The sequence below is a fragment of the Streptomyces sp. Root1310 genome (assembly GCF_001426425.1).
Lineage (GTDB): Bacteria > Actinomycetota > Actinomycetes > Streptomycetales > Streptomycetaceae > Streptomyces.
The window spans coordinates 170,493-228,163 of sequence record NZ_LMEQ01000030.1; the positions used below are offsets into that span (position 1 = coordinate 170,493).

Sequence of the window (57,671 nt, forward strand, 5' to 3'; positions counted from 1 at the left end):
CGAGTTGTGCGGCTCGTGAATGCCTTGACAAGGATTCGGGCCGACTTCAGACTGATGTTGCGCTTACCGCAATCCGTTTCGTCATACGCACCGAGGTGTCATGAAGATTCCCGCGTGCCGTCTCGCGGATCTCCCGCGAGGCGAGGCCTTCCGGCTCGACATCGATCCGCCGGTCTCGGTGTTCCATACCGACGACGGCGAGCTCTTCGCCATCGACGACACCTGCACCCATCAGGACGCCTCGCTCGCCGACGGCTGGCTGGAGGGCTGCGAGGTGGAATGCCCCTTGCATGCCTCGAAGTTCGACCTGCGCACCGGTGCCGTCGACGCTCCACCGGCCAAGCTCCCGGTGCGCACGCACGAGGTCGTGGTCGAGGACGGCGTGATCCACGTCCGGGTGTCGACGGACGCCCCCAACCTGCCGCCCTGTGTCGCGTCCCGGCTCGCCGGGGGTACGGCGTGAGGACCGTGGCCGTGGTGGGCGCCTCGCTCGCCGGACTGTCCGCGGCGCGCTCACTGCGGAAGCGGGGCTACGACGGACGGCTGGTCGTCATCGGTGACGAGCTCCATCGCCCGTACGACCGGCCGCCGCTGTCCAAGGAGTTCCTGGCCGGCACCCTCGGCGAGCCCGATCTCGCGCTGGAGGCGCAGGACGAGGACCTGGGTGCGGAGTGGCTGCTCGGCACCCGCGCCACCGGCCTGGACCGCACCGACCGTGCCGTGCGGCTGGCCGACGGGCGGGAGGTCCGCGTCGACGGCCTGGTCATCGCGACCGGCGCCGCCGCGCGCAGGCTCCCCGGCTCCGACGGCCTGGCCGGCGTGCACGTCCTGCGCACCCTCGACGACGCCCGCGCCCTGCGTGACGAACTGTCTCGGGGCGGACGGCTGGTGGTCATCGGCGGCGGATTCATCGGCGCCGAGGTGGCCTCCACCGCCTACGCCCTGGGGCTCGACGTGACGGTCGTCGAGGTGGCCCCGACGCCGCTGGCCGGGCCGCTCGGCGCGGTCATGGGCGGCATCGTCTCCGGCCTGCACGCGGACCACGGCGTGCGGCTGCTGTGCGGTGTGGGCGTCAAGGGGCTGAGCGGGGAGCGGCGTGTGGACGCCGTTCTGCTCGAGGACGGCCGCAGCGTCCCGGCCGACATCGTCGTCGTCGGTGTGGGCGCTCGCCCGTGCGTGGAGTGGCTCGAGGGATCCGGTGTCGAACTCGACAACGGCGTCAGATGCGGCGCCGACGGCCGTACCGCCCTGGCCGGGGTGGTCGCGGTCGGCGACTGCGCCAATTGGTACGACCCCCGCGCCGGGGCCCATCGCCGTGTCGAGCACTGGACCGGCGCCCGGGAGCGCCCCGACGCCGCCGTCGCCACGCTGCTGGCGGGAGGCGCGGTGGCGCCGGGTGTGCCCCGGCCGCCGTACTTCTGGTCCGACCAGTACGGCGTCAGGATCCAGTTCGCCGGACACGCGGCCGGCGCGGACAGCGTGACCGTCGAGGAAGGCGCCGTGGACGAACGCAACGTCCTGGCCGTCTACCGGCGGGCCGGAGCTCCGGTCGCGGTGCTCGGTATGAACCAGCCGCGGCTGTTCACGCGCTGGCGCAAGCAGCTCGCCGCCGCGACGTCTTGACACCGCCCCTGTGGCATCCCATGCTGCGGTTGCATATGGCACGCATCGTTGCTTCATGCACAACGCCGTCCGGAGTCGCTCTTCCCGGCGCGTGAATGTCCCCTCCATGACGTTTCCCGAGGAGTGCCCTGTGACCTCGACCGGTCTGCCGGACAGCCTGATCGCCACCCTCCCCGGCTCCTCCTACACGGATCCGGCGGTCTTCGCCCAGGAGCAGGAGCGCATATTCGAGACCATGTGGTTCTGTGTCGCGCGCGCCTCGGAGCTGGCGAAGCCCGGTGCCTTCCGCACCGTCGACGTGGGCCGCGAGAGCATCCTCGTCACCCGCGCGCGTGACCACACGGTGCGTGCCTGGTTCAATGTGTGCCGGCATCGCGGCGCCAGGCTCTGCACCGAGGAGACGGGCGAGGTCAAGCGGGCCTTCCAGTGCCCCTACCACGCCTGGACGTACGACCTGAACGGCAAGCTCGTCGCGGCCCCCAACCTCACCAAGATGCCCGACGTCGGGCGCACCGAGTACGGTCTGGTCGCCGTGGCGGTGCGCGAATGGCTCGGCTATGTCTGGGTGTGCCTCGCGGAGGACCCGCCGTCCTTCGAGGAGGCCGTCATCGGCGATGTGGTCGCCCGCCTCGGTGACGTGGAGTCGATCGAGCGCTACGGCATCGACCAGCTCTCGGTCGGCCGGCGGATCGTCTACGACGTGAAGGCCAACTGGAAGCTCATCATCGAGAACTTCATGGAGTGCTACCACTGCGCCACCATCCATCCCGAACTCACCGAGGTGCTGCCCGAGTTCGCGGACGGATACGCCGCGCAGTACTACGTCGGGCACGGCGCGGAGTTCGGCGAGGAGGTCCAGGGGTTCACGGTGGACGGTTCCGAGGGGCTGGACCGCATCCCCGGTGTGGCGGAGGAGCAGGACCGCCGCTACTACGCGATCACCGTCAGGCCGCAGGTCTTCGTCAATCTCGTCCCCGACCATGTCATCTTCCACCGGATGTACCCGGTGGCCGTCGACCGCACGATCGTCGAGTGCGACTGGCTCTACCTCCCGCACGTCGTCGAGAGCGGCAAGGACGTCAGCCGGTCCGTGGAACTCTTCGACCGGGTCAACCGGCAGGACTTCGACGCGTGCGAGCGCACCCAGCCCGGGATGAGTTCCCGTATGTACGCCAAGGGCGGGGTGCTGGTGCCGAGCGAGCACCACATCGGCGCGTTCCACGACTGGGTGAACGAGCGCCTGGGCGCCGGACCCGGTGGCCGTGCCGGTCAGCCCAGGTAGCCCATCCGGTGGCTGATCTCCTCGGCGCCCTTGAGCAGCACCGGGGAGAGCTCGTGCAGCCGCTCTTCGGTGAAGCGGTAGGCGGGGCCCGAGGCGCTGAGCGCGGCGATGACCTCTCCGTCGCGGTTGCGGACCGGCGCGGCCATGGCGTGCAGGCCGATCTCCAGTTCCTCCAGGGTCCAGGCGTAACCGCGCTCCCGGGCCTCGGCGAGGTTCTTCTCGATCTTCGTCTTCGCGGTGATGGTGCGGGGGGTGACCTTCTCGAGCCCCGTCTCGGCCAGCAGCGCGGCGCGCTCCTTGGCGGGGAGGTGGGCCAGCAGGATCTTGCCGCTGGAGGTGGCGTGCAGCGGGGTCAGCTGGCCGACCCAGTTGTGCGCGGTGATGGCCCCGGGGCCGCGCACCTGGTAGAGGTTGATCGCGTAGTGCTCCTGCATGACGGCGATGTTGACCGTCTCGCCGATCTCCTCGGCGAGGCGCTCACACACGGGGCGGCCCTGCTGGGTGATGTCGATGCGTCCGGTCACCGCACCGGCCAGGCGGACGATGCCGAAGCCGAGGCGGTACTTGCCGCGCTCGCCCGCCTGCTCCACCAGACCGCGCGCCTCCAGGGCGCCGAGCAGACGAAACGCGGTGGACTTGTGCACGTCGATTTCGGCGGCCACCTCGCTGACGCCCGCCTCGCCGCGCTGGGCGAGAATTTCGAGGACGCTGATGGCGCGGTCCACCGACTGCACTCCGCCGGCCTGCGAACTTGTCGTTTCGGTGTCTTGGCTGTGGTTGCTCACAGCACAACTATACGCGCAGTAAACAACTCGACCGCAAGCAACGAAGCCGAAACAAAGACCTTGCAAGTTGCGTTGTTCGCAACCTGGTGCGCATGACGCTACCTCTATTAGCATGCCTCGCGTATCTACGGCGCGAGCGAGACGAGGCACCATGGCTCCCCTGCAATACGACTTCGTCATCGTCGGCGGCGGATCGGCCGGCAGCGCACTGGCGAACCGACTCTCCGCGGACCCGGCGAACCGCGTGCTGGTGCTGGAGGCCGGTCGTTCCGACTACCCGTGGGATGTCTTCATCCATATGCCCGCGGCGTTGACCTACCCGATCGGCAGCCGGTTCTACGACTGGAAGTACGAGTCCGAGCCCGAGCCCCACATGGGCGGCCGGCGCGTCTACCACGCGCGCGGAAAGGTGCTCGGCGGCTCCAGCAGCATCAACGGCATGATCTTCCAGCGCGGCAACCCGATGGACTACGAGCGCTGGGCGGCCGACCCCGGCATGGAGACCTGGGACTACGCACACTGCCTGCCGTACTTCCGGCGCATGGAGAACTGTCTCGCCGCCGACCCGGACGACGAGTTCCGCGGCCACGACGGCCCCCTCGTCCTCGAACGCGGTCCCGCGACCAACCCGCTCTTCGGCGCCTTCCTCGAGGCTACCCGGGAAGCTGGCTACGCACCCACCGACGACGTCAACGGCTTCCGGCAGGAGGGGTTCGCCAAGTTCGACCGCAACGTCCACCGCGGACGCCGCCTGTCGGCCTCGAAGGCGTACCTCAAGCCCGTCAGGAAGCGGCCCAACCTCACGGTGAGGACCCGCACCCTCGTCACGCGGGTGCTCTTCGAGGGCAAGCGGGCCGTCGGCGTCGAGTACCGGCGCGGCAAGGGCGCTCCCCGGCAGGTCCGCGCCGCGGAAGTCATCCTGTGCGGCGGCGCGATCAACTCCCCGCAGCTGCTCCAGCTCTCCGGCGTCGGCAACGCGGCGGAGCTGAGCGCCCTCGGCATCGACGTCGTCCACGATCTTCCGGGCGTCGGCGAGAACATGCAGGACCATCTGGAGGTCTACGTCCAGTACGCCTGCAGACAACCGGTCTCCATGCAGCCGTACATGGCCAAGTGGCGCGCCCCCTTCATCGGGCTCCAGTGGCTCTTCCGCAAGGGGCCCGCGGCGACCAACCACTTCGAGGCGGGCGGCTTCGCGCGCAGCAACGAGGACGTGGACTACCCCAACCTGATGTTCCACTTCCTGCCGATCGCGGTCCGCTACGACGGCTCCTCGCCGGCCGGCGGCCACGGCTACCAGGTGCACGTGGGCCCCATGTACTCCGACGCCATCGGCTCGGTGAAGATCAAGAGCAGGGACCCGCGCGAGCACCCGGCCCTGCGCTTCAACTACCTCTCCACCGAGCAGGACCGCCGCGAGTGGGTCGAGGCGATCCGCGTGGCCCGCGACATCCTCGACCAGCCCGCACTCGCCCCCTACAACGACGGGGAGATCTCGCCCGGCCGGAAGGTGGCGACGGACGAGGAGATCCTCGCCTGGGTCGCGAAGGAGGGCGAGACCGCCCTGCACCCGTCCTGCACCTGCAAGATGGGCACCGACGAGATGTCCGTCGTCGACCCCGCCAGCATGCGGGTGCACGGCGTGCAGGGGCTGCGCGTGGTGGACGCCTCCGTGATGCCGTACGTCACCAACGGCAACATCTACGCGCCGGTGATGATGATCGCCGAGAAGGCCGCCGACCTGATCCTCGGCAAGGAGCCGCAGCCGCCGTCGAAGGCCGCGTACTACCGCCACCGCGACGACCGGCAGCAGGCCGGGTAGACGTTGGCCGGCTCAGGACTGAGGACGCTGCTGGAGAGCGTCCGCTACGAGGTGCTGCCCGCGAAGGCGACCGAGGACAAGGTCCTCGCCCATGTCCCGCGCGAGGTCGTCGTCACCGTGACGGCGTCGCCGGTCAAGGGCCTGGAACCGACCCTCGACCTCGCCACCCGGCTCGCGGCGCACGGTTTCCGCGTCGTCCCGCACGTGCCCGCGCGGCTGCTGCGCGACGAGGCGCACCTGAAGGAGGTCGCCGACCGGCTGCGCGAGGCGGGCGTGGACGACGTGTTCGTCCCGGCGGGCGACGCCGACCCGCCGGCCGGGACCTACGACGGGTCCCTGCCGGTGCTGCGCCGGCTGAGCGAGCTGGGCAGGCCGTTCGCCCGCGTCGGCGTCGCCGGCTACCCCGAGAGCCATCCGCTCATCCACGACGACATCACCGTGCAGGCCATGTGGGACAAGCGCCGGCACGCCACCTACCTCGTGAGCAACCTCTGCTTCGACCCACGGGTGCTGGGGGACTGGCTCGTCCGGATCCGGCGCCGGGACATCACCCTGCCCGTCCATCTGGGCGTCGCGGGGCCGGTGCAACGGGCCAAGCTTCTGTCCATGGCGGCGAAGATCGGCGTGGGCGAGTCGACCCGATTCCTGACGGGGCACGCCTCGTGGTTCCTGCGGTTCGCGGCCCCCGGCGGCTACTCACCCGACAGGCTGCTGGCGCGTGCCGAGGGGGCGCTCACCGCTCCGTCGGCGGGCGTGGCGGGGCTGCACCTGTTCACGTTCAACCAGATCGCGGAGACGGAACGGTGGCGCCGCGCCCTGCTGGAACGGCTGGGAAGCTGAGCGCCGTTCGTATACGCAAAGGGGGGGGCGGGGCCGGAAGTCCGGCCCGCCCCCCCTCGTGCCGTACCGCTCAGCGGAAGACCACCGTGCGGTTGCCGTACACCATGACGCGGCTCTCGCTGTGCCACTTCACCGCGTGCGCGAGCACCTGTGCCTCCACGTCCCGGCCCACCGTCACCAGGTCACCGGGGCCGAGCGAGTGTTCCACCCTGACCACGTCCTGCTCGATGATCTGCCCCTCGTCCAGGTCGGGGGTCACATAGTGCGCCGTCGCGCCGACGAGCTTCACGCCACGGTCGTAGGCCTGGTCGTAGGGTCGCGCGCCCTTGAAGCTGGGGAGGAAGGAGTGGTGGATGTTGATGGCGCGACCCTCGAGCTGCTTGCACAGGTCGTCGGAGAGGATCTGCATGTAACGGGCCAGTACCACCAGGTCGACGTCCAGCTCCCTCACCAGCTCCAGCAGGCGCGCCTCGGCCTCGGCCTTGGTGTCCCTGGTGACGGGGATGTGGTGGAACGGGATGCCGTACGTCCGCGCCAGGCCCTCGAAGTCCCGGTGGTTGGAGACGATCGCCGGGATCTCGATGTTGAGCGCGCCGGTGCGCCGGCGGAAAAGCAGGTCGTTGAGGCAGTGGCCGAACCGGGACACCATGATCAGCGTGCGGGTCGGTGTCGACGCCTCGCTCAGCGTCCAGGTGATGCCGTACGCCTCGGCGACGGGACCGAATCGGTAACGCAGTGTTTTCATCTGCGCGTCCGGGTCGGAAACGTCGAAGTGAACCCTCATGAAGAAACGGCCCTGCAGCCGATCGTCGAACTGCTGACTTTCCAGGATGTTGCCCGAGTTCCTGACGAGGAAGCCGCTCACCGCGTGGACCAGTCCGGCGCTGTCGGGACAGGAGAGGGTGAGGACGTACTCACGACCGGGCTGCGGACCAGGGTACTCAGCGGACACAGCGACCTCCGTCGGTGCGTATTGCACAACATGGTGAGCGATACGCAACATGGTCGACTCCCCTCCGCTTTCGGTCAAGGGCGGCCGCACAAGTACCCGCATGGCGAAATCGTCATCGGCCAACCCCTTGACGCAGGTCTGTGGCGTTCGTCAAGGTGTTCCACCACAAGCAATTGAATGCATGATGCGCAACGCATTTCGGCTGAAGGGCATTGGCGCGTGGCTGACCTGTATGTGGCTGGGGAATGGCGGGACCCGTCGGCCGGGGGGCGCCGGGAGATCCGCTGCCCCGCCGACGGCTCCCTCACCGCGACCGTCTCGGAAGGGACGCGTCCCGACACCGAGGCCGCGATCGCCGCCGCCCGCCGCGCCTTCGACGAGGGGCCCTGGCCGCGCACCTCCGAGCGGGAGCGCGGCGCGCTGCTGCTGCGCACCGCCGACATCGTCGAGCGCGACGCCAAGGAGTTCGCCCGAGCGGAGTCGCTGGACACCGGCAAACGGCTGGTGGAGAGCGAGTACGACATCGCCGACGTCGTCTCCTGCTTCCGCTACTACGGCGGGATCGGCGGTACCGACGCGGGCCGGGTGATCGACACCGGCCGTGACGACGCCGTCAGCCGCGTCGTCTACGAACCGATCGGCGTGTGCGGGCTGATCACCCCCTGGAACTACCCACTGCTGCAAGCGAGTTGGAAGGTCGCCCCGGCACTCCTGGCCGGCAACACGATCGTCCTCAAACCCAGCGAGCTCACCCCCTCCACCTCGATCCTGCTGATGAGGGCGCTGGCGGAGGCCGGACTCCCGGCCGGTGCCGCCAACCTCGTCCTGGGTACCGGGCCCGAGGCCGGCGCCCCGCTCTGCGAGGATCCCGCCGTCGACATGGTCTCCTTCACCGGCGGTCTGGCGACCGGCAGACGGATCATGGCCACCGCCGCGGCGACCGTGAAGAAGGTGGCGCTGGAACTCGGTGGCAAGAACCCCAACGTGATCTTCGCCGACGCCGACTTCGAGACGGCCGTGGACTTCGCTCTCACGGCCGTCTTTCTGCATTCCGGCCAGGTCTGCTCGGCCGGCGCGCGGCTGATCGTGGAGGACTCGCTGCACGACCGGCTCGTCGACGAGGTCGTCCGCCGCGCCCGCCGGATCCGCCTCGGCGGGCCCTTCGACCCCGAGGCCGAGACCGGGGCGCTGATCTCCGCACAGCACCGGGAGAAGGTCGAGGCGTATGTCGCGGCGGGCCTGGCCGAGGGGGCCGTGCTGCGCTGCGGCGGTGAACGGCCCGACGACCCGGCCCTCGCCGACGGCTTCTACTACCCGCCGACCGTCCTCGACGAGTGCCGGCAGGACATGCGTGTCGTGCACGAGGAGTCCTTCGGGCCGGTGCTCACCGTCGAGCGCTTCACCGACGAGGACGACGCCGTGCGGATCGCCAACGACACCGAGTTCGGACTGGCGGGGGCCGTGTGGACGCAGGACGCGGGCAAGGCCCAGCGGGTGGCCCGGCGGCTGCGCCACGGCACGGTGTGGATCAACGACTACCACCCCTACGTGCCGCAGGCGGAATGGGGTGGCTTCGGGCATTCGGGCGTGGGACGGGAGCTGGGACCGACCGGCCTGGACGAGTACCGAGAGCCCAAACACATCTGGCAGAACATCCAACCCCGGCCGCAGCACTGGTTCCGCGGCTGAACGCCGAAGAGAGGTCGATCATGACCCCAACGCAGACCGAGGTGCCGCAGCGGCGCGGCGCGCCCGAGGATTCGGACGGTACTCCGGTCATATCCGTGCGCCGGCTGTGGAAGGTGTTCGGGCCGAAGGCCGACCAGGTGCCCGACTCGCAGGAGTTGTGCGGTCTCACCCGCCGCGAGCTCATGGACCGCACCGGCTGCACCGCCGCCGTACGCGACGTGCACTTCGACGTCCGCAAGGGCGAGGTGTTCGTCGTCATGGGTCTGTCCGGCTCGGGCAAGTCCACGCTGGTGCGATGTCTGACCCGGCTGATCGAACCGACCGCCGGTGAGATCGTCTTCGAGGGCGAGGACATCCGCGAAGCGGACCCCGGACGCCTGCGCGACCTGCGGCGCCGCAAGTTCTCCATGGTCTTCCAGCACTTCGGGCTGCTGCCGCACCGCCGGGTCGTCGACAACGTGGCCTTCGGCCTGGAGATCCGCGGCATGAGCAGGGCCGAACGCACCAAGCGGGCCCTGGAGGTCGTCGAACTGGTCGGCCTGTCCGGCTACGAGAACTCCTACCCCGACCAGCTCTCGGGCGGTATGCAGCAGCGCGTCGGCCTCGCCCGGGCGCTGGCCGGCAACCCGGACGTGCTCTTCTTCGACGAGCCCTTCTCGGCGCTCGACCCGCTGATCCGCCGTGACATGCAGAACGAGGTCATCCGGCTGCACCACGAGGTCGGCAAGACCATGGTGTTCATCACCCACGACCTCTCCGAGGCGCTCAAACTGGGCGACCGCATCCTGATCATGCGGGACGGCAAGATGGTCCAGTGCGGCACCGGCGACGAGCTGGTGGGCGCACCGGCCGACGACTACGTGCGCGAGTTCGTCAAGGACGTGCCGCGCGGCGATGTGCTCACCCTGCGGTGGATCATGCGCCCGGCCGAGCCCGACGACGCCCTGGACGGTCCCGAACTGGGCCCGGACGTCGTGGTGAAGGAGGCCACCCGGGCCGTGCTGGCGGCGGACCGGCCGGTCAAGGTCGTGGAGGGCGGGAAGCTGCTCGGCATCGTCGGCGACGAGGAGATCCTCGCGGTGGTCGCCGGGCACGAGGGCGAGGCGTGATGGCCGTCGCCCTGGAGAAGTCCGCACCCCTGGCCGGGGTGCGCAGGGTCCGCCGGCGCACGGTGGTGGCCGCGATCCTGGTGGCCTGGCTGCTCCTCTTCGCCGTCCTGCGCGGGAAGCAGACGCTGACGCTGGCGGCGGCCGACCTCACCGACCTGCACCGGTGGTTCAACGACGTCAACGACTCGATCGGCGCGGACCGCAACTCCAACCCGCTGTTCCTCTACTTCTTCAACGAGATCCGCCTGGTCATCGACAACCTGGTGACCTTCATCCGGCACCTGATCTCACAGCCCTCCGCCGGCCGCCCGCTTCCGCAGATCGGATGGCTCGGCGTCGTCGGCATCGTGGGCTACGTCTCCTGGGCCGTGGGCAACTGGCGGGTCGCGCTGCTGGCCGTCGCGGGCTTCACCTTCCTGGGCCTGCAGGGGCTGTGGCAGGAGAGCATGGACACCCTCTCGCTCACGCTCTCCGCCGTCTTCGTGGCACTGCTGTTCGCGATCCCGCTGGGTGTGTGGGCGGGGCTCTCGGACCGGGTCAACCGGATCGTGACGCCCTTTCTCGACTTCATGCAGACGATGCCGACCTTCGTCTACCTCGCCCCGCTGACTCTGTTCTTCCTGATCGGCGGGGCCTCCGCGACGATCGCCACCGTGATCTACGCGGCACCGCCCGCGATCCGCATCACGGCGCACGCGATCCGTTCCGTGCCGGAGACCACCGTCGAGGCCGCCGAATCGCTGGGCGCGACCCGAAGGCAGGCACTGCTGAAGGTGCTGCTGCCCATGTCCAAGCGGACCGTGGTGATGGGCGTCAACCAGTCGATCATGGCGGCCCTGGCCATGGTGACCATCGCGGCGCTGATCGACGCGCCCGGCCTCGGCAAGACCGTCGTGCAGGCCCTCCAGTCGCTCGACGTGGGAACGGCCTTCAACGCGGGGCTCGCCATCGTCGTCATGGCGATCGTCCTCGACCGTGTCACCACCGCGGCCAGCGCCCGCGCGGAGACGGCCCGGCGTTCGAAGAACCGCTTCCTCAAGTGGCGCGGGCCGCTGCTGGGGGCGGGCGCGGCGGTCACGGCCGTCCTCGTCTATCTGTCGCACACCTATCTCTGGGCGGCGGAGTTCCCCGGCGAGGGCGGTCTCGGCAGCTCCATCGCGAGCGCGGCCGACACCGCGACCGGTTGGGCGCAGGACAACCTGGCGGGCCTCACCAACGCCTTCCGCGACGGCATCACCAACGGCCTGCTCAACCCGTTCCAGTCGCTGCTCACCGACTCCCCCTGGTGGCTGGTCGCCGCGGTGCTGATCGCGCTGGGCGCCGTGCTCGGCGGCGGACGGGCCGGGGTCACCACGGCCGTCTGCCTGGGCCTGCTGCTCGGCACCGGCCTGTGGTCGGACGCCATGACGACGCTGGCGTCGACCCTCGTGGCGACGGTGCTGGTCATGCTGCTCGGCATGGTCCTCGGGGTGTGGATGGGGCGCAGCCCGCTCGTGGACCGGCTGCTGCGGCCCTCGCTGGACGCGGCGCAGGTCATGCCGCCGTTCGTCTATCTCGTGCCGTTCCTGGCGCTGTTCGGGGCGACCCGTTTCACGGCCATCGTCGCCGCCATCGTCTACGCGGCGCCTGTCGCCATCAAGATCATCGCCGACGGGGTGCGGGCCGTGCCCGAGACCACCGTCGAGGCGGCCACGTCCGCCGGGTGCAACACCTGGCAGATCATCACCAAGGTTCAGCTGCCGATGTCACGCAGTGCCCTGACGCTCGCGACCAACCAGGGCCTGATCTACGTGCTGTCGATGGTTGTTGTGGGCGGCCTGGTGGGAGCGGGCGCCCTCGGCTACGACGTCGTGGCCGGCTTCTCACAGGGGCAGCTGTACGGGAAGGGCCTCGCGGCGGGGCTCGCCATCGTCCTTCTCGGAGTCATGTTCGACCGGATCACCCAGGCAGCGGCGCGACGCGCGAGCGCTTAAAGGAGCACCAGCATGGCAACACAAGTACGCCAGTGGAGAACCGGCGTGGCCGGCACAGCCGTCGCGACTGTCATCGGGCTGACCCTCACCGCCTGCGGCGGCGCGAAGGTCGGTGACGACGCGGCGGATTCGGGCAGCTCGGGCAAGTGCGGCACCTTCAATCTCGCCGTCAATCCGTGGGTGGGCTACGAGGCGGACGCGGCGGTCGTCGCCTACGTCGCGCAGCACGACCTCGGCTGTACGGTCAACAAGAAGGACCTGAAGGAGGAGATCGCCTGGCAGGGCTTCGGGACCGGCGAGGTCGACGCCGTGCTGGAGAACTGGGGCCACGACGATCTGAAGAAGAAGTACATCACCGACCAGAAGACCGCCGTGGCGGCCGGCTCGACCGGCAACAAGGGCATCATCGGCTGGTACGTGCCGCCGTGGCTGGCCAAGGCGCACCCGGACATCACCGACTGGAAGAACCTCAACAAGTACGCCGCGAACTTCAAGACCTCCGAGTCCGGCGGCAAGGGCCAACTGCTGGACGGGGACCCCTCGTACGTCACCAACGACGAGGCCCTGGTGAAGAACCTGAAGCTGGACTTCAAGGTGGTGTACGCGGGCAGCGAGACCGCGCTCATCCAGTCGTTCCGCAAGGCCGAGAAGAACAAGGAATGGGTGATCGGCTACTTCTACGAGCCGCAGTGGTTCCTCTCCGAGGTGCCGTTGGCCAAGGTCGAGCTGCCCGCGTACACGGCGGGGTGCGACGCCGACGCGGCGAAGATCGCCTGTGACTATCCCGTCTACGACCTCGACAAGATCGTCAGCGCCAGGTTCGCGAAGTCCGGCAGCCCGGCCTACGACCTGGTGAAGAAGTTCAACTGGACGAACGACGACCAGAACACCGTGGCCAAGTACATCGCGGTGGACAAGCTGTCGCCGGACGCGGCGGCCAAGAAGTGGGTGGAGGCCAACCGGGACAAGGTCGACGCCTGGATCAAGTAACCCACGCCGGCAGGACGGTCGGAGATGCCCGGCGGGCGGTGCGCACCTGTGCGCGCCGCCCGCCGGGCATCGCCGCGTTTCGGGCCGTTTCCCGACGTCACCGGACCTCTTGACACCCCCTGTCCGCGACAGGCACATTGAGTTGCGCAACCTGAACTATGTTGCGCAGCAAGCAACTCGACTGGTTTTCGATCCGGAGGTGCGGCGATGGCGGGACCCCGAGTGGTGATCATCGGAGCGGGCGTCGTGGGAGCGGCACTCGCGGACGAGATCTCCGCGCGCGGCTGGACCGATGTGACCGTGGTCGACCAGGGCCCGCTCCCCGCGACCGGGGGCTCCACGTCGCACGCCCCGGGCCTGGTCTTCCAGACGAACTCCTCCAAGACCATGACCGAGCTGGCCCGCTACACCGTCGAGAAGTTCTGCTCCCTCGACGTCGACGGCAAGCCCTGCTTCCTCCAGGTCGGCGGCCTCGAAGTGGCCACCACCCCCGAACGCCTCGCCGAACTGCACCGCCGCCTCGGCTGGATCACGTCCTGGGGCATCGAGGCGCGCCTGCTCAGCGCCGCCGAGTGCGTCGAGCGGCACCCGCTGGTCGACCCGGACCGGATCCTCGGCGGCCTCCTCATCCCGACCGACGGGATCGCCAAGGCCGTCCTCGCCGTCGAGGCGCAGATCCGCCGGGCCACCGAGCGCGGCGTGACCTTCCTGGACCGCCACGAAGTGCTGGACGTACAGCGGAGCGAGGGCCGGGTGACCGGTGTCCTCACCGACCGCGGCGAGATCGCGGCCGACATCGTGGTGTGCTGCGCCGGCATCTGGGGCCCGAGGATCGCCCGCATGGTCGGCATGAACCTCCCGCTGACCCCGCTCGCCCACCAGCTCGCCTGGACCGGTCCGGTCCCGGCGCTCGTCGGCCAGACGGAGGAGGCGGTGCGGCCGATCCTGCGCCACCAGGACGCCGACCTCTACTACCGCGACCGCTTCGACGGCATCGGCATCGGCTACTACGGCCACCGCCCGATGCCCGTCTCCGCCGACGACATCCTCTCCGTCGACGAGGCCGACGACATGCCGTCGGTCCTGAAGTTCACCGAGGACGACTTCGCCGACGCCTGGACCGAGACCCGGTCCCTGCTCCCCGCGACGCAGGAGGCCAAGGTCGAGGAGGGCATCAACGGCCTGTTCTCCTTCACCACCGACAACTTCCCGCTGCTGGGCGAGTCCCCGGACGTCAAGGGCTTCTGGGTGGCCGAGGCGGTCTGGGTCACGCACTCGGCGGGCGTCGGCCGGGCCATGGCCGAGTGGCTGGTCGACGGCTTCTGCTCGTCCTTCGACCTGCACGAGTGCGACGTCAACCGCTTCGAGCCGCACCAGCTGTCCCCGGAGTACGTCCTGGCCCGCGACTGCCGCAACTTCGTCGAGGTCTACGACATCCTCCACCCCCTCCAGCCGTCGGGCGACCCGCGTCCGATCCGCACGAGCCCCTTCCACGCCCGCCAGCAGGAGCACGGCGCGTTCTTCCTGGAGGCGAACGGCTGGGAGCGCCCGCAGTGGTACGAGGCCAACGCGGGACTCGTCGAGGGCCGCAACATCCCCACCCCCGACGACTGGGCCGCGCGGTACTGGTCGCCCGTCGTCGGCGCCGAGGCACAGGCCACCCGCGAGACCGTCGCGATGTACGACATGACCGCGCTCAAGCGGCTCGAGGTCGGCGGCCGGGGTGCCGCGGCCTTCCTGGAGGGGCTGACCACCGGCAAGGTCGCCAAGTCGGTCGGCTCGGTGACGTACACCCTGCTCCTGGACCACGACGGCGGCATCCGCAGCGATGTCACCGTCGCCCGCCTGGCCCCCGACCTCTTCCAGGTCGGCGCCAACGGCAACCTGGACCTCGACTGGTTCACCCGCCGGCTCCCCGCCGACGGCACGGTGCAGGTCCGCGACATCACCCCCGGCACCTGCTGCGTCGGCCTGTGGGGCCCCCTGGCCCGCAAGGTCCTCCAGCCGCTGACGGACGAGGACTTCTCGAGCGACGGGCTGAAGTACTTCCGCGCCAAGCGCGCCTACATCGGCTCGGTGCCCGTCACCGCGATGCGGCTGTCCTACGTGGGTGAACTCGGCTGGGAGCTCTACACCACCGCCGACCAGGGCCTGAAACTGTGGGACACCCTGTGGCGGGCGGCGAAACCGCTCGGCGGCGTCATCGCCGGCCGCGGCGCCTTCAACAGCCTCCGCCTGGAGAAGGGTTACCGCTCCTTCGGTACCGACATGACCTTCGAGCACGACCCCTACGAGGCCGGCGTCGGCTTCGCCGTCAAGCTCGACAAGGGCGACTTCCTCGGCAGGGCCGCCCTGGAACGCCGCAAGGGGGACGTCCGGCGCAGGCTGACCTGTCTCACCATCGACGACCCGCGGTCGGTCGTCCTCGGCAAGGAGCCGGTCTACGACGGCGACCGCGCGGTCGGGTACGTCACCAGCGCCGCCTACGGCTACACGATCGGCAAGGGCATCGCCTACGCCTGGCTCCCCGCGGAACTCGCCGTCCCCGGAACGCCGGTCCGCATCGGCTACTTCGACCGGCGGGTGGAGGCGGTCGTGGCCGAGGAGCCGCTGTTCGACCCGACGATGTCCCGCCTCCGTGGCTGAGCGGGTCGCAGGGGCCCCCGCGCGGGACGGCTGTTCATCCGCGGGTGCGTCGTGGCCGGTCGCGCGGTTCCCCGCGCCCCTTGAGGCGTTGCAGCTCAGGCTCGTAGGAAGGAGCACGGTCGATGACCGCACAGTTGGCTGACGGTGGGGCGACCGCCGCCGGCATCCGCCATGAACTCACCGATGTCATCGCGCCGGCCCCCCGGCCCGCGCCGGACACCGCCGCACCGCGCGCCCGCACCGAGGCCCTCGCGGCCGAGCAGCCGCTCTCTTTGCACCTCTCGCACGACGGAGCTGTCCGATGAGCCCCCGTACCCCCGGCGCCGACCTGCCCGACCACCCCGACCGGCTCTGGCGCAACCCCGAACCCAGGCGGTCGTACGACGTGATCGTCGTGGGCGGCGGCGGCCACGGCCTGGCCACCGCCCACTACCTGGCGAGGAACCACGGCATCACCAAGGTCGCGGTCCTGGAGAAGGGCTGGCTGGGCGGCGGCAACATGGCCCGCAACACCACGATCATCCGCTCCAACTACCTGTGGGACGAGAGCGCGGGCATCTACGAGCACGCCCTCAAGCTCTGGGAAGGGCTGGCGGAGGAGCTGGACTACCCGATCCTCTTCTCCCAGCGCGGCGTACTGAACCTCGCCCACAGCCTCCAGGACGTCCGCGACAGCGTGCGCCGGGTCGAGGCCAACCGGCTCAACGGCGTCGACGCCGAATGGCTGGACGCCGAGCAGGTCAAAGAGGTCTGCCCGATCGTCAACATCTCACCCGACGTGCGCTACCCGGTGCTCGGCGGCACCTACCAGCCGCGGGCAGGCATCGCCAAACACGACTACGTAGCCTGGGGATTCGCCCGCTCCGCGGACGCCGCCGGCATCGACATCATCCAGAACTGCGAGGTCACCGGCCTGGACGTGGTCGGCGGCCGGGTGGTCGGCGTACAGACCACGCGCGGACCCATCGCCGCGGGCAAGGTGGCCCTGTGCTCGGCCGGCCACACCTCGGTCCTCGCCGCCATGGCAGGCATCGAACTCCCGCTCCAGAGCCACCCGTTGCAGGCCCTGGTCTCCGAGCTCCTGGAGCCGGTCCACCCCACGGTGGTCATGTCCAACGCCGTCCATGTGTACGTCAGCCAGGCACACAAGGGCGAACTGGTGATGGGCGCCGGCATCGACGCGTACAACTCCTACACCCAGCGCGGCGCCTTCCACATCATCGAAGAGCAGATGTCCGCCGCCCTGGAACTCTTCCCCGTCTTCGCCCGCGCCCATGTGCTGCGCACCTGGGGCGGCATCGTCGACGTCAGCCCGGACGCCTCGCCGATCGTCGGCCTCAGCCCGGTCGACAACCTGTACCTCAACTGCGGGTGGGGAACGGGCGGTTTCAAGGCCACCCCGGGTGTCGGCTGGGTCTACGCCCACACCATCGCCCACGACACGCCCCACTCCCTCAACGCCCCCTTCTCGCTCGACCGTTTCACCACCGGCGCGCTCGTCGACGAGCACGGCGCGGCCGCGGTGGCCCACTAGGGAGCCGAACCATGCTGCTCATTTCCTGCCCGTGGTGCGGGCCCCGCGACGAGGCCGAGTTCCACTACGGCGGCCAGGCGCACGTGCCCTACCCGGAGGACTCCGCCGCCCTCACCGACGAGGAGTGGGCGCGCTACCTGTTCTTCCGCGACAACCCCAAGGGCCCGTTCGCCGAACGCTGGAGCCATGCGGCGGGTTGCCGGAAGTGGTTCAACGCGGTGCGCGACACCTCGACGAACGAGGTGCTCGCGGTGTACCGGCCGGGAGAGACCCGCCCACCCCTCACGCAGTCCGGCCCGACCGCTGCGGCTCTCGGCCCGGCCGCTGCGGCCCTCGGCCCGGCCGCTCCGGCTGCCGGGGCAGGAGCTTCGGTTGCCGAGCCGGGCCCTTCGGCTGCAGCCCAGGCGGCTTCGGCTCCCCGTTCGGCCACCCCGGCCATCCCGGGCCGTCCGGCCACCATCGAGCCAGGTCCGGCGATCCCGGCGCGTCCGGCCACTCTTGAGCCCGCCCCGGCGATCCCGGCCCGTCCGCCCACTTCGGAGCCCGGTGGGGCAATTCCAGCCCGTCCGGCGATTGAGGACGAGGTCTCTTCAGGGCCGAACGGGGGCCCGGGGGCAGAGCCCCCGACACGGCTCGCGAGCCAACCGCACCGCCTGGCCACCGGTGGCCGGATCCACCGCGACCAGCCCCTCACCTTCACCTTCGACGGCACCGGGTACCAGGGCTACCGGGGCGACACCCTCGCCTCCGCCCTCCTCGCCAACGGCGTCATCACGACGGCGACCAGCATCCGGCTCGGCCGCCCCCGCGGCATCTTCTCCGCCGGGGTGGAGGAACCCAACGCCGTCATCCAGATCGAGGAACCCTTCCCCGAGCCGATGCTCCCCGCGACGACGGTCGAGCTGCACGACGGCCTGGTCGCGAGCAGCCTCCCCGGCCAGGGCCGGCTGGCCACCGAACCGGACCCCGCCCGCTACGACGCCGTACACGCCCACTGCGACCTGCTGGTCGTCGGAGCGGGCCCGGCCGGTCTCGCGGCCGCGGCCGCGGCGGCACGCAGCGGCGCCCGCGTCATCCTCGCCGACGACCAGCCGGAACCCGGCGGCAGCCTGCTCGGCACCGGCGAACACCTCGACTGGGTGGAGGCGACGCGTGCCCGGCTCGAAGCCGCCCCCGAGGTACGCGTCCTGCCGCGCACCACCGTCTTCGGCCACTACGACGACAACCACCTCCTCGCCGTCGAGCGCCGCACCAACCACCTCGGCGCCGCCGCCCCGGAGCAGGTCTCCCGCGAGCGGGTCTGGCGGATCCGCGCCCGGCGCGTGGTCCTCGCCACCGGCGCCCACGAGCGCTCGCTGGCGTTCGGGGACAACGACCGCCCCGGTGTGATGCTGGCCGCCTCGGCCCGGACGTACCTCCACCGGTACGCGGTACTGCCCGGCCGCCGAGCGGTGGTGTTCACCACCAACGACAGCGCCTACGCCGCCGCGCTCGACCTGGCGGCGGCGGGAGTGGGTGTCGCCGCGATCGTCGACACCCGGTCCGAGCCGGGGGAGTGGGCCGAGCGCGCCCGGTCCGCCGGGATCGAGGTACTGGCCGGCCACGCGGTGACGGACACCCGGGGCGGGACCCGTCTCACCGCCGTCACGGTCGCCCCGTTCGGTGAGCCCGCGGGACGCCGAGTGGCGCCCGATCAACAACTGGCTTCGGCACAGGGGGAGTTCGCCGTCGACCTGCTTCTGGTGTCCGGTGGCTGGAACCCCGTCGCGCATCTGTTCAGCCAGGCGGGCGGCAAGCTCCGCCACGACGACGTGCTCGGCACGTTCGTTCCCGGCAGCTGCCGTCAGGCCGTGGAGGCCGTGGGCGGCGCGAACGGGGTCCTCGACCTCGCCACGGCCCTTGCGCAGGGCGCGGCGGCCGGCGCCCGCGCGGTCGAGGCGGAGGGCCACCCCGCCGAGCCGCCGGCCCTCCCGGCCGTCGTCGCCACGCCGCACACCCCGCCCATGCAGGTGTTCGCCGTCCCCACCGCCACCGGAGCGCCCCGGTTCGTCGACCTCCAACGCGATGTCACCGTCGACGACCTGGCGCGGGCGACCGGGGCGGGTCTGCGCTCGGTGGAGCACACCAAGCGCTACACCACGGCCGGCACCGCCAACGACCAGGGCAAGACGGGCGGGGCGCTGGCGAGCGGGATCGTCGCCGAACTCCTCGGCGTGGACATCTCGGCGCTCGGCCTGCCCACGTTCCGGCCGCCGTACGTCCCCGTCTCCTTCGCCGCGCTCGCCGGCCGCGACCGCGGCGCGCTGTCCGACCCGATCCGTACCACCGCCGTCCACGCGTGGCACGTCGCGCACGGCGCCCTGTTCGAGAACGTCGGCCAGTGGAAGCGGCCCTGGTACTACCCGCGGGACGGCGAGGACAGGGAGGCGGCCGTGTTGCGCGAGTGCGCGGCCGCCCGGGGGAGCGTCGCCTTCATGGACGCCTCCACCCTCGGCAAGATCGACGTACAGGGCCCGGACGCCGCCGTCTTCCTCGACCGGCTCTACACCAACATGATGAGCACCCTGAAGGTCGGCATGATCCGCTACGGCGTCATGTGCCGCCTGGACGGCATGATCTTCGACGACGGGACGGTCATCCGCCTCGCCCGGGACCGCTTCCTGGTCACCACCACCACGGGCAACGCGGCCGCCGTACTGGACTGGATGGAGGAGTGGCTCCAGACCGAGTGGCCCGAACTGCGTGTCCACTGCACCTCGGTCACCGAGCAGTGGGCCACCGTCGCCCTGGTCGGCCCGTGTTCTCGCGAGGTGCTCGGCTCGCTCGCACCCCGGCTGGCCGTCGCCAACGACGACTTCCCCTTCATGGCATGGCGGGACACGACGGTCGCGGGCATCGACGCGCGGGTGTGCCGGATCAGCTTCTCCGGTGAACTCGCCTACGAGATCAACGTGTCGCCGTGGGAGGCCCTCGCCCTGTGGGAGGCGCTGTACGAGGCGGGCGCCCCGTACGGGATCACGCCCTACGGCACGGAGACCATGCACGTCCTGCGGGCCGAGAAGGGCTACCCGATCATCGGCCAGGACAGCGACGGCACCGTCACCCCGCAGGATCTCGGGATGGGCTGGGCGGTGTCGAAGAAGAAGCCCGACTTCATCGGCAAACGCTCGTACGCCCGCGCCGACACCGGCCGCGCCGACCGCAAACACCTGGTGGGTCTGCTCCCCGAGGACCCGGGGACCTTCCTGCCCGAGGGCACCCACCTGGTGGCCGACAGTGTGCTGCCCGCGCCGCCCGTCCCGATGCTCGGCCATGTCACCTCCAGCTACCGCAGCGCCGCCCTCGGCCGCACCTTCGCGCTCGCCCTGGTCAAGGGCGGCCGGGACCGTATCGGCGAACGTCTCTACGCGCCCGTGGGCGACCGGTTGGTCCCGGTGACGGTCGCAAGCCCCGTCCTCTACGACCCCGAGGGAGCCCGCCGCGATGGCTGACACCGCTTCGACCGCACGTCAGCGCAGCCCTCTGGCGCACGCCGCCGACCGCCTCGCCGCCGCGACGCGCTCGTCCGGGGGTGCGGTCCGCCTGGCCGAAGTCCCGTTCCTGGCCCAGCTGAACGTCCGCCTGGACGCCAAGAGCCCGGCGGCGGACGCCGTCGGGCTCGCCCTGGGGCTGCAGCTGCCCCTGGAACCCGACACCGTGGTGCGGGGAGGGGACCTGCGCGCGGTGTGGCTCGGCCCCGACGAGTGGCTGGTGGTGGGCCTGCCCGGTACCCGGCGGGACCTGGAGAGCCGGATCCGCTCGGCGGCGGGGGACGCGCCCGTCTCCGTCACCGACGTGTCCGCCCAGCGCACCACCGTCCTGGTCGGCGGACCGCGCGCCCGCGACCTGCTGTCCCACGGCTGCCGGTTGGACCTGCACCCGCGCGCCTTCGGACCCGGCCGGTGCGCCCAGACGACGCTGGCCCGCACCCAGGTCGTCCTGGTGGCCCGCGACGAGCCCGGGGCGGGCTTCTGGGTGCTGGTGCGCTCCTCCTTCGCCGACCACCTGACGAACTGGCTGCTGGACGCGGCGGTGGAATACGGGTGAACGCACACGCGTGAACGCGTACGGGGGAACGCACACGCGTGAACGCGTACCGGGTACCGGTGCCTCCTCAGGCGTCGGGCGCCGCGTGGACGCGTTCCCCCGCCACGAAGGTCTGCAGGACCCGGGTGGCCGCGATCTCCTCGGGCGCGCCGGTGAACGGGTCCCGGTCGAGGACGACCAGGTCGGCGGCCTTGCCGACGGTGATGCTGCCGGTGAGGACGTCGAGGTGGTTCACATGGGCGCTGCCCGCCGTGTACGCGGCGAGGGCGGCGCCGAGGTCCAGGCGTTGTCCGGGCAGGAAGCGCGGGGTGCCCGCGGGAGCGTCCGGGGAGACACGGTTGACGGCGACATGGACGGCCTGGAGTGGGTCGGGGCTGCTCACCGGCCAGTCGCTGCCCGCGGCGAGCGTCGCCCCCGCGCGCAGCAGGTCGCCGAAGGGGTACTGCCGGGCGCCCCGTTCGGGGCCCAGGAACGGCAGCGTGAGTTCGTCCATCTGGGGTTCGTGGGCGGCCCACAGCATCTGGAGGTTGGCGGTGGCGCCGAGTGCCCGGAACCGTCGTACGTCGTCGGGGTGGACGACCTGGAGGTGCGCCAGGTGATGACGGGTGTCCCGGGTACCGTTGGCGGTCCGGGCGGCCTCGACGGCGTCGAGCGCCTCCCGCACGGCCCGGTCGCCGAGGGCGTGGAAGTGGACCTGGAAACCGAGTGCGTCGAGTTCGGTGACGTACTTCTTCAGCTCGCCGGGTTCGACGAAGCTGATGCCGCTGGTGTCCGAGGCGCAGCCGCAACCGGTCAGGTACGGGTCGAGCATGGCCGCGGTGTGGTTCTCGGCGATGCCGTCCTGCATGATCTTCACCGCGCCGGCGCGGAACCGGCCTACGCTCAACTCCTGCCTGCGGGCGACGAGTTCAGGGATCTGCTCGGCCCCCCGCGCGCGGTCCCACCAGAGCGCGCCGACGACGCGGGCGGTGAGCAGCCCCCGCTCCTGGGCCGTGCGGTAGGAGGGGGCCGGGTCGGTCATGTTGGCGTAGGCGCCGACGATGGCGTCCTGCCAGGCGGTGACACCGTACGAGTGCAGCACGGCCTGGGCGCGCAGCAGGGCGGCCAGCTGTTCCCCGGGGGTGGGGGCGGGCACCAGCCGGCCCACCAGGTGGACGGCTCCTTCCTGGAGCATGCCGGTCGGGTTGCCGTCCGCGTCGCGTTCGATGCGGCCGTCGGCGGGGTCGGGGGTGCGGGCGTCGATGCCGGCCCGCTCCAGCGCCAGGGTGTTGACCCAGGCGCCGTGGTGGTCACGGTTGGGCAGGAAGACCGGCCGGTCGGGGACCACGGCGTCGAGTGCCGCGGCGGTGGGGGCGCCGCCGGGGAAGGCCTCCAGGGACCAGCCGCCGCCGGTGATCCATGCGGCGTCCGGGTGCCGGTCGGCGTAGGTCCGGATCCGCCGCAGGTACTCGGCGGGGTCGACGGTGTCGGCGAGGTGACACAGGCCGAGTTCCAGGCCCGCGCCCTGCGGGTGCACGTGGGCGTCCTGGAAACCGGGCAGCAGGAGCTTGCCGGCGAGGTCGACGACCTCGGTGTCCGGGCCGATCAGCGCGTGCACCTCGTCGTGGCCGACGGCCGTGATCCGCCCGCCGCGCACGGCCACGGCGGTGGCGCGGCTGCGGGCGGGATCGACGGTGTGGACGGGCCCGCCGGTGAACACGACTTCGGCGGGGCCCGTGACCTGGGACTGCGACATGGGTGGGGACTCCAGGGAGGGGAACGGGGGCGGAGGGAGGGCGGAGCGTTCGGGCGGGGGCGGACTCAGACGGCCGTGCGGTCCATGGGAAGGACGAGGGTCTCGGCGTCGGTACCGCGTCCGGTGGTGAAGTACGGCGAACGGCGGACGTACTTGGCGACCGCGGCCATACAGAGTCCGGCGAGGACGATGACGGCGGGCAGGGAGAACATGAACCAGCCGTTGTCGGGGCTGAGTTCGAAGTGGTCGCTCATGGTCAGGTACGAGTATCCGAGATAGCAGCCGAGGCCCAGCAGCACCAGACCGGACACGGCGGGCACCCCCACGGCGAGCACGGCCGTGCGCAGCCCTTCGCGTCCGGCGGAACGGAAGCGGACGGCGCACGCGATGGCGGTGAGTCCGTAGTAGAGGGCGACGAGCAGACCGATGGCGTTGACGGCGGCCAGCAGCATGTCACTGAGCCGTGGCAGGGCGACGGCCAGCAGGGCGATCGCGGAGGCGATGACCAGTACCACGACGGTTCCGGCGGCGGGGGTGCCGTACCTCGGGTGCACCCGGGTCCACACCGGGCCCATGGTGCGGTCCCGGCCCATCGCGAGCAGTCCGCGCGCCGTGGGGATCAGCGTGGACTGCACGGAGGCCGCCGCGGAGAACATGAGGGCCACCAAGGGCAGGGTGGCCCAGGGCTCGGCGGCCAGTTTCCGCGCGAGGTACGGCAAGGCCTGCGGACCGTTCTCGATGAGTTCGGTCAGACTCATCTCCCGCTGGAAGGCGACCGAGGCGAAGAGGAACAGGCCGAGCATCGCGAACAGGGCGATCAGACCGCCGCGGGCCGCGTCGCCCGGCTTCCTCGTCTCCTCGGTGACGCTGAAGGCCGCGTCCCAGCCCCAGAAGAAGAACACCGCGAGGACCATGCCCTGGGCGAACGCCGTCCCGTCGGCGATCTCGAAGGGGTTGAACCAGGAGAAGGAGAAGGACTGTTCGCCGGTGACCAGGGCCCAGCCGCAGAACCCCAGCAGCACGGCGTACTCGAAGACCAGCAGCGCGAACTGGAAGCGGGTGGTGGTGCGCGTGCCCGTGACGGCGAGGGCGGTCAGGCCGACCAGCAGCACCAGCCCGACGGCCGTGCTGACGCCGGTGGACGCCGGATCGAGGGCGATGCCCGCCAGGGTGTGCAGGCCTGCCTTGTTGGCGAAGATGAGGACGACCGAGCCCATGACGGCGCTGGTGTAGGCGCAGAAGATCACCGAGCCGACGACGGTGACCCATCCGGTCAGGAATCCCGGCCAGGGGCCGAGGGTTCTGCCGACCCAGGTGTAGCCGTTGCCGCAGTTGGGTTCGGAGCGGTTGAGACGGGCGTAGGCGGTGGCGATACCGAGCACGGGCAGGAAGGCGAGGAGCAGCAGCGCCGGGGCCTGGAGGCCCACGATGGTGGCGACCGTGCCCATGCCGATGGCGATGCTGGTGGTGGCGGCGGTGCTGGAGGCCGCGATGGCGACACCGTCGACGACGCCGAGGGAGCGGCGCAGTCCGGTGCCCGGTCCACCGGCCGGGGCGGCCGACGGGGGCGGGGGCGGGGTGGACGACTGGGGAGACAGGGCGGGCATGAAGGGCTCCTCACGAGGAGGGAGGACGGGGAAGAGCCGCGCGGGACTGTGATGGAACACCTGGTGCGAGTCTTGCGTCAATCCTGTTGACATAAGGGTGCGGGCCCCCTTCACTGCTGCTACGCGGCCCCGACCGACAGGAGCACCCACCATGACCACCCGTGTCCCGCAGGAGCGCAGCCGCCGCCGCCCCACCCGCTCGGGGGTGCTGCTGTCGGAGGAGCTGATCGTGGAGACCGCGCTGCGGCTGATCGGCGAGCACGGCCCGGAGGCGCTCAGCGTGCGCCGGCTCGGCACCGCCCTCGGGTGCGACCCCAGTGCCCTGTACCGCTACTTCCGCGGCACCGACGACCTGGTGCTCGCCGTCGCCGACCGCATCATCGGCGACGCCATGGAAGGCTTCACCCCCGGGGACGACTGGGTGGCCGCGCTGCGTGAGATGGCCCGGAGGGTCCGCGCCGGATACCTCGCCCATCCCCGCGCGGCAGCCTTCGCCTCGTACCGGGTGACCCGGCGGCGCAACGAGATCCGGGCCGTGGAGACCGGGGTCGGTCTCCTGCTCGCCGCCGGTTTCGGACCGGCCGACGCGACGCGTTTGTATCTGACGTTCATCGACACCGTGCTCGGCCACGCGGCCATGGACGCCGCGTTCCAGGCGCTCCCGCGGCAGCAGCGCGAGAGCGACCACCGGGCGTGGAGCGAGGTGTACCAAGGGCTGGACCCCGCGTCGTATCCCGCGCTGACCACGGTGCGGCGCGAACTGCACGCCATGGGGGAGAGCTCGTTCGAGGAGGCGATCGACCTTCTGCTGGAGGCGTTGAGGGCCCGTGCGCCCGGGACTCGGCCGCGCTGATCCCGGTGGTGGGTGACGGCGGGTGGACGGTGTGGCGGCAATCGGGTCAGAACGCGTAGCGCACGCGCAGCCACGGGGCTCGGGAGGCGATCAGCGCGCGAAGCCGGTCCACCGCCCGCCCCTTGACGGGACTCGCGTAACGGACGTTCAGTGCGCCGTTCTCGGAGCGTTTGGTCTCCTGCAGGTCCGGCCGCCACAGGGCGTCCTCGGCCCGGGGATGCCAGCCGAGGTTGACCTCGTGCAGTTCCCGGTTGTGCGTCAGCATGATCACCTCGGCGGCGGCCTGCCGCTTCACCCGGTCGGGCAGGACGTCGTCGAGATGGTCGAGGAGTTCCGCCCAGGCCTCCTCCCAGCCCGGGCGGACGACGACGGGCGAGAGGTTGAAGTGCACCTCGTAGCCGGCGTCCAGGAAGTCGGCGGCGGCGGCGATCCGCTCGGCGACCGGTGAGGTGCGCACGTCCAGCAGCCGGGAGTCCTCCGGGGGCATCACCGAGAAGCGGACACGGGTCCGGCCGCGCGGGTCCAGCGTCAGCAGGTCCGGGTTGACGAACTTGGTCGCGAAGGACGCCTTGGCCGTCGGCCACAGCCGGAACGCGTGGACGAGGTCCGCGGTGTTGTCGCAGATCAGTGCGTCCACCGAGCAGTCGCCGTTCTCGCCGATGTCGTACACCCAGGCCTCGGGGTCACACTGGTTCGGCTCGGGCTTCGGGCCCTGCCGGGCGATGTGCCGGCCGATGTGGGAGATGATCCGGTCGATGTTGGTGAAGACGGTGACCGGGTTGGCGTACCCCTTGCGGCGCGGCACGTAGCAGTACGCACAGGCCATCGCGCAGCCGTTGGAGGCGCCCGGTGCGATCCAGTCGGCGGACCGGCCGTTGGCACGCGTGCTCGGCGACTTCCGCTCCCCGAGGACGAGCGTCTCGCCCTTGACCCGCACCCAGCGCGCGACATTGCCCTCGTTGCCGTGCAACCCCGCAATGTTCCAGTGGGACTCGACCTCGACCAGTCGCGCCCCGGGAAACCGGGCGATGATCTGCCGGCCGCGCGGGGAGGCGGCGGCCGCGGGTTCGGCGTGGATCTCCCGTACGGGCAGCAGTCGCCGCGCGGCGTCGGAGTCACGGAAGGACGGCCGGCCGGTGCTCGCAGCGGCGGGCTCGGGGCCGAGGGCGGCGAGCCCGAACAGGGCGTCGGAGCCGTCGTCCGGGCCGGCGGACGGGGAGTGCATGAACGTTCCGGTTCGGCTGGTGCGGGACTGAACGGATCAAGCGGACGAATCCGCATCGCCCACCTTACGGCGCCTGTCAGCGCGGCGCCGTGTCGCGGGCATGGGTCGCGAGGCGGTCCGCGAGCGCGATCACGAGGTCGCGCAGTTCGCCGGGGCGCTCGATGGTGAACGGCCGGTCGAGGGAGGCGAGTACCGGAGGCAGCCAGTCGAGTCGCTCGGTCCGCAGTTCGACGAGCAGCCAGCGCTCGGTCGCCGGATCCGTGTCCGCCGCCAAGGCGGGATCCGCCACGCGCGCGACGCTCGCGGGAAGCCGGGCGCGGATCTGTTCGACCGTCCCGTGGATCCGCAGGGTCACCTCGTGACGGTAGGCCGCCGTGGCGAACCCGGACAGGACACGCTGCGCCGGGTCCGGTCCGGTGGGTGCCTCGAACGACCCGGGCAGGGTCCGCGCGTCGGTGACGCGGTCGAGTCGCAGGGTCCGCTCCTCCCCGATCCCGGGGTCCGCGCCGGTGACGTACCACCGGCCCTCATGGGCCACCACCCCGTACGGGTGCAGCGTGCGGTCGCTGCGCCGGCCGCCGCGGTCGGTGTACCGGACCGAGACCGGCCGGCGGTGACGCACCGCGTCGGCGAGGGTGAGCAGCACCCCGCCGTCGGGGGCGGCGAACTCGCCGGGAGGTTCCGTGAAGGCGAGGGAGGCCAGGACCGTGTCGAGCCGGCGGGCGAGGCGCTCCGGCAGTACGCGCCTGATCTTGGCCGCCGCGGTCTCGCTCGCGGTGGCTGTCGCCGTCGTCAGCCCCGTCCGGCGGCCGGCGACCAGGCCGAGCAGTACGGCGATCGCCTCGTCGTCGCTGAGCATCAGCGGAGGCAGGCGGTAGCCGGGGGCGAGGCGGTAGCCGCCGTAGCGGCCGCGCACCGACTCGACGGGCACGTCGAGGTCGATCAGCTGGTCCACGTACCGCCGCACGGTGCGCCCGTCCACGCCGAGCCGGTCGGCGAGTTCGCGCATGGTCCGGGTGCCGCCCGACTGGAGGAGTTCCAGGAGGGTGAGCACGCGGCCGGTGGGTCGGGACATGGTGCGACCCTAGCGCGCATAGTGGACCGATTCTGTCCACTATTCGTTCTAGCGTGCGAGGTGCAACGGCTTCAGAACCAAGGAGAGCACCATGGACTTCGTCTCGATCCGGATCATCACCGGTGACGTCGCACGCCTCGTCGCGTTCTACGAGAGGGCCACCGGGGTGCGGGCGGCGTGGTCCACCGAGGACTTCGCCGAACTCGGCACGCCCGGCGCCACCCTCGCCATCGCCGGCACCCGTACGGTCCCGCTGTTCGCGCCGGGCTCGTCCCGTCCCGCCGACAACCACAGCGTGATCCTCGAGTTCCTCGTCGACGACGTGGACCGCGTGCACGGCAACCTGAGCGGCTTCGTGACCGACTTCGTCAACGAACCCACCACCATGCCCTGGGGCAACCGGTCGCTGCTGTTCCGCGACCCGGACGGCAATCTCGTCAACTTCTTCACCCCGGTCACCCCGGCGGCGATCGCGAAGTTCGCCCGGGAGGGCCGGGTGGCGCCGGCCTCGTGAGACGGGTGTCGCGGCGACGAGAGGCCGCTGAGCGGGACGCGGAGGCCCGGGCCCCGCGGGCGGCCGCGGTCCGCTATTCGGCCGTGACGAACCGCAGACGGCGGCGGACTCGGGGCGGGGCGTTCCTGCGGGCCCGGATCTCCTGGACGACGGCGACGACGACGATCACGCCCCAGCCCACCGAGAACACCCCGGTCTGCTCGTCCGAACCGAGCGCCAGCCAGCCGACTCCGAGACCGCCCAGCGTCAGCCCGGCGGCCGCCGCGAGGGGCGAGGGGCGTCGCCTGCGCAACGCGCGGACGAGACAGAGCGTGGCGAGGGCGAGCGCCGGAACGGCCAGGATCTCGACGTTGTCGTGCGCGGTGTAGTCGTGGCTGATGTCGGCCTGAGCGGGGTCGTAGCCGCCGCTGTAGTCGTCCTCGAAGAGCCGGTTGCCGGAGGAGTCGGCGGGCAGCTCGTAGTACGCGCCGTAGGAGGAGTCGTAGTAGTAGAGGGTGCTGAAGTCGCTCTCCGTGACGGAGGAGTAGTCGTAGTCGTCGACCCCGCCGCCGACCGCGACGCTCGCCGTGACCAGGGCCCCGGCCCCCCACCACAGCACCGTCGAGGTGACGGGAAGCCAGCGGAACAGGGCGAGCCCGAGTACGACGGCGGCCACCCACACACCGGCGAGCTCGTCGGACGCGTCCGCGTAGCTGTCCTGGTAGCCGATGGTGACGATGCCGGAGACGACGATGCCCAGCAGGGCGGTGATCCTTCCGGCGGTGACGGTGAACCGCCGCTCGCCGGACGAGGGCGACTGACCGCCGCCGCTCGTCGGCGCGGTGCGGGGCGTCGTGGCACCGCCGTCCGCGGGGCCGGGCACGACCGGGTCGACCGGCCCACCGGGAGGCGGGACGGCGGGCCTGGGCGGCGTCAGCGCGGTACGGGTCTGCTGCTGCGCCAGCGCCGTGTGCCCGGGGCCCGCCTTCGTGTCGGCCTTCGTGCGCGCGGGCGGCACGGCGGGCGCGGGCGGCGCGCCGGGCGCCGGGGTGGCGGGCGCCGGGGTGGCGGTCCGCGGCTTCGGCGTGGCCGCCGGGGCGCTGACCGCGGTGAGCGTCGCCGCCAGCGTGTCCCGCAGCTCCGCCGCGCTGCCGAGCCGCTCCTCACGGTCCTTCGCCAGGGTCCGCAGCACGAGGTCGTCCACCACGGCCGGGATCTGCGGGCGCAGCCGGGAGGGCGCGACCGGATCCTGGCTGATGTGCTGGTGCATCACCGCGAACGGGGAGTCGCCGAGGAACGGCGGCCGGCCGGTGAGCAGTTCGTAGAGCAGGCAGCCCGTCGAGTACTGGTCGGAGCGACCGTCCACCGGCCGGCCCGTGAGCTGCTCGGGGGAGAGGTAGGCGGGTGTGCCCACCGTCATGCCCGTCGCGGTGAGGCGGGTGGTGGTCTCCGCGACGACCTTCGCGATCCCGAAGTCCAGGACCTTGATGCCGCCTTCGGACGTCAGCATGACGTTGGACGGTTTGATGTCGCGGTGGATCAGGCCCTGGGCGTGGCTGTGGGCGAGGGCGTCGGAGATGTCCCTGGCTACCGCCAGCGCCCTGACGACCGTGAACGCGCCGTCGGCCAGGGCCGCGGTCAGGGTGCGCCCCTCGATGAACTCCATGACCAGGAACGGCGTCGTCTCGCCGTCGGTGGTGTCCTCGCCGACGTCGTGCAGCACGGCGACGTTGCGGTGGTTGAGCGAGGCCACGGTGCGCGCCTCGCGGCGGAACCGGACCCGGAACTCCTCGTGCCGGGTGAGTTCCGGCGGCAACACCTTCACCGCGACGGTGCGGCCGAGCTCCCGGTCGGTGGCGCGCCAGACCTCCCCCATTCCGCCGCGTCCGACGGCCTCGACCAGTTCGTATCTGTCCGCGAGCACCCGCATGGCCTGCCCCCCTGGTGGCACAGGGCGGCGCGACAACAGCCCGGCCGCCCGAAGTTCCGGAACAGCGGCAGACGAAAGGGCGGCACATCCGGAACTCCCCGGTGGCGGTGTGTCCTTCGCCCGACCGCCCGCTCACCCTACTGGCGAAAATCCGGTCAGGGGATATTCGGCACTTATCAGTACAGATGTGCGACTCCTGCGCGGCTCTCCTCGCCCCTTACCCGGCGCACGACGGCGGTCCGCACGGGCGGTGCGCGCCGTGGCCGCCCTCAGTCGGCCGTCCGCAGCAGCAACTTCCCCGTCGAGGTGCGCCCGCCCATCAGCCGGTGCGCCTCGGCGGCGTCCGCCAGCGGGAACTCCGCGGTGACCGGGAGGCTCACGGTGCCGTCGGAGACCGTACGGAAGGAGCGCTCGGCCAGGGCGCGCAGCGCCTCGGGCGCGGACCCGGCCAGCCCCAGGATGGAGAAACCGCCGACCGAGCGGCCCCGCGCGTACAGCTCGGGCTGCCCGACGTGCCACGGTTCGGCGCCACTCGCGTTGCCGAAGGACACCAGGCGTCCGAAGACGGCGAGCGCGTCGAGACCGCGGAGCAGGGTGTCGCCGCCCACCGGGTCGAGCACCAGGTCGACCCCCTTGCCGCCGGTGACGCGGCGGACGTCGGCGGTGAAGGTGTCGCCGACGAACGCCTCGTCGTAGCCGTGCTCGAGGGCGTGCCCGGCCTTCGCCGCGGACGACACCACGCCGTACACGCCGTCGGCGCCCGCCGCCCGGGCCAGCTGACCGGCCACCGTGCCGATGCCGCCGGCCGCGCCCTGCACCAGCACGCTCTCCCCGGCCCGCAGCCGCCCGACCTCGTGGAGCAGGGCGTACGCGGTGGGCACCACGGCGGGCAAGGTGGCGGCGGTGCGCAGATCCAGGCCCTCGGGGAGCGGGAAGACGGTGACGGCGTCGGCGACGACCACCTCCGCGTAGGCGCCGCCGTCGACCAGCGCGGCGACCTCCTGACCCGGCCGCAGCCCCTGAACGCCGTCGCCGACGGCCCGGATCCGCCCGGACGCCTCCAGGCCGGGCCGGAACGGCAGCGACCGCACCCGGTATCCCTCGGTGCGCGCCTTGAGATCGGCGAAGTTCACACCGATGTAGGCGGCGTCGATGCTCACCTGGCCCGGCCCGGGTTCGGGGGTCTCGGCCCGGACGACCTGCAGCACCTCGGGGGCGCCGTACTCCTGGAACTCGACTGCGCGCATGACGGGTCACCGCACCCTTCGATGAGTGTTCAATGGGAAGCGAACACTGGGACTGTAAGATATCCGTCGAACACTCGGCAACCCGCCGGGACGCTCCGCGAGGTGTCGCCTCGGGGTGGTGGTGGAGAGGGGAGGGGCATGTCGAACGAGGCTGGTGGAAGCGGCCACCGCGCGGCGCCGGTGCACACGGATCCCCGGGAGGTGTCCGTGCTCACGGCGCTGTCGGCGGTCTCCGACCCGGTGCGCATCAAGCTGATCCGCGACCTGGCGGCCTCCGCCGACTGGACGCGCAGCTGCGGCAGTTTCGACGTGCCCGTCGGCAAGGCCGCGCTCAGTCACCACTTCTCGGTCCTGCGCGGCGCCGGGCTGGTCGAGCAGCGCGACGAGGGCCCGAGGCGCGTCAACCGGTTGCGTCGCGAGGAGTTCGAGGAGCGCTTTCCCGGGCTGCTCGCCCTGCTGCTGCGTGACGACGGCGCCGTCGTCGCCGAGTGACCGGCGGGCCCCCGCGCGCCGGTTCCTGCCTCGGACCGCCTTCCGTCGGCGGGGCGGTGCGCCGGTGGGCCGACGGCCGGGGGCGTGTCGAGCGCGCCGGTCGGCTCGCCTCCGGCTGTCGCGTCACCTCGGGAAAATCATCACCGAGCCCCACGTCGAGGGCGCCCGCACCGGCGGGATTCGATAAGGTGTTCCATTTATGGGGGATGACAGGTTAGGGTCATTCCGAACGATCTTGCACGGAGGTGCCCCGGATGGAGAACACCGCGTCCGCCCGCCGGGGGCGTCCCCCGGGGCCCCGGACCGCCGAAGGAGAGCTGACGAACCGCCAGTCGGCCATCGTCCGCTACATCACGGAGTCGGTCGAACGGCAGGGCTACCCGCCGTCGATGCGGGAGATCGGCCAGGCCGTCGAGCTCGCCAGCACGTCCTCGGTCGCTCATCAGCTGATGGCCCTCGAACGCAAGGGCGTGCTCTACCGGGACCCGCAACGCCCCCGCGCCTACCGGGTCCGGCCCTCGTGGGCGCCCGACCTGGGCGGCAGGAGCGAGACGCGGGTGGACGTGCCGCTCGTCGGGCGGATCGCCGCCGGCGCCCCGCTGCTCGCCGAGGAGATGGTCGAGGACGTCTACGCCATGCCCCGCCAAGTCGTGGGCGACGGCGACCTGTTCGCCCTGACGGTCTCCGGCGACTCCATGATCGACGCGGCGATCTGCGACGGCGACATCGTGACCGTACGGCGCCAGGACAGCGCCGATCACGGGGACGTCGTCGCCGCGCTCCTGGACGACGAGGCCACCGTCAAGGTGCTGCGCCGGCAGGACGGGCAGGTGTGGCTCATGCCCCGCAACCCGGCCTACGCGCCGATCCGCGGCGACCAGGCGCAGATCCTCGGCAAGGTCGTCGGCGTCCTGCGCCTGCTCTAGGGCGGGCGCGCCACCCGCACGGACCGGACGGGTGGGCACGATCCGTCGGGCCGCCCGGTCAGCAGCTCCTGACGTACTCCGTCCCGCTCGCGTACCGCTTCCACTCCGACGGCGACAGTCCCGCGTCGGCCAGTCGGGCGCAGGCCCGGCGCAGCAGGTCGTGGCGGGCGGACAACGTGGAGCTCAAATCCCACAGGTCGATCTGCGTGATGGTCTGTGAGGCCAGCGTCCGGCCGTCGGGGAGGAACGTCATGGCCAGGGGCATCGGCAGCCGGTTGTGCAGGGCCGGGCCCATCCTGCGGGGCTGGCTCGGGTCGGTCAGGTCCCACAGCAGCACGGTCCCGATTCCGATGCCCGCCGCCAGCACGGAGCGGTCGGGAGAGATCGCGACCGACCCCACCACACCGTCCTGGACCGCGGTGAGGTGCGACAGGGGACTGGGACGGCGCACGTCCGACACGTCCCACAGGGACAGGGCGGCGGTGCTGTGACCGACCACGAGCAGCCTGCCGTCGGCGGACAGGGCGAACGAGGAGCGGTCTCTTCCGATCTGACCGATGTCCGTGGTGCTGATCTTCGTGGGGTTTCCGGAGCCGGTCGGCACGTCCCAGAACACGGCCTTGCCGTCCATCCCCACGGTGAGCAGTGTGCGCGTCGATCGGACGAAGGACACCAGGCGGAGACCGGTGGGGTGTGTCAACTCCGCCAGCCGGAAGGCCCGTTCCGGATGACTGGTGTCCCAGAGGATGACCTTGCCGGTGAAGTCACCGGTGGCCAGCCGGGATCCGTCGGGTGACCAGCCGTACGACTGGGGCACGCCTTCGTGTCCCCGTAGCGGCCTGCCCTGCCGTCGCGTCCTGCCGCCGTCGGTCCTCCGGAGCACGACGTCCGTCAGCCGCTCGCCGCCGGCGGTGGCCAGCAGATCTCCGCCGGGTGAGAGAGCGGATCCGCGCGCTGCCCGTCTCCACTCCTCCGGCAGGCCGGACCCGGGGCTGACTACCGGTTCCAGAGACCGCGTGCGGTCGGGCCGTCCGACGTCCCACAGGAGGGTCTTGCCGTCGCTGGCGGTGCTGGCGAGGAGGGTTCCTCCGGCGGTGAGTTCCCCGTCGGTGGAACCTGGGGCGTGTCCCGCCAGCGGGGTGCCGAGCCGACGCGGTCGCTCCCGGTCGGCCGTGTCCCACAACAGGACCCTGCCATCGACGCCGCCGGTGGCCAGGAGGTGGTGGGAGACCTCGGCGGCCATGGTGTTCATCGTGGCACCGTGGACGAGCGGCATGTCCGTGCGCTGGAACGGCAGGGTGTCGAGCCGCACGAGTTGCACGCGGCCGTCGTCGCCGCCGCAGGCCAGTACTCCGTCAGCGACGAACCGCACTCTGTTCACCTGGCTGTAGAGGCCCACGTAGACGGAGGACGAAGACTCCTGCAACTCCTCGGGGTGGCGCGGGTCCTGGATGTTCCACACGGAGACGTGTCCGGAGAGGGTGCCGAGAGCCAAGGTGCGATGGTCGGCCGACAGGGCCACGGAGGTGACACTGTGCAACTCCTCGGGGAGCGGCAGGGGGGCGCCGAGTCTGCGGGCCGAGGCGCCCGCCGTGTCCCACAACTGGACGGAGTCCTTTCCGTCACTGGTGATCAGGAGAGCGCCGTCGGCGGACAGGGCCAGACGGTCGGCCTTGTCCGACGGATCGCCACCGTGGTTGATCCTCACCATCGGCTTGAGCCTGGTGGTTCCGCCAGGATCGATGCGGACGTCCGCGACGAGGCTGCTGCGATGGTTGGCCAACGCGAGCCGGTGGCCGTCGCCCGACCATACGGCGGAGGTGATGGCCGTGCTGGAGACCGGTGCCGAGCCGATGCTCGCCGGGGCGGCGCGACGCGCGGTACTCCAGAGCCTCAACTCCTTCCCGGTCCCGGCCGCCAGGACCTTGCTGTCGGGACGCCAGGCGAGCGCACTGACCGCGCTCGCATCGACCTTGCTCTCGGACCTCCCGATGTACGTGGGTCGTTCCGGGCGGGAGATGTCCCAGAACCGCACGGACCCGTCGGCGCCGCCGGCCGCCAGCATGCGCCCGTCGGGAGAGAGGGCGAGCGCGGTGGGTTCGGTGCCGAGCCCGTCGAGTGTGGCGAGGTGACTGGAGGTCGTCAGCGTCTCGAGCAGACTCGCCCGCGTCGCCGGTTCGTCCGCGTCCAGCTTGTAGGCCGCCAACCCCAGCCGGAGGGCGAGCCGGGGGTCGCTGACGCGGAGCGCCTCGGCCCTTCTCATCAGGTTTCGCGCTGTGGAGCTGCGGGCCTGGGCGGCGGCATGGCGGGTCTGCTCCGACGCGGTTCCGCGCTGCCACAGGAAAAGTCCCGACGCGATCATGGCCAGGGCGAGCACGCAGGCCAGCGAGACCTTGATGCGCCGTGCCCGGCGGGCGGCGGCGCGCCTTCGCCCATGGCTCATGGCCACGAAGTCGGCGATGCCGTCGGGCAGTCCGCGCTGCTGCGACCATACGAGCCCCGCGGCGAGATCGGTCCCGTCCAACAGGTCACCCGGGTCGGGGGCGGCGGACTTGCCCTCGGCCTGTTTCCCCGGCCCGGCGAAGCGCGCCTGGCGCTCGGCAGTTCGGTGCAGCCAGGACTGGAACTCCTGGTCCGCGGCCACCCAGTCGCGCAGGGTCCCCCAGTCGCGGATCAGGGCGTCGTGGACGAGTTCGGCGGTCGCCGGGACTTGGCCGCCGCCGGCGTGAGGTGCCACACGGGTCGTGATGATCCGCCGCTTGAGCAGGAGGCCCAGCACCACGTCGAAGTCCTGGCCGCTCCGCTCACCAGGCACCTGGCCGGTCTCCCGGTCGGCCTTCTCGCCCTTCTCGTCCACGTCCGGGCCGGCCGCCGCCGGATCCGCTGCCAAGGCGCGCAGGTGGTCGAGGGACACCTGACGGCGGGTGGCGGGAATCGCGTGGACGTCGTCGGCGGGGCGTACCAGCGCCGTCAGGATCCGCTCCGCGATGAGCAGGAGTTCGGGCGCGAGCCCCCGGAGCGCGTGGTCGCACCACGCTGTGAGACTCCCGGAGACCCCGCCCAGCCGCTGGTACGCGTCGTGGGTGAGCCGACCGTCACGGCGGTCCTCCCACAGCCGGCTGAGCGTCAACTGGAGAGCCGGCAGCAGGGTCGCCGATGCCTTCCGGCCGGCGGCGGCAGCCGGATCGGCCGCCAGCACGTCCGAGACGATCCTTTCCGGCAACCCCTCCTCCAGGTGTGCACCCGCGACCCGTGCCGGCTCGGCGATGACCGCTCGCAGCTCCGTGATGTCCAGCGTGGTGCGTACCGGGAACAGTCCCGGTGTCACGGCCTTGAGTAGTTCCGGAGCCGAGGCGGCCAGCCGGGTGAAGTAGTCGTCCCGCAAAACCAGGACCAGACTGACGGCGCTGTCCGAATCGATCACCGCGACAAGCTGCCGGGTGATGTCCGCCAGGACCTCGTTCGCCGTCGCCGTGCCGGAAGCCGGACCGGTGAACACCTCCTCGAACTGATCGATGACGAGGAGCAGACGGCGCGTCGTCGATTCGCCGGCCAGCCGGCGTTCCACCGCCGAGGCGATGCCCTCGCTCCTGGCACCGGTCAGCCCGGCCGCTTCCAGCTCGCCCAGCAAGTCCCGCCCGGGCCGGGCCGTCACGGACACCCACCGGCTGCTGCCGGGTACCCTCCCCTCGGTGAGGGCCGGAAGCAGGCCCGCCCCGACCAGGGACGACTTGCCCGCACCCGAGGGACCGAGCAGCAGCATGACCCGCCGCTGCCTCTCCAACACGGCCAGAGCCTCCTCCACGACGGCTTCCCGGCCGCGGAAGTACCTGGCGTGCTCCTCGGTGAACGGCTCGAGCCCCCGATACGGGCTGATCTGGCTCTCGGACAGCCGGGGCCAGGCCTCGCGCAGTGACAGGGTGGGCGTGGCGTAGGCGACGTCCAGGCCCCGGAAGTAGGTGTCCTGGGGCGTGATCGCCGTCACCATCCCGATGACCAGGCCCGTCGTCTCGTCCACGATCGGGGCGCCACTGAAGCCCGACGTGAGGTCGTTCGCGTCGGTCAGTTGCATCAGCGCGGGTGTGTCGCCGCCGGCCGGGATCAGATCACCAGCCGTGCAGAAGCCGTAGCGACCGCTGTCGGGCGAGTTGGCCGGAAACCCGAACGTACGTACCCGATGACCGCGGCACCCCTCGGCGGATCCGAGAGCCAGCGGCACGGCGCCCGTCGCCGGTTCTTCCACCCGCAGGACGGCGATGTCCTCGGCGTCGGGCGTCCGCCAGCCCTCCGCCTGCACGCGGGCCGCGGTCCGGGGTGCGCCGGGAAGGTGGGGGAACTCGAGCTCTATTCGTCCACCGGGGCCACCGCCCGCGGCGCGGACCACGTGGGCACAGGTGATGACGAGGTCGTGGGCGACGAGGAATCCCGTTCCCGCCGTCACGTCGTGCGCGCCCCGTACGCGGGCGATCGAATGGGCGATCGAGGCGGTTCCGGGGTCCGCCCCGGCGGGGAAGAACGGAGGGCCATGGCGATGTGTCATGTCGCGGCCCCCTTACTGCGAGGTCCCGGTACCGCTCCAGGCGGCTCTCACCTTCAGGTGAACCGCGCCCGTCCCCTTGGTGATGAGGGCTCCCGCCTCCGCGGACAGGGTCACCCCGAACTCCACCTCGATCTCGTCGGGACCGGCCCGCCTCAGCTGGTCCAACACCGCCCGTGCCGCATCGCCCACCGGTGTCAGCGACTGCTCCAGCGTCTGGGGCAGCTCCCTCACGGCGTCCCCGAACCGGCTGACCTTGACGGGACCCTCGTGTTCCGCCGCGGCCTCGAACTGGATGACGCCCCCGCCCTCCAGCGGAACCCTGACCACGCTTTGCATGTGACTCCCCCCATGTCCGGCACCTTCGTGGTGACCGGATGGGCGCCGACGCTACTGGGCCCAGACCGCGCGGACCCTGCGGATCGACGCGAGCGAGGCCGCTGTTCATACGGAACGGTGAGCGTTCATACGCATGTTCATACGGATCGGCGGGCGCGAGGTGTTCCGGGCACCGGAGACGGCGTCCGGCGCGTGGTGCGCCTCGGCGGGCGGGGGCATGCCGTGTGAACGACGGGTGATCGCGGGACGGCGCCCTACAACCCGGCGACCTTCGCGCTCGCCGACAGCTCGTAGACCAGGGTGACGGTGCGTCGGCCGCCGGGTGGCAGGGCGAGGCTCCAGCAGGCGATGCCGTCGGCGTCGACCGTGTCGGGGGCGGGAGAGCAGGCTTCCTTGCGCAGCCGTACCTCCACCGCCGAGACCTCGGAGACCGGGATCCGCTCGCGCAGGACGACGACCCGTTCGCCGTGCTCGCCGGGGGACGAGAACCGGGACACGTGGAGGCGGACAGTGCGCGTGACCACGGTCCGCTGGGTGAGCGTGGCGGTGTCGCGGGTCTCCTCGGTGTGCCGGACGACCCGGTGGTCGTCGCGGCTGCCGTAGGCGAGTTCGACGGGGGCGTGCGGCGCGGTGAAGTCCAGGGTGCCGCGGCCGGTGAATCCGCTGCCGCGAATCAGGTCGACGGGTCCGGCGAGCAGTGCGTGCCCGGACCGGTTGTCGAACCGCGCCACCTGCGTGATTAGCGGGGACAGCTCGGGCGTGCAGGCGTACTCGATGCGCGCGGTCGTGGCGAAGGAGGAGAGCGGCACACGGTGGGCGCGGCCGTCCGCGGGCACCGAGACCGGCGCGGGGGAGTTCAGCACGCGTACCTCGTCGCCGTCGTCCACTCCCGGCAGACCGAGCACCGGTGCCGGACCGAGGTCCGCGATCTCCTCCTCGCGCAGCTCGACGTCGACCGTGCGGCGCTCCGCGGAGGTGCGGTCCTGGAGCGTCAGCCGGTCCTCGTCCAGCCGGGGCGGCTCGGTGGACTGCGCGGAGCGTGCCGTCGACAGCGTCAGCCGTACGTCGGACCAGTCCTCGCCGGTGCGCTGCCAGACCATCGCGTCGGTCTCCAGCGTGAGGGAGCCGCCGTCGAGTACCGCCCGGTAGGCGGGCCGCCACAGCGCACACGGCGTGAGGTGGCTGACCCGCAGGTCGGCCGGCCCGGCGGCCGTGGCCTCGAGGGTCAGCTCGATGTGGCCGACCAGTTCGGCGGGTTGCTCCTCGGCGAGGTCCATGACCCGCCGGGCCTCGGCGAGTTCGGAACCGAGTACCGACAGCCGGGCTTCCACGGTGCGCAGTTGCTCGCCGTAGGAATCGCGTTCCTCGTCCACCCGGTCCAGTTCGCGGGCCCAGCGGAGCGCTTCCGACTCTCCCGAGCCGGCGCCTTCGCCGATCTCCCGCAGCAGATCGGCGGCGAGCCGGCCCAGCGCGTCGACGCGGGCGTGCAGCCGGTCGCGCCGATGCCCGAGGGCGAGCAGCTCCTCGTCCAGCGTGTGCACCCGGTGGCGCAGCGCGGAGTCGCCGTCGGACGGCTGCGGCCCGCGCGGCGTCCAGTCGCGGACGATCCGTACGTCGAGCACGGTCGCCGGGTGTGCGGCGGTCAGCTCGGCGTGGAGCGTACGGTCGACGGCCAGCGCGCTGACCGGCCCGAGACGCAGCCTGTGCACTCCCGCCTCCAGGTCGAGCACGGTGGTGCGTTCGACGTGGGCGCGGTCCTCCAGACAGGTGACGGCGGTGACGGGGAGGGGAATCGGCTCCGGTGCCATGGACATGGGTGTGTCAGCTCCTGCGGTTGCCGCCGGCCAGCGTCTTGGCGGACGCGATGCGGATCTCGTAGCCGCCGTCGAGGGCGGTGGTGGCGCCGGCGGGCAGGTCCACCCGCCAGACGCGGGTGCCGGGTGCGTGCCGCTCCGGGCCCGCGCCGTCCCGGGGCGCCGTCCAGTCGGCCCGTTCCTCGATCCGGATGTCCGCGTCGGAGGTGACCGGGACCCGCTCGCGGACCTCGACGGTGACGGGCTCGCCGAGCTGGTTGGCCAGCTCCACGTGGACGCGGTGGTCGAGCACGGTGGTGCTGCCGCGCAGCCCCGAGGTCGACTCGTGCAGGTTCGTACGGCGGGTGACCCGGACGCCCTGGGCCGGACCGAGCCCCACCCGGCATTCACTGCCCGGGGCGAGCGTGGGCAGCGCCGTGGTGAGCAGGAAGTCGTCACCGGCGGTGACCTCCACCGGGCCGGCCAGCAGCGCCTGGTCGGTGGAGTTGGAGAGCACCAGCGTCGCGTAGACGGTCTGTTCCACGGACGGCACGCAGAGGTACTCGGTGCGCAGGCCGACCGGGATCTCGCCGACGGTGACGGTGTGCCAGGTGCCGTCCGAGGGAATGTCGGCGCGGGCCACGGCGTCGAAGCGGTGGTCGAAGGAGCCGGCCGACTCACGAGGCCGCACGGCATGTCCGGGCAGCGGCAGTGCGGTCACCGCCTCGGCGCGGCGGCGGTACTCGGCCGCCACCGGGTCGAAGGGGGAGTCCGGAAACAGCAGGCCCCGGCGACCGCCCTGCTCGTCGGGGCCGCACAGCACGAGGGCGGTGTAGTCGAGTTCGGCGCCGCTCGGCCTTGGCGGACCGGCGGCCGGTCCGGCGTGCTGCGGCGCCGGAGCGCCGCCAGGGGCCGCGGGTGCCGGGGGCGGTGGCGCTGCCGCCCGGGCGAGCGCGGCCGGCGGGGCCATGGCGGCGGGGGCCGCGAGGGGCATGCTGCGGGCCCGCGGCCCGCCGCCCGGTCGGGACGGGACGGGCTGCGCGGACTCGTTCCACCCGCCGGCGAGGGGCCTGCCCGCGCTGCCCGGCGGAGGCACAGGGGGCGGTGCGCCGTAGGCAGGCGGGGCCGCGGCGAGCGACTCGCCGTACCCCTGCGGTGCCGGCGGCACCGGCGGAACCGGACCGGGCGCGGAGCCGGCCGCGGCCGCCACGGCGAAGGGGCCGCCCTCGGGAGTGAGGGGAGCGGCGGTCCTGGTCGGCCGAAGGGGTGCCACGTCGTACCCGGCGAACAGGTCGGCCAGGCCCGTCGGAGGCTCGCGCCAGCCCGACGGCAGAGGCGCGGGCTGACGGCGTCCGATCCGGAGCGAGCGGAGCCTCGGCAGGTCGGTTCGGCGCCGTAGGTCGGCGGTGGCCAGGGCGACGCGCACACCGGTCCAGTCCTCGCCGGTGCGCTGGGCGACGGAGGCGCGCAGCACCAGACGGCCGCCGCTGTCGTCCTGACGGTAGGTGAGACGGTACGTCGGCACCCAGACCGCGCCGGGCACGCCGTACTCCAGCTCCACTTCCGCGTCACCGGTGCCGTCGAGCGTCAGAACCGCCGACACGGTGGTCTCCACGTGAACCGCCGGTGCGTCGGTGGAGGCGCGGGCGAGCCGGTCGGCGGCGACGGAGAGCGCGTGATCCGCGTGGCCCAGCGCCTCCTCCAGCTCGGCGAGGCGGGTGTGCAGCCCGGCCAGCCGCTCGTCGACGAACTCGGCGAGCTCCAGCCACGCGTCGACCGGGGTGCGGCGGTGCGGGTCATCGCGCCTGCGGGCCGGCGGAACCGGCCGCAGCGCCTTGACCTCCTCGATCAGGCGCAGTTGCCGGTCCCGGCGTCCCTGTGCCGCCGCGCGCTCGTCGAGCAGCCGCTCCACCTCGTGCCGCAGGGATGCGGGGGCGGTCCGGGCGAGCGGTTCGGCCTCGACCTCCACCCGTGCCTCGGTGACGCGTACACCGGCGGTGCCGGTGACCCGGGCCCGCAGGGAGCCGGGGTCCAGTGAGCGGGGCAGTCCCGTCACCCGCACCCGGCCGTCCGGCGGCACACTGCCCGAGGCCAGGCGGCGGCAGACCGCGCCCTGGGCGTACACCACCACCGAATCGAGGGTCGACCCCCACCTCTGTGCCGTTCGAGACCTCTGTGCCGTTCGAGCTGTCATGCGCCTCGCCCCCCGCCGCGTCCGTGCTGAGCGAAGCCTACGCGGAGCGGCGACGGAGCCGGCCGAACGGGCTGGATCACGGCCGTCTCGCAGAGAAGCGAACTCCCGGCGGGCCGCGTACGTCCCGCCCTGGTGCGGCCACGTGGGCGGGAGCCGAGGCGGTCGGCGGCTCGTCGAGCGGGAGCGGACCGAGGGCGCCGGCGGTCACGAGCCGGCCCGGTTCGGGCTTGCGGCGTGATGTGTCCTCGGCGGTCGGCGGTCGGCGGTCGGCGTGGACTCGGCGTGGCCGGTGCACCGCAGTGGGGGAAGGAAGCCGGTACGGGGCGGTCCGTCTCGTCAAGGATCTCGCCAGGGAGATGGCGGTGGGGAGGGCCCCGGCGAGCCTTCGCGATGGCACAGTCGGCGGTGTCGGGCGCGACCGGAACCCCGAGCCCGCCAGCCTTCCTCCTGTTCGTCCACGATTCACTCACGTCGCAGATGCAATGTGTGCTTATAAATCCGTGTTCTGGTGACTCGGAGCCCCTCACCTGCCGCAGTGCGCGCCGGTGGGGGACCCTTCGCCTGCGGCGAACAGCCGCTCCGTATCACCCCGAGGAGTGACCGTGAGCGTTCGTATCGGAGTGGAGGAGGAGTTCCACGTCCTGGAGGTGGAGAGCGGGCTGCTCGTGCCGCGCGCCGATTCGCTCCTGCGACGCCTCCCGAGGCGTACCTTCACCACCGAGCTGCACCAGTCCACCGTGGAGTCGAACAGCGCGGTGCACACGGCCCTCGACGATCTGTACGCCGACCTCGCCGCGACGAGACGGCAGCTCGACGCGGCCGCCTCTTCGCTGGGCCTCGCGGCGGTGGCCGCGGGCGCGGCGCCACTCGCGCCGGCGGCGGCCGCGCACCCCACGGCCGGAGCGCGCTATCGCCGCATGGTCGAGGACTACCGCACGGTCGCCGACGAGCAGCTCATCTGCGGTGCCCAGGTCCATGTGGACGTTCCCGACCGCGACATGGCGGTGCGGGTCATGTGCGCGGTCTCCCCGTGGCTGCCCGTGCTGCTCGCCCTCTCCGCCAGTTCGCCGTTCTGGCAGGGGGCCGACACCGGGTACGCGAGCTGGCGGACCATGCTCTGGCAGCGCTGGCCCACCGCGGGCCCGGTCGGCTGCTTCGCGAGCGCGGACGAGTACGACGCCACGGTGCGCGACCTCGTCGGCTCCGGGATCATCAGCGACCCGGGAATGATCTATTACGACGTGCGCCCCTCCTCGCACCTCCAGACGCTGGAACTGCGCGTCGGCGATTCCTGTCCGCGGGCGGAGACCGTCGTGCTCGTCGCCGGACTGTTCCGCGCCCTGGTCACCGAGGCCCGCGAGCGCCTCGAGAGGGGCGGTGCCCGCGGCTGCCAGGGCCGGCACGAGTGGCTGCGCGGCGCCTCCTGGCGGGCGGCCCGGTCCGGGCTCGAAGGCGGTCTGGTGGATCCGGTGACCCATCGGGAGGCGCCCGCCGCGGAGGTCGTGCGCACCTTGCTCACCCGGTTGCGCCCCGCCCTGGAGGCGGCCGGCGACTGGGAGACCGTCCGCTCGCTGGCGGACGAGGCCCTCGCCGACGGCAGTGCGGCGTGCCGCATGCGCCGGGTCGCGGAGCAGGAGGATCTGCTGGCCTGTGTCGACATGCTGATCGCCGAGACCCGCGGCGAACGTGCCCCCGGCAGAGCGGCGGTCACCCGAGGCGGGAACCTTCCGCCCGCCACCGGTGTGACAGGCCCCTCCCACCGGTTCGAGCGACCGCTGACCCGCAGGTGAGTCGCCATGGTCACGGACGAACCATTGCCCTGCGCCGACCGCCCGGCACCCAGGTACCGGCGGTCGGCCCATGCCGAACGAAACGGAGGCGGCGCATCATGTGCGGTCTGAGCGGGGAGATCCGCTTCGACGGTCACCGACCCGACCTGGCGGCAGTCGAGCGCATGAGCGAGCGACTCGCCGCCCGTGGTCCCGACGGCCGGGGAATCTGGACGAGGGGCGCGGTGGCGCTGGGACATCGGCGACTGAAGATCATCGACCTGTCGGACCTCGCGGCGCAGCCGATGACCGACTCCCGCGCCGGGCTCACCGGAGTCTTCAACGGCTGTGTGTACAACTACCGGGAGCTGCGCGAAGAGCTGCGCGGCCTGGGACACCGGTTCACCACGACATCCGACACCGAGGTGGTGCTGAAGGCCTACCGGCAGTGGGGCACCGCCTGCGTGGAGCGTTTCTACGGCATGTTCGCCTTCGCTCTCGTCGAGCACCGGTCCGGACGCGTGGTGCTGGGGCGCGACCGCCTCGGGATCAAGCCCCTGTACCTGGCACGGACGCCGGGGCGGCTGCGGTTCGCGTCCTCGCTGCCCGCCCTCCTCGCCGCCGGTGGCGTGGACACCTCACTCGATCCGGTCGCCGTCCACCAGTACCTGAGCTGGCACGCCACGGTCGCGGCCCCGCGTACCGTCCTCGGCGGTGTGCGCAAGCTGCCGCCGGCCACCGTGCGGGTCGTCGAACCGGACGGCACCCATCACGACCACCGCTACTGGCAGCCGTCGTACACGCGCCGGGCGGAGTACGCGGCGATGGGCGCGCACGACTGGCGCGACGCGATGCTGGAGGCGCTGCGTACGGCGGTACGCCGACGGATGGTCTCCGACGTCCAGGTCGGCGTCCTGCTCTCCGGCGGCCTGGACTCCAGCCTGATCGTCGCGCTGCTGGCACAGGCGGGACAGCGCGACCTGATGACGTTCAGCGTGGGGTTCGAGTCGGAGGCCGGGGAGGAGGGCGACGAGTTCCGGTACTCGGACCTCGTGGCCCGCGAGTTCGGCACCGACCACCGTCGGCTGATGGTTCCCTCCGACCGGGTGTCGACGGCCCTGGACGGTGCCGTCGAGGCGATGAGCGAGCCGATGACCAGCCACGACGTGGTGGCCTTCTACCTGCTGTCCGAGCAGGTGTCGAAGGAGGTGAAGGTCGTGCAGAGCGGGCAGGGCGCCGACGAGGTCCTCGCCGGGTACCACTGGTACCCGCGGCTCGCCGAGGCCGCCCGCGCGGACGCGGCCGAGCGGTACGCCGACACGTACTTCGACCGGCCGCACGCCGACCTCACCCGGATCCTGGAACCCGGCATGCTGCCCCGCGACGACGTCTCGGGCCGTTTCGTCCGGGAGCACATGGCGGTCCCCGGAGCCGAGACTGCCCTGGACGCGGCCCTGCGTCTGGACACCCACGTGATGCTCGTCGACGACCCGGTCAAGCGGGTCGACAACATGACCATGGCCTGGGGGCTGGAGGCCCGGGTGCCGTTCCTCGACCACGAACTGGTCGAGCTGGCCGCGGCCTGCCCGCCGGAACTCAAGCTGGCCGACGGCGGCAAGGGCGTACTGAAGGCAGCCGGCCGTCGGCTGTTGCCCAGGGAGATCGTCGAGCGTCCCAAGGGGTACTTCCCGGTCCCGGCGATCAGGCACATGGCCGGCCCCGTCCTCAAGCGGGTACGCGAGGCGCTCGAGGCCCCCGAGGCGAGGCGGCGCGGCCTCTTCCGGGAGTCGTACGTGTCCAGGCTCCTCGAGGCGCCCGACGAGCACCGCACCAAACGGGGAGCGAACGCCCTGTGGCAGGTAGCGTTGCTGGAGACATGGCTTCAGACGCACGGCATCACGTGAGTGGCGGACCGAGCGCGGCGGCGGCCCTCGGCGGCGACCAGGTCGCCCCGCCGCCCACCGACCTGCGGGCGGCCGACGTGAGTGGCGCGGCCCTCGCGGCCGCCCCGGCCCCGGCGCCGGTGCCGCTGCCCGAGGCGAGCGGTCCGCGGGAGGCCGTGACCAGGCTGCGCTCCCACGGCTGCTGGTATCCCTCCGCCAGTCCCGACGGCTCCGAGGCGGCCTTCATCTGCGACCGGGGCGGCGTCCCCCAGCTGTGGGCCGGGCCCCTCGACGGGGACGGGGTGCACCTCCTCGACTCCTTGCCGGACCCGGTCAAGGAGGTGTCCTGGTCACCGGACGGCCGCTGGATCGCCTACACCACCGCACCGGGCGGTGGCGAGCACACCAGGGTGCTGTGCGTACGTCCCGACGGCACCGGCCGCCGGGTGCTGGCCGGGGACGACCCGGGCCATACCGCCCACCTGGGCTGCTGGGCGCACGACGGCTCGGCCGTCGCCGTCACGCTCGCCGCCCCGGGCGGCGGCACGCGGCGCAACGGCGCGGGACCGACCGGTGCCGACGCCGCCTGGCCGGGCAACTGGGCCGACCGGGACGGCCGGGCGACCCTCCTGGGCGGAACTCCGTACTCCTCCGCTCCGGGACCGGGGCAGACCGCCACGGCGGTCGGCGGCCCGGAGCCCCGGGTGTCGTCGGTCCGTCCCGACGGCGGTCTGTCGGCCTACCTGATCGATCCCGACGGACTGGCGTCCGCCGTGCTCCTGGCCACGGAGACGCACGCCGCCACCCTGCGGGTGTGCGACATCAGCCGCGACGGCGCTCTCGTGCTGCTGCGCCGGGGACCGCGAGGACGGCGGGAGGCCGTCGTCCGGCGCACGGCGGACTCGGCCACGACGTGCACCGTGCCGGTCGCCGACGGCGATCCGTGGATCGGACGGTTCTCACCCGACGGGCGGACGCTGTGGCTGCGCAGTGACGCCGACCGCGAGTACGCGGCACTCGTCGCCGTCGCGCTGGGCACCGACGGCCGAGCGCACGGGTCGTCCGTCATGGCGGAACGGCAGGACAGTGACCTCGACCTGCTGGCGTTCTCGCACGACGGCCGCACCGCCGTGCTGTCGTGGAACGAACGGGGCGAGAGCCGGCTCGAACTCGTCGAGCCCCTCCCGACGCGGCGGGCCCCCTACGGCCCGCTGCCGACGACGGCCGTCGTGCTGCCCCACGAGGTCGTCACCCGCGTCGAGAGGGCCGGCTCCCGGGGACTGCTGCCGGCGCTGTCGGGTTCCCAGCGTCGGCCCGGGGTGTGGTGGGCCGCCGAGGGCGTTTCCCTCACCCGTACGCCCTGGTCCTCCCGTGACGAGGACGCCACCGCGCCGGACCGCCGGCCCGTCCGTCCCGTCCTCCTGCGGCTCACGGCGCGGGACGGGCTGCCCCTGAGCGGCTGGTACTACCGGGCGCCGGGCCGGGCTCCGGGTGACCCGGCGCCCTGCGTGATCCACCTGCACGGCGGGCCGGAGGAGCACGAACGCCCGGTCTTCAGCCCGCTCTACCACGAGCTGACCGGGCGTGGGCTGGACGTCTTCGCCCCCGACGTCCGGGGCTCCTCGGGGCACGGCAGGTCGTTCGTGGACGCCGACCTGGGCGCCGGACGCTTCGCCGCGCTGGACGACGTCGCGGACTGCGCGGCCCACGCGGTGCCCGCGGGTCCCGCCGATCCGACAAGGCTGGCGGTCATGGGGCGCTCGTACGGCGGTTATCTGACGTTCGCCTCCCTCGTACGGCACCCGGATCTGTTCCGCACCGGCGTCGCCGTCTGCGGCATGTCGGACCTCGCGACCTTCTTCGCCGGTACGGAGCCCTGGCTCGCCGAGTCGGCGGCCCACAAGTACGGCCACCCCGAGCGCGACCGCGAACTGCTGCGGGAGCTCTCGCCGATGACCCGCATCGACGCGCTGCGCGTCCCGGTGCTCGCCGTCCACGGCGAACACGACACCAACGTGCCGCCGGGGGAGTCCGAGCAGTTCGTACGGGCGGCGCGCGACCGTGGCATCCCCGCCGAGCTGCTCACCCTGCGGGACGAGGGGCACGACTTCCTGCGCGCGGACAACCGGCGACTGTTCCGCCGAGCCGCCGCGGACTGGCTGGAACGCCACCTGAGCGGTTGAACGGCCCGGTCGGCAGGCGCGGGGGCCGAGGATGAACGGTTTCGGCGCCGGTACCCCCGGCGGCGACCGCCGGGACGGCGGGCGTCTATCCGCGCTCGGCGCCGGGCTCCGCAGTGTCGTCCGAGGGTGCTCTGGCCTTCGTGTGGAGGACCTCGCGGGCCTGCTCCGCGGCGCGGGTTATGCCCTCGGCGACGAAGTCGACGAAGCGGGCGATGTTCTCCAGACGGGCGGCGGCCGGGGTGTCGGAGCCGAGGACCCCGACGCCCTGCCGAGCGGCCTCGGCGAGCAGGGCGCTGGATCGGGCACTGGCGATCGTCGACTGGTAGAAGACGTCGTCGTCGACGAGGTAGCGCTCGCGGCGGCCTTCGCCCCGTTCCCGGCCGATGAGGCCCTGGCTCTCGAGGAACGCGACGGCTTTGGAGACGGACGCGGGGCTGACGTCGAGGCGCTGGACGAGCTCGGACGCGGTGAGGCTGCCCGCGTCGGTGGTGTAGAGGCAGGTCAGCACCCGGGACATCATCTTCGGCAGGCCCTGTCCCATGAGGAGGGTGGTGAACATCTCCTCGTACTCGCGCACCGCCTCGGCGTCCCGTCCGTGGGCCGGCGCGGGTGCCGCCCCCCGGGGAGCGGCCTGCCGGCGCCGGTGGGTGCGGCGTTCGGTCGCGTGGTGGGCCAGGTCGGCGCGGTAGGCGGTGGGGCCGCCGTTCCGCATCACCTCACGTGTGATCGTCGAGGTCGGACGATCGAGACGTCTGGCGATCTCCGCGTAGGCGAGGCCGTCGGCCAGTCCCAGCGAGATCTGCTGGCGTTCCTGCTGGGTGAGTCTGCCTCCCGGCATGGCGTCTCCTTCGTGTGCCGTGGTGTCGCCACCATAGCGTTCACTCGCCACTCATTGCAACGAACGAACCTGTTGGCGTTGCGTTGAATTCCAAGCCATTGCAACGATTTATCGGCTTTGAACTGCAAGAATGTTCATCAGGTGCAACGAAAGTGTTGATGAATCTGTGAATGCAACGTAGCTTTTCCGGTGTCGGAAACAAGGACCCAAAAGGAGAGCACGATGCACAAGTTCCCCACCCCCGCCCCGATCGCCGCCGTCCTCGACATCCCCGCGGGGCGCATCCGGTTCATCGCCGCCGACCGGGCCGACACCACCGTCGAGGTCCTGCCCGCGGACGCCTCGAACAGCCGCGACGCGAAGGCCGCCGAGCAGGTCGGGGTCGCCTACGACGGCGGCGTCCTGCGGATCGAGGCCCCGGCGCAGAACCGGATCCTCGGCAACTCCGGATCCATCGAGGTGACCGTTCAACTGCCCGCCGATTCCCGGGTCGAGGCGAAGGCGGCCAGCGCCGAGTTCCGCGGCGTCGGCCGGCTCGGCGACGTCGTCATCGAGGACTCGCACGGCGCGATCAAGCTGGACGAGGCCGCGAGCGCCCACCTCACCCTGCTCGCCGGGGACGTCACGGTCGGCCGCCTCAACGGCCCTGCGGAGATCGGGACCAAGAAGGGCGACATCCGGATCGCCGAGGCCGTGCGCGGCACGCTCGTGCTGCGCACCGAAGCCGGCGACGTGTCGGTCCGCGCCGCCCGCGGAGTCTCCGCCTCCCTGGACGCCGGCACCGGCCACGGCCGGATCGACAACGCGCTCAAGAACACCGACGGCGTCCCCGGCCTGACCATCCACGCGACCACCGCCTACGGCGACATCGTCGCCCGCAGCCTCTGAGGGGCATGTGCCCTGTGCGACCCGGCCGTCGCGGCGACCGGGCCGCACGCGCCGACTCCCCACCCGGCCGCACCGTTTCGGTCACCCGTCGGCCGGTCGGACCTGCGGGACGGGCTTCAGATGCCGGTGTGCACATAGGCGGCCCACTTCGTGGGGAGCCTCGGGGCCGCGTCCCGCATCGTCCGGATCGCGCGGTGCAGCGCCAGGGCGGGCGCCTCGTCCAGGTGGGCGTAGAACCGCGCCGCCACGTCGGCCGCCCCCTGGTCGCCGACCGGCCACCGGGTCGCGATGACGTGCTGGAAGCCCGCCACCATCAGCGAGGAGGCGATGTCCAGCGTCTCGTTGTGGGCCGCGGAGCCGGACGCGGCCGTCGAGCAGGCCGAGAGGTAGGCGAGTTCGGCGTGCTCCAGGCGCATCCGGAAGATGTCGGAGACCAGCAGCGGGCGGTCGTGCAGGAGCAGGTGGCTGGTGGACGGATTGCGGGGGTCGGCGGTGCCGTGGCAGGCGAAGTGCGCCCAGTGGGCGTCCGGCAGTCTCCGGGCGACCGCGTCGAAGGTGGCGCCCGCGCCGGACAGCACGTCCGCCGAGCGCACCCGGCGGGCGAAGTGGGCGCGTTCCTCACGCGTCCGGGTCAGGGTTCCGTAGCCGGGGGCCTCGGAGACCTCGACCATCAGGCCGCGCCTGCGGTCGGGGGATACGGAGGGTCTCGTGCGGGCGTGGCGGAGGGCGCGGATGCTCGGCACGTACGAGGAGACCGCGCGGTCCAGGACGCTCACCGCCCGCTCGTGATCGCCTGCCACGTGCACGGGGAGCATGGCCAGCGGTCCGGTGAGAGCCCACCACACACGGGGCCACGCCGTGCCGGACTTCCCACGGGCCGCGTCGTCGGACAACGTGGCTGTGAGTCCGAGGCAGTCCAGGACGGGAGCGGCCAGGACGTCCCAGAGCCAGCCGAGGGTGGCGCGCACCCCTGCCTGCGCCGTGAACCGTTCGGCGGGTGAGCCGGTCTCCGCGGCGGCCACGTCCACGCCGAACTTCGCCGTCCTGGACACCAGTTCGTGGCCGGTGAGGCCGGGCAGCCGTACGGTGCGTACCCCGCCCGGGGTGAGGATCAGTGCGTCCGAGCGCCGCGGTGTGACGTTGACCGAGACGACCGGCCCCGGTCCCGCCACCGGGCGCAGGTCCCGCGCACCGCTCTCTTGGAGGAACCCCTCGAAGCCGGGGAGCTCCCTGACCCTGCGGACCGTGGCATCCCAGTGGGCGTCCGCGGCCCGGCGCCGCGCCGGATCGGCGTCATCGAGCACGGCGGTCAGCCGGTGCAGTTCCGCGTCCAGTGCGGGGGCGACGGCACGCAGTCCCGCCCGTTCCTCCGGGTGGCTCAACCGGTGGGCCGCGAGCAGGCCGCGTCCTCGCTCCAGGATCAGCAGCGCATCGCCGGGACGCCCCGCCTCCAGGGTCGCGGCCACCGCCGACTCCACCAGGTCTCCCTGCCCGCCGAGCACCTGGCGTTGATCCGCGAGCGGGCGGCAGGGGGAGAGAAGCCGGGGGAGCAGGTCGACGGCGCGCCCGTAGGACGCCGCCGCCTCGCCCCAGTACCCCGCGGCCGCGGCGGTCTCGGCCTGCATTCGGACCGTCCTGAGCTCCTCGGCGCCGGAGAGCGGCGCGTCCGCCGCGCCGGCGAGGAGGGCGATGGCCTCGTCCGACGCGGCGCTGTCGCCGAACAGTTCGTGCCTGCTGCGCAGACAACGGGCGAGTCCGACGGAGAGCCGGGCCCGGAGGGCGGGCGTGCCCGTACGCAGCTCCAGGGCGGTGCGCCAGGCCTCCTCCGCCTCGTCCAGCGCCGCCCGGTCGTGCCCGTCGTGCGCCACCGTGCGCAGGGTGTCGCCGAGCAGACGCAGGAGGCCGATCCGATCGGTGATCGCGTCGTCGGGGGAGGCCAGGACGGAGCGCAGGATGCCCACGGCCTCGTCCCGTGCTTCCGGCAGGCCGACCGCCCGGTGCCGGATCATCAGCAGACGGGCCAGGTTGGCGGACTTCTCGCGGCGCATCACCGTACCCTCGGCGAGGTCCAGGGCGCGACGTTGCAGGTCGACCGCCTCCGCGAGATCCTCGGCGCGCAACTCCCGGTCGTAGCGGAGGGCCAGCGACGTGGCGAGCCCCTGGAGACAGCAGGAGAGCGCGACGGGTGCGGCCGTACGGACCGCCCGACGGTGCAGGTCGATCGCCTCGGCGGCCGGACCGCTCTCGCCGGTGAGGGTGTGCTGGAGCTGGAGCGCACCGGCGAGCGCGACGCTGCGCCGCGACCACTGCGCGCCGCCCGCGGTAACCCTGCCCTGGCGCAGCCGGGCCAGCAGCACCATGGCTTCGGCCGCCGCGACGTCCCCGACCGCCTCGGCCCGCAGCTTCAGGGCGGGGATCAGACACCGCTGCGCGGCGTCGAGGAGGTGCCCGAAGCCTTGCGGGAGGGCCCTGGCGTGCTCCATGGCGCGGGTCAGTGTCGCGATCGCGTCGTCCAACTCGGCCATGTCGCCCTCCCGTTCGTAGCACCAGGTCAGAGTGGTGCCCACCAGCTGGAGATGTCCGTGGTCGCTCTCGGTCAGCAGCGCCATGACCTCCGCGGAGAGGCCCGCGACGGAGCTGTCGGCCACCCGCCGCGCCACCGAGCCCCGCAGCCACGTCACGGCCCGGCGCGCCTCGGCCACTTCCTCGGCGGCCATCGCCTCCACGATGCGCAGACGGCCCACCCCGACGATGATCTCCAGGCCCCGCGGATGTGTGTCGGGCAGCTCGGCCAGCAACACCTCGAAGCGCTCACGGAACGGCCGCAGACCGCCGAGCCTCCCGTCCGGCGGCGGCAACGCGTCCCCCAGCCGTCCGACCTCTGCCCTGAAAGCGGCCATGGTCCGCTGCGCGGCACGCTCCCCGCGGGCGTACCCCGCGCGCAGCCGGACCGGAACGGCGCGGGGCTTCGCCCTGTGCACCGCCCCGAAGGCGACCTCGGCCAGACGAAGCAGACGCCGGTCCTCCTCGGGACCGCCGGTGCCGATCCGGTACTGGTACCAGCTGCACCGACCCAGCACCTCCCACCCGCGCAGCGTGAGCTCGTGCGCGGCGTCGGCCTCCCCCGGCGCGAGCGGGCCACCGGGCGGCCGGTGAAGGGCGTCCAGCAGATTCCGGGACTCGTGCGCCGCCTCCGCGCACAGCAGCACCGTCGGGTTCCTGAGCAGCCGATAGCGCCTGACGCGCCTTTCCAGCGCGGTGACCAGATGCTCCTGGACCACAACCCATCCTCTCGGCTGCCCTGTTCGGGACTGTCGGAGACTTTTCGTGACCGAGGTGCCACGTTCCGTAATTATCATGACGGGAGACGACACCTCGACGCTGCGCGCTTCGACGACCTGCCGGGAGGCCCCGCCCCGTGCTGCCCGAAACCGACCCCGACCTCGCCGACTTCTGTGCCGGGCTGCCCCGGTTGCGCAGAGCGATGGGCCAGGAACCGGGCCCGGCCGCAGAGTTGGACGCCGTGCTCGCGGCCGTGCGGGAAGGGCGACGGGTCGGCCCGCTGCTCTCCCGGCTGGGGATCTCGCCGGACGACGGTGAACACCGCGGCCCCGGGGCCGGTGTCCCGGGCCTTCGAGGCGGTCGCGGCGGCACGGAGACGTACGTCTGCCCGGCGGGTGTGTGCGCCCGGACGGAGGAGCGGATGCCGGGCGGCCGTGTTCCCCGTTGCAAGGTGCACGACCGGCCCCTCGAGCCGGACGAGCGGCCGTGAACGGACTCCTGGGCGAGCTGGGCAAACGCCTTCTCGACAGCTGGATGTCGAGGCTCGCGCTGCCCGGTCTGCTGTACCTCGCGACCGTGGCCGTCGCCGTACTGGCGGGGCAGGCCGACGCGTTGGACGTCCGGGTGGTGCCGGCCGGCCTCGGGCGGTGGGCGGCCGCGCTCGGGGCCGCTCCGGTCATTTCCCAGATCGGTGCCGCGGTGGCCGTGGCCCTCGCCTCGCTCGCCGCCGGGTTGGCGGTGCGCGCCGCAGCCCCGCTGGTGGAGGCCTGCTGGACCGGCCGCTGGCCCGGCTGGGCCCACCGGCTGGAGCTTCGTCGCACCGCGGTCAGGGAGGCCGCGTGGGAGCGGGCTCACCGGGAGTTCGTCGCGCTGCGGAACATCGGGGAGGGCGGCCGGACCCCGGAGGAGGAACGCGAGCTGGCGCGGTGGGCCGAGACGCGCAACGGCATCGCGCTCGCCAGGCCGTCCCGCCCGACGCAGATGGGTGACCGGGTCGCCGCGGTCGAGACCCGGGTGCACCACGAGTACGGCATCGATCTGGTGTCGGCGTGGCCCCGGCTGTGGCTGGTGCTGACAGATGCGGAGCGCGCCGAAGTCACTGCGGCCCGGGTCCTGTTCGACGCGAAGGTGGTCCAGGCCGCCTGGGCGTGCGGCTATCTGCTGCTGGCGCTCGTGTGGTGGCCCGCCGCCGTGGTGGGTCTCGTGGTGGGGGCGTCGGCATGGTGGGACGCGCGGACCGCGATCACCGAGTACGCCGCTCTCGTGGAGTCCGTCGTGGACCTGCGCCGCCGGGAACTGGCGGTGGCGGCGGGGGTGCTGGGGGAGGGGGCGACCTGGGAGGACGGCACCGGGCGCGCGCTCGGCCGACTGTTCCGGAAGGGGGCGTAGTCCCCTGCGGAGCGGACCGAGGCCGCCGGTATGACGCGGGGCGGAGCGCCGGGTTCGGCGCACCGCCCCGCCGCCGGGCAGGTCAGCGGTCCTCGAGTGGCTCGAACCCGTCGAGCATCCTCGTCAGCATCGCGGAGAAGGGCTGCGAGGCCGCCAACGTCAGTTCGACCTGTCCTGAGGCGCCGGAGGACAGGTCGAGCGTGATCTCCTCCGCCCTGTCGTCGTGCCACCAGTACAGGGTCTCGTCGAGCGAGTCAGCCGAGGCGCCGCTCCGGCGCAGCATCGCCGGGACGCGCTCCCGCATCGTCTGCATGACCATGACGGCGTCGGCGTCCCGTACGACGTGGAAGCACAGCACGTTCGGCAACGGGATCATCACCACCGCGCCGTAGCGCAGCGGATCCCTGGCCACCTCGGCCAGCCGCAGCAGCTGCGCCGACACATCCGTTCCTCCGGTCAGCACCGTGATGGGCTGCTCGCCCCGCATCCGGTACCGGCACCCTCGCAGGTTGTGCAGTGCCATGGCCCACAACTCCGCGGTGTCCACGCAGAGGTGGGCGAGGTCGGCCACCTCGACCCGCGGCCGGTCGAGCTCCGCGCGCCCGTCCTCGTCCCGTACGACCATGGCGAGTTGTGCGACGAGACCGGCGCCGAGGTGTCTCTCCACCGCCTGGTCCCTTTGCCCCGTGCTTTTTCGGCGCGCGATCCTGGGGACCAGGCGGCCACGGAGCCCGTCGACGCCCTCGTCGAGGAGGCGCTGCCGGATCCGCTCGGCCTGTGCCTCCTGCCGGTCGCGGAAGTCGGTGAGTCCGGCCACCAGGAGCTCGTCCGCGATCAGTTTGGGCCAGCCGAACTCCGGTCTGCTCCGGGCCAGTTCGGCCATCGGACGTAGGTCCACCCGGGCGGGTCCGAGTGCTCGTGACACCTCCTCGCTGATGACCAGCCGCGCGATCCCCGCCGCTTCGTCGAACTCCTGCGGGCTGTTGTGCTGGGCGAGCCCCTGCCTGACACATTTCCTGAACCGGCCCCACTGCCGGGACGTCATCCACGCGCACCATGCGGGCGGCGCCGAGCTACGGCCGAACATCCTCACGCTCCCTCCCCGATCCGAAGTGCCACCCTGCCCGGCAAGGTCGCCGGAGGGTCGGCGCTTCTCGCCGGTTTCCCCCGTACGGACCTGAGGCGAGAGGGAGTTTGACAAGGCCGCGGGCCGAGGAATCGAGTTCGCCCCCACGCGCGCGGGATCAGCGGCCGGGTCACCTCCGGGGAAGAGAGAGGGCAGTGGTGTGGTGCCGCCCCGCCCGATCGCCGTCCTGGCAGGATGGCGGCATGGAACGTGTGCTTGGAATCGGTGGGTACTTCCTGCGGGCTGCCGACCCGGCGGCGCTGAACGCCTGGTATCGCGACTGCCTGGGCCTGGACGCCGATGAGAACGGCCTGTGGCGTCAGGAAGCCGGGCCCACGGTGTTCGCGACGTTCGAGTCCGGGACCGACTATTTCGGGTCCCGCACCCAGCGCACCATGCTCAACTTCCGGGTCCGCGACCTGGACGCGATGCTCGCGCAACTGCGTGCCGGGGGAGCGGACGTGACCGAAGAGACTCAGGAGATGGAAGGCGTCGGTCGTTTCGGCTGGGTCACCGATCCCGAGGGCAACCGGATCGAGCTGTGGCAGCCCGCCTGACCGCGCCACGCTGACCCCGGCCGCCGAATCCGGGCGGCGAATCCGGGCGGCGTCCGTCGGCGTGGAGTCGCCCCCCGTCCAAGGATTTCCGGTTGCCGGAGATCGATCGCTGCTCCTACGGTCGGCTCCATGGCGGACGACGAGACCACGCGCGCGGCGCGACTGCTGGACGCGCAGGCGAAGGCCGCACGGCTCTTCGCGGAGATCGACAAGCGCGGGCTCGTGGCAGCCGGCCAGGGGGAGCGGGCGGTCAGTGACCGCATCCGGGACCTGGCGAACGAGCTCTTCGGCACCACCCGGCACTGGCACAAGCGGATCGTCCGCTCCGGCCCGAACACGCTGGCGCCGTACAAGGAGAACCCGCCGGACCGGGTGATCGGCGCGGACGACATCGTGTTCGCCGACTTCGGGCCGATCTTCGAGGAGTACGAGGCCGACTTCGGCCGCACCTTCGTCCTCGGGGACGACCCGGTGAAGCGACGGCTCCGGGACGACCTGCCGAAGGCCTTCGAGGCCGGCAAGCGGTTCTTCGAGGCCGACCCGGGCATCACCGGGAAGGCGCTGTACGCCGAGGTCGAGCGGCTGGCCGCCGGCTCCGGACGGGAACTGGGCGGCTGGCACGCCGGGCACCTGGTGGGGGAGTTCCCGCACGAGAAGATCGACGGCGCGGACACGGAGTCGTACATCACCCCCGCCAACGACACCCCGCTGCGGCGCGCCGACAAGACCGGCCGCCGCTGCCACTGGATCCTCGAGATCCACCTCGTCGACCGCGAACACGGCTTCGGCGGCTTCTACGAGGAACTGCTCACCCTCTGACCCGCCGATCGCGCACGGAGGGGCGACGGCGGACTCGCTCACCACCCCCGAACCACACGAATCGCTGACGGAGTAGGCGCCGGCGCGAATCCGGGGACGGGCGTCACGCACTCTCCTCGGCTTTCCACCCCCAGACGGTGAGCATGCCGGCCGACAGCGCGGCACATTCGGCGGAGTCGAGGTACCGGACCGCCTCGTCGACGGCCGCCTCGTCGACGAGGCCGGTGGCGAGCATCGCCGCTCGGCTCCGCTCCCAGGTGTCCGCCCAGAAGCGGCTGATGGGGCTGCCCGGCAGCAGCGGCGGCACATGGATCTCGGCGGCGACGGAGCCGAGCCCCGCCTCACGCAGCAGGTGAGGGTACGAGGGCACCCAGGAGACGTCGGTGCCGATGGTGGCCCGCAGGCCTTGCCACATCGCCCGAATCACCGCGCTGTACGGCGTTTCGGGCGTCCGGTCGCCCGTCAGGTCGACCGCGTCGCTGAGCACCAGCACACCGCCGGGCGCGACGAGTTCGGCCAGCGCGCTGATCAGGCGGTCGCGCTCGGGCAGGTGCATCAGCACGAAGCGGGCGTGGACGAGCGAGAACACCCCGGGCAGGGCGTCCGGCGCGCTGATGTCGACCTCCAGCACGTCCAGCCCCGGCACCGGCCGCGCGCCGAGGAAGCGTACGTCGCGGTCCACGGCGAGCACACTCGCCACCCCGGCTTCCTCCAGCAGTCGGCGGGAGACCGTGCCCGTGCCTGCGCCGACGTCGAGGCAGTGCCAGCCCGGTCCGACCCCGAGGGCCCGCAGTCGCGCCATGGTGGTGTCGTCGTAGGCGAGGGCGCCGAAGTCGATGCGCTCGGCCTCGCCCGCCTGTTCGGGACGGAAGACGGCCTCGCCGTAGCGGCCACCGTCCGGCGCGTCCCCGCGCGCGGCGCCGCTCACGTCGCGCTCGGTACGACGTCGGGGGTGCGGACCGGGTCACCTGCCGGTGCCCGGTCGGCAGGCGGCCGGCACAGCGGGTCGTCGAACGGTTTCATGACCGGACCTCTTCACACGGTGGGGGCGGGCCGGGCGACCGTCGAGGCCGCCACCCCACCGATCTTCTACGGGCGGCAGCCCCCACGACCGAGGCGCGCCGTGCCTGAGCCGATCGGCCGTGGGGGAGGGGGACGCG

Annotated in this window: 42 protein-coding genes; 26 read left to right on the forward strand and 16 right to left on the reverse strand. The window is 72.2% G+C overall.

What is annotated here, in order from left to right; genetic code table 11:
• Positions 1-100 precede the first annotated feature (100 nt).
• The 3 genes from ASD48_RS28030 (at position 101) to ASD48_RS28040 (ending at position 2,905) form a co-directional block, all read left to right on the forward strand.
• Positions 101-463, forward strand: coding sequence for a bifunctional 3-phenylpropionate/cinnamic acid dioxygenase ferredoxin subunit (locus tag ASD48_RS28030; RefSeq protein WP_057604517.1), 363 nt, complete (start codon positions 101-103; stop codon positions 461-463).
• The gene (locus ASD48_RS28035) at positions 460-1,623 is read left to right on the forward strand and encodes an FAD-dependent oxidoreductase (RefSeq protein WP_057604518.1); all 1,164 of its coding nucleotides are present in this window, start codon (positions 460-462) and stop codon (positions 1,621-1,623) included. The genes ASD48_RS28030 and ASD48_RS28035 overlap by 4 nt, the downstream gene beginning before the upstream one ends.
• Positions 1,624-1,753: 130 nt before the next feature.
• Entirely contained in the window at positions 1,754-2,905 is a 1,152-nt protein-coding gene (locus ASD48_RS28040; RefSeq protein WP_057604519.1) for an aromatic ring-hydroxylating dioxygenase subunit alpha, read from the forward strand.
• On the opposite strand, the gene ASD48_RS28045 is transcribed toward ASD48_RS28040, so the two are convergent.
• Positions 2,893-3,639, reverse strand: coding sequence for an IclR family transcriptional regulator (locus ASD48_RS28045; RefSeq protein WP_057604520.1), 747 nt, complete (start codon positions 3,637-3,639; stop codon positions 2,893-2,895). The genes ASD48_RS28040 and ASD48_RS28045 overlap by 13 nt on opposite strands.
• A gap of 202 nt (positions 3,640-3,841) precedes the next feature.
• Here ASD48_RS28045 and betA point away from each other — a divergent pair, with 202 nt between their 5' ends.
• Positions 3,842-5,512, forward strand: a complete 1,671-nt coding sequence (betA, locus tag ASD48_RS28050; RefSeq protein ID WP_057604521.1) for a choline dehydrogenase — start codon at positions 3,842-3,844, stop codon at positions 5,510-5,512.
• A gap of 3 nt (positions 5,513-5,515) precedes the next feature.
• The gene (locus ASD48_RS28055) at positions 5,516-6,352 is read left to right on the forward strand and encodes a hypothetical protein (RefSeq protein ID WP_057604522.1); all 837 of its coding nucleotides are present in this window, start codon (positions 5,516-5,518) and stop codon (positions 6,350-6,352) included.
• Between the two features lie 70 nt (positions 6,353-6,422).
• Here the strand turns inward: ASD48_RS28055 and purU are convergent, their stop codons facing one another.
• Complete coding sequence (gene purU, locus ASD48_RS28060) at positions 6,423-7,304, reverse strand: formyltetrahydrofolate deformylase (protein WP_057604523.1); 882 nt, start codon at positions 7,302-7,304, stop codon at positions 6,423-6,425.
• Positions 7,305-7,523: 219 nt separating this feature from the next.
• Here purU and ASD48_RS28065 point away from each other — a divergent pair, with 219 nt between their 5' ends.
• From ASD48_RS28065 to ASD48_RS28105, 9 genes are all read left to right on the forward strand, one after another.
• Positions 7,524-8,993 (forward strand): aldehyde dehydrogenase family protein, encoded by a 1,470-nt coding sequence (locus ASD48_RS28065; protein WP_057604524.1) that lies wholly within the window; start codon positions 7,524-7,526, stop codon positions 8,991-8,993.
• A 20-nt stretch (positions 8,994-9,013) separates the two neighbouring features.
• Positions 9,014-10,102, forward strand: coding sequence for a glycine betaine/L-proline ABC transporter ATP-binding protein (locus tag ASD48_RS28070; protein ID WP_057604525.1), 1,089 nt, complete (start codon positions 9,014-9,016; stop codon positions 10,100-10,102).
• Positions 10,102-12,075 (forward strand): ABC transporter permease subunit, encoded by a 1,974-nt coding sequence (locus tag ASD48_RS28075; RefSeq protein ID WP_057604526.1) that lies wholly within the window; start codon positions 10,102-10,104, stop codon positions 12,073-12,075. The genes ASD48_RS28070 and ASD48_RS28075 overlap by 1 nt, the downstream gene beginning before the upstream one ends.
• A gap of 12 nt (positions 12,076-12,087) precedes the next feature.
• Complete coding sequence (locus ASD48_RS28080) at positions 12,088-13,065, forward strand: ABC transporter substrate-binding protein (protein WP_057604527.1); 978 nt, start codon at positions 12,088-12,090, stop codon at positions 13,063-13,065.
• Positions 13,066-13,272: 207 nt separating this feature from the next.
• On the forward strand, positions 13,273-15,711 hold the full coding sequence (locus ASD48_RS28085) for an FAD-dependent oxidoreductase (RefSeq protein ID WP_057604528.1): 2,439 nt from the start codon (positions 13,273-13,275) through the stop codon (positions 15,709-15,711).
• A gap of 122 nt (positions 15,712-15,833) precedes the next feature.
• A complete protein-coding gene (locus tag ASD48_RS28090) occupies positions 15,834-16,016 on the forward strand; it encodes a hypothetical protein (RefSeq protein ID WP_057604529.1) in 183 nt (60 codons plus the stop codon).
• Entirely contained in the window at positions 16,013-17,245 is a 1,233-nt protein-coding gene (locus ASD48_RS28095) for a sarcosine oxidase subunit beta family protein (RefSeq protein WP_057604530.1), read from the forward strand. The genes ASD48_RS28090 and ASD48_RS28095 overlap by 4 nt, the downstream gene beginning before the upstream one ends.
• 11 nt (positions 17,246-17,256) lie before the next feature.
• On the forward strand, positions 17,257-20,736 hold the full coding sequence (locus ASD48_RS28100) for a sarcosine oxidase subunit delta family protein (protein ID WP_057604531.1): 3,480 nt from the start codon (positions 17,257-17,259) through the stop codon (positions 20,734-20,736).
• A complete protein-coding gene (locus ASD48_RS28105) occupies positions 20,729-21,331 on the forward strand; it encodes a sarcosine oxidase subunit gamma family protein (RefSeq protein WP_057604532.1) in 603 nt (200 codons plus the stop codon). Before ASD48_RS28100 ends, ASD48_RS28105 begins: the two co-directional genes overlap by 8 nt.
• Positions 21,332-21,398: 67 nt before the next feature.
• On the opposite strand, the gene ASD48_RS28110 is transcribed toward ASD48_RS28105, so the two are convergent.
• Together ASD48_RS28110 and ASD48_RS28115 are read right to left on the reverse strand one after the other, a co-directional pair.
• Entirely contained in the window at positions 21,399-23,066 is a 1,668-nt protein-coding gene (locus ASD48_RS28110; protein ID WP_057604533.1) for an amidohydrolase, read from the reverse strand.
• Positions 23,067-23,131: 65 nt separating this feature from the next.
• Complete coding sequence (locus tag ASD48_RS28115) at positions 23,132-24,673, reverse strand: APC family permease (protein WP_079074008.1); 1,542 nt, start codon at positions 24,671-24,673, stop codon at positions 23,132-23,134.
• 151 nt (positions 24,674-24,824) lie between these two features.
• Between ASD48_RS28115 and ASD48_RS28120 the strand changes: the two genes are divergently transcribed.
• Positions 24,825-25,526: a TetR/AcrR family transcriptional regulator gene (locus ASD48_RS28120; RefSeq protein WP_057604534.1), complete on the forward strand. Its 702-nt coding sequence runs from the start codon at positions 24,825-24,827 to the stop codon at positions 25,524-25,526.
• 46 nt (positions 25,527-25,572) lie between these two features.
• Here ASD48_RS28120 and ASD48_RS28125 read toward each other — a convergent pair whose 3' ends face one another.
• Together ASD48_RS28125 and ASD48_RS28130 are read right to left on the reverse strand one after the other, a co-directional pair.
• Entirely contained in the window at positions 25,573-26,751 is a 1,179-nt protein-coding gene (locus ASD48_RS28125) for a spore photoproduct lyase family protein (protein ID WP_057604535.1), read from the reverse strand.
• 76 nt (positions 26,752-26,827) lie between these two features.
• Entirely contained in the window at positions 26,828-27,826 is a 999-nt protein-coding gene (locus ASD48_RS28130) for a YafY family protein (protein WP_057604536.1), read from the reverse strand.
• Positions 27,827-27,917: 91 nt separating this feature from the next.
• Between ASD48_RS28130 and ASD48_RS28135 the strand changes: the two genes are divergently transcribed.
• A complete protein-coding gene (locus ASD48_RS28135) occupies positions 27,918-28,340 on the forward strand; it encodes a VOC family protein (protein ID WP_057604537.1) in 423 nt (140 codons plus the stop codon).
• A gap of 73 nt (positions 28,341-28,413) precedes the next feature.
• Here the strand turns inward: ASD48_RS28135 and ASD48_RS28140 are convergent, their stop codons facing one another.
• Both ASD48_RS28140 and ASD48_RS28145 read right to left on the reverse strand, forming a co-directional pair.
• Entirely contained in the window at positions 28,414-30,249 is a 1,836-nt protein-coding gene (locus ASD48_RS28140; RefSeq protein WP_057604538.1) for a serine/threonine-protein kinase, read from the reverse strand.
• A 269-nt stretch (positions 30,250-30,518) separates the two neighbouring features.
• A complete protein-coding gene (locus tag ASD48_RS28145; protein ID WP_057604539.1) occupies positions 30,519-31,496 on the reverse strand; it encodes a zinc-binding dehydrogenase in 978 nt (325 codons plus the stop codon).
• A 138-nt stretch (positions 31,497-31,634) separates the two neighbouring features.
• Between ASD48_RS28145 and ASD48_RS28150 the strand changes: the two genes are divergently transcribed.
• Both ASD48_RS28150 and lexA read left to right on the forward strand, forming a co-directional pair.
• Positions 31,635-31,988 carry a helix-turn-helix domain-containing protein gene (locus ASD48_RS28150; protein WP_057604540.1) on the forward strand — a complete coding sequence of 118 codons (354 nt, stop codon included), beginning with the start codon at positions 31,635-31,637 and terminating at the stop codon, positions 31,986-31,988.
• Positions 31,989-32,242: 254 nt separating this feature from the next.
• The gene (gene lexA, locus ASD48_RS28155) at positions 32,243-32,914 is read left to right on the forward strand and encodes a transcriptional repressor LexA (RefSeq protein ID WP_057604541.1); all 672 of its coding nucleotides are present in this window, start codon (positions 32,243-32,245) and stop codon (positions 32,912-32,914) included.
• A 58-nt stretch (positions 32,915-32,972) separates the two neighbouring features.
• On the opposite strand, the gene ASD48_RS28160 is transcribed toward lexA, so the two are convergent.
• The 4 genes from ASD48_RS28160 to ASD48_RS28175 form a co-directional block, all read right to left on the reverse strand.
• Complete coding sequence (locus ASD48_RS28160) at positions 32,973-37,454, reverse strand: trypsin-like peptidase domain-containing protein (protein ID WP_057604542.1); 4,482 nt, start codon at positions 37,452-37,454, stop codon at positions 32,973-32,975.
• A 12-nt stretch (positions 37,455-37,466) separates the two neighbouring features.
• A complete protein-coding gene (locus tag ASD48_RS28165; RefSeq protein ID WP_057604543.1) occupies positions 37,467-37,790 on the reverse strand; it encodes a CU044_2847 family protein in 324 nt (107 codons plus the stop codon).
• 254 nt (positions 37,791-38,044) lie between these two features.
• On the reverse strand, positions 38,045-39,604 hold the full coding sequence (locus ASD48_RS28170) for a mucoidy inhibitor MuiA family protein (RefSeq protein ID WP_057604544.1): 1,560 nt from the start codon (positions 39,602-39,604) through the stop codon (positions 38,045-38,047).
• 7 nt (positions 39,605-39,611) lie between these two features.
• The gene (locus ASD48_RS28175; RefSeq protein ID WP_057604545.1) at positions 39,612-41,714 is read right to left on the reverse strand and encodes a DUF4139 domain-containing protein; all 2,103 of its coding nucleotides are present in this window, start codon (positions 41,712-41,714) and stop codon (positions 39,612-39,614) included.
• A 665-nt stretch (positions 41,715-42,379) separates the two neighbouring features.
• On the opposite strand from ASD48_RS28175, the gene ASD48_RS28180 reads away from it, so the two are divergent.
• From ASD48_RS28180 to ASD48_RS28190, 3 genes are all read left to right on the forward strand, one after another.
• Positions 42,380-43,567, forward strand: coding sequence for a glutamate--cysteine ligase (locus ASD48_RS28180; protein ID WP_057604546.1), 1,188 nt, complete (start codon positions 42,380-42,382; stop codon positions 43,565-43,567).
• 98 nt (positions 43,568-43,665) lie between these two features.
• Complete coding sequence (locus ASD48_RS28185; RefSeq protein WP_057604547.1) at positions 43,666-45,450, forward strand: N-acetylglutaminylglutamine amidotransferase; 1,785 nt, start codon at positions 43,666-43,668, stop codon at positions 45,448-45,450.
• Positions 45,423-47,612: a prolyl oligopeptidase family serine peptidase gene (locus ASD48_RS28190; RefSeq protein ID WP_079074010.1), complete on the forward strand. Its 2,190-nt coding sequence runs from the start codon at positions 45,423-45,425 to the stop codon at positions 47,610-47,612. Before ASD48_RS28185 ends, ASD48_RS28190 begins: the two co-directional genes overlap by 28 nt.
• An 85-nt stretch (positions 47,613-47,697) precedes the next feature.
• On the opposite strand, the gene ASD48_RS28195 is transcribed toward ASD48_RS28190, so the two are convergent.
• Entirely contained in the window at positions 47,698-48,450 is a 753-nt protein-coding gene (locus ASD48_RS28195; RefSeq protein ID WP_057604548.1) for a helix-turn-helix domain-containing protein, read from the reverse strand.
• A gap of 222 nt (positions 48,451-48,672) precedes the next feature.
• Between ASD48_RS28195 and ASD48_RS28200 the strand changes: the two genes are divergently transcribed.
• Positions 48,673-49,338 carry a DUF4097 family beta strand repeat-containing protein gene (locus ASD48_RS28200; RefSeq protein WP_057604549.1) on the forward strand — a complete coding sequence of 222 codons (666 nt, stop codon included), beginning with the start codon at positions 48,673-48,675 and terminating at the stop codon, positions 49,336-49,338.
• Positions 49,339-49,454: 116 nt separating this feature from the next.
• On the opposite strand, the gene ASD48_RS28205 is transcribed toward ASD48_RS28200, so the two are convergent.
• Positions 49,455-52,619, reverse strand: coding sequence for a CHAT domain-containing protein (locus ASD48_RS28205; RefSeq protein ID WP_057604550.1), 3,165 nt, complete (start codon positions 52,617-52,619; stop codon positions 49,455-49,457).
• 137 nt (positions 52,620-52,756) lie between these two features.
• Here ASD48_RS28205 and ASD48_RS28210 point away from each other — a divergent pair, with 137 nt between their 5' ends.
• Together ASD48_RS28210 and ASD48_RS28215 are read left to right on the forward strand one after the other, a co-directional pair.
• Positions 52,757-53,110 (forward strand): hypothetical protein, encoded by a 354-nt coding sequence (locus tag ASD48_RS28210; protein WP_057604551.1) that lies wholly within the window; start codon positions 52,757-52,759, stop codon positions 53,108-53,110.
• On the forward strand, positions 53,107-54,009 hold the full coding sequence (locus tag ASD48_RS28215) for a hypothetical protein (RefSeq protein WP_057604552.1): 903 nt from the start codon (positions 53,107-53,109) through the stop codon (positions 54,007-54,009). Before ASD48_RS28210 ends, ASD48_RS28215 begins: the two co-directional genes overlap by 4 nt.
• An 82-nt stretch (positions 54,010-54,091) precedes the next feature.
• Here the strand turns inward: ASD48_RS28215 and ASD48_RS28220 are convergent, their stop codons facing one another.
• Entirely contained in the window at positions 54,092-55,054 is a 963-nt protein-coding gene (locus tag ASD48_RS28220) for a hypothetical protein (RefSeq protein ID WP_057604553.1), read from the reverse strand.
• A 284-nt stretch (positions 55,055-55,338) separates the two neighbouring features.
• Here ASD48_RS28220 and ASD48_RS28225 point away from each other — a divergent pair, with 284 nt between their 5' ends.
• Entirely contained in the window at positions 55,339-55,692 is a 354-nt protein-coding gene (locus ASD48_RS28225) for a VOC family protein (RefSeq protein ID WP_057604554.1), read from the forward strand.
• 129 nt (positions 55,693-55,821) lie between these two features.
• Positions 55,822-56,511: a M24 family metallopeptidase gene (locus ASD48_RS28230; protein ID WP_057604555.1), complete on the forward strand. Its 690-nt coding sequence runs from the start codon at positions 55,822-55,824 to the stop codon at positions 56,509-56,511.
• 103 nt (positions 56,512-56,614) lie between these two features.
• Here the strand turns inward: ASD48_RS28230 and ASD48_RS28235 are convergent, their stop codons facing one another.
• On the reverse strand, positions 56,615-57,439 hold the full coding sequence (locus tag ASD48_RS28235; RefSeq protein WP_057604556.1) for a methyltransferase: 825 nt from the start codon (positions 57,437-57,439) through the stop codon (positions 56,615-56,617).
• Positions 57,440-57,671: the final 232 nt, after the last annotated feature.

Bases quoted from the DNA above. Each gene is read 5' to 3' on its own strand.
- ASD48_RS28190 (WP_079074010.1), top strand. From the start codon at position 45,423: ATGGCTTCAGACGCACGGCATCACGTGAGTGGCGGACCGAGCGCGGCG.
- ASD48_RS28110 (WP_057604533.1), bottom strand. From the start codon at position 23,066: ATGTCGCAGTCCCAGGTCACGGGCCCCGCCGAAGTCGTGTTCACCGGC.
- ASD48_RS28160 (WP_057604542.1), bottom strand. From the start codon at position 37,454: ATGACACATCGCCATGGCCCTCCGTTCTTCCCCGCCGGGGCGGACCCC.
- ASD48_RS28185 (WP_057604547.1), top strand. From the start codon at position 43,666: ATGTGCGGTCTGAGCGGGGAGATCCGCTTCGACGGTCACCGACCCGAC.
- ASD48_RS28225 (WP_057604554.1), top strand. From the start codon at position 55,339: ATGGAACGTGTGCTTGGAATCGGTGGGTACTTCCTGCGGGCTGCCGAC.
- ASD48_RS28145 (WP_057604539.1), bottom strand. From the start codon at position 31,496: ATGCGCGCAGTCGAGTTCCAGGAGTACGGCGCCCCCGAGGTGCTGCAG.
- betA (WP_057604521.1), top strand. From the start codon at position 3,842: ATGGCTCCCCTGCAATACGACTTCGTCATCGTCGGCGGCGGATCGGCC.
- ASD48_RS28135 (WP_057604537.1), top strand. From the start codon at position 27,918: ATGGACTTCGTCTCGATCCGGATCATCACCGGTGACGTCGCACGCCTC.
- ASD48_RS28080 (WP_057604527.1), top strand. From the start codon at position 12,088: ATGGCAACACAAGTACGCCAGTGGAGAACCGGCGTGGCCGGCACAGCC.
- ASD48_RS28075 (WP_057604526.1), top strand. From the start codon at position 10,102: ATGGCCGTCGCCCTGGAGAAGTCCGCACCCCTGGCCGGGGTGCGCAGG.
- ASD48_RS28085 (WP_057604528.1), top strand. From the start codon at position 13,273: ATGGCGGGACCCCGAGTGGTGATCATCGGAGCGGGCGTCGTGGGAGCG.
- ASD48_RS28170 (WP_057604544.1), bottom strand. From the start codon at position 39,604: ATGTCCATGGCACCGGAGCCGATTCCCCTCCCCGTCACCGCCGTCACC.
- ASD48_RS28120 (WP_057604534.1), top strand. From the start codon at position 24,825: ATGACCACCCGTGTCCCGCAGGAGCGCAGCCGCCGCCGCCCCACCCGC.
- ASD48_RS28230 (WP_057604555.1), top strand. From the start codon at position 55,822: ATGGCGGACGACGAGACCACGCGCGCGGCGCGACTGCTGGACGCGCAG.
- ASD48_RS28200 (WP_057604549.1), top strand. From the start codon at position 48,673: ATGCACAAGTTCCCCACCCCCGCCCCGATCGCCGCCGTCCTCGACATC.
- ASD48_RS28220 (WP_057604553.1), bottom strand. From the start codon at position 55,054: ATGACGTCCCGGCAGTGGGGCCGGTTCAGGAAATGTGTCAGGCAGGGG.
- ASD48_RS28150 (WP_057604540.1), top strand. From the start codon at position 31,635: ATGTCGAACGAGGCTGGTGGAAGCGGCCACCGCGCGGCGCCGGTGCAC.
- lexA (WP_057604541.1), top strand. From the start codon at position 32,243: ATGGAGAACACCGCGTCCGCCCGCCGGGGGCGTCCCCCGGGGCCCCGG.
- ASD48_RS28105 (WP_057604532.1), top strand. From the start codon at position 20,729: ATGGCTGACACCGCTTCGACCGCACGTCAGCGCAGCCCTCTGGCGCAC.
- ASD48_RS28100 (WP_057604531.1), top strand. From the start codon at position 17,257: ATGCTGCTCATTTCCTGCCCGTGGTGCGGGCCCCGCGACGAGGCCGAG.
- ASD48_RS28030 (WP_057604517.1), top strand. From the start codon at position 101: ATGAAGATTCCCGCGTGCCGTCTCGCGGATCTCCCGCGAGGCGAGGCC.
- ASD48_RS28090 (WP_057604529.1), top strand. From the start codon at position 15,834: ATGACCGCACAGTTGGCTGACGGTGGGGCGACCGCCGCCGGCATCCGC.
- ASD48_RS28130 (WP_057604536.1), bottom strand. From the start codon at position 27,826: ATGTCCCGACCCACCGGCCGCGTGCTCACCCTCCTGGAACTCCTCCAG.
- ASD48_RS28070 (WP_057604525.1), top strand. From the start codon at position 9,014: ATGACCCCAACGCAGACCGAGGTGCCGCAGCGGCGCGGCGCGCCCGAG.
- ASD48_RS28165 (WP_057604543.1), bottom strand. From the start codon at position 37,790: ATGCAAAGCGTGGTCAGGGTTCCGCTGGAGGGCGGGGGCGTCATCCAG.
- ASD48_RS28095 (WP_057604530.1), top strand. From the start codon at position 16,013: ATGAGCCCCCGTACCCCCGGCGCCGACCTGCCCGACCACCCCGACCGG.
- ASD48_RS28140 (WP_057604538.1), bottom strand. From the start codon at position 30,249: ATGCGGGTGCTCGCGGACAGATACGAACTGGTCGAGGCCGTCGGACGC.
- ASD48_RS28195 (WP_057604548.1), bottom strand. From the start codon at position 48,450: ATGCCGGGAGGCAGACTCACCCAGCAGGAACGCCAGCAGATCTCGCTG.
- ASD48_RS28125 (WP_057604535.1), bottom strand. From the start codon at position 26,751: ATGCACTCCCCGTCCGCCGGCCCGGACGACGGCTCCGACGCCCTGTTC.
- ASD48_RS28115 (WP_079074008.1), bottom strand. From the start codon at position 24,673: ATGCCCGCCCTGTCTCCCCAGTCGTCCACCCCGCCCCCGCCCCCGTCG.